At 58.9% G+C, this 57671-nt stretch carries 46 protein-coding genes (1 of these 46 running past the window's edge); 16 read left to right on the top strand and 30 right to left on the bottom strand.

Annotation, left to right across the window (positions count from 1 at the left end; translation table 11 throughout):
• The 3 genes in view from VMN77_02980 to ftsY are tightly spaced (at most 14 nt apart) and all read left to right on the top strand, a layout consistent with a single transcriptional unit that may run on beyond the window.
• A protein-coding gene (locus VMN77_02980; GenBank protein ID HTN42742.1) for an HDIG domain-containing protein crosses the window boundary here: on the top strand, positions 1-1927 show its 3' portion. It extends 416 nt beyond the left edge of the window; only the last 1927 of its 2343 coding nucleotides appear in the window; its start codon lies beyond the left edge, outside the window; the stop codon is at positions 1925-1927.
• Positions 1827-2306: an rRNA maturation RNase YbeY gene (gene ybeY, locus VMN77_02975; protein ID HTN42741.1), complete on the top strand. Its 480-nt coding sequence runs from the start codon at positions 1827-1829 to the stop codon at positions 2304-2306. Before VMN77_02980 ends, ybeY begins: the two co-directional genes overlap by 101 nt.
• Positions 2307-2320: 14 nt before the next feature.
• Positions 2321-3229: a signal recognition particle-docking protein FtsY gene (gene ftsY / locus VMN77_02970; protein ID HTN42740.1), complete on the top strand. Its 909-nt coding sequence runs from the start codon at positions 2321-2323 to the stop codon at positions 3227-3229.
• 36 nt (positions 3230-3265) lie between these two features.
• Here ftsY and VMN77_02965 read toward each other — a convergent pair whose 3' ends face one another.
• A complete protein-coding gene (locus tag VMN77_02965) occupies positions 3266-5362 on the bottom strand; it encodes a sensor domain-containing diguanylate cyclase (GenBank protein HTN42739.1) in 2097 nt (698 codons plus the stop codon).
• 138 nt (positions 5363-5500) lie between these two features.
• On the opposite strand from VMN77_02965, the gene uvrB reads away from it, so the two are divergent.
• Positions 5501-7495, top strand: coding sequence for an excinuclease ABC subunit UvrB (gene uvrB, locus VMN77_02960; protein HTN42738.1), 1995 nt, complete (start codon positions 5501-5503; stop codon positions 7493-7495).
• Between the two features lie 108 nt (positions 7496-7603).
• Here uvrB and VMN77_02955 read toward each other — a convergent pair whose 3' ends face one another.
• The 6 genes from VMN77_02955 to VMN77_02930 form a co-directional block, all read right to left on the bottom strand.
• The gene (locus VMN77_02955) at positions 7604-7873 is read right to left on the bottom strand and encodes a DUF4321 domain-containing protein (GenBank protein ID HTN42737.1); all 270 of its coding nucleotides are present in this window, start codon (positions 7871-7873) and stop codon (positions 7604-7606) included.
• A gap of 161 nt (positions 7874-8034) precedes the next feature.
• A complete protein-coding gene (locus tag VMN77_02950; GenBank protein ID HTN42736.1) occupies positions 8035-8814 on the bottom strand; it encodes an HAD-IIA family hydrolase in 780 nt (259 codons plus the stop codon).
• Positions 8811-9797: a glucokinase gene (glk, locus tag VMN77_02945; GenBank protein HTN42735.1), complete on the bottom strand. Its 987-nt coding sequence runs from the start codon at positions 9795-9797 to the stop codon at positions 8811-8813. Before glk ends, VMN77_02950 begins: the two co-directional genes overlap by 4 nt.
• Before the next feature lie 26 nt (positions 9798-9823).
• On the bottom strand, positions 9824-11365 hold the full coding sequence (zwf, locus tag VMN77_02940) for a glucose-6-phosphate dehydrogenase (protein HTN42734.1): 1542 nt from the start codon (positions 11363-11365) through the stop codon (positions 9824-9826).
• 177 nt (positions 11366-11542) lie between these two features.
• Positions 11543-12268, bottom strand: a complete 726-nt coding sequence (locus VMN77_02935) for a Slp family lipoprotein (GenBank protein ID HTN42733.1) — start codon at positions 12266-12268, stop codon at positions 11543-11545.
• Between the two features lie 13 nt (positions 12269-12281).
• Entirely contained in the window at positions 12282-13079 is a 798-nt protein-coding gene (locus tag VMN77_02930) for a hypothetical protein (protein ID HTN42732.1), read from the bottom strand.
• Between the two features lie 293 nt (positions 13080-13372).
• Here VMN77_02930 and VMN77_02925 point away from each other — a divergent pair, with 293 nt between their 5' ends.
• Positions 13373-14992: a hypothetical protein gene (locus VMN77_02925; GenBank protein ID HTN42731.1), complete on the top strand. Its 1620-nt coding sequence runs from the start codon at positions 13373-13375 to the stop codon at positions 14990-14992.
• Here VMN77_02925 and VMN77_02920 read toward each other — a convergent pair.
• Positions 14989-17277, bottom strand: coding sequence for a hypothetical protein (locus VMN77_02920; GenBank protein ID HTN42730.1), 2289 nt, complete (start codon positions 17275-17277; stop codon positions 14989-14991). The genes VMN77_02925 and VMN77_02920 overlap by 4 nt on opposite strands.
• 344 nt (positions 17278-17621) lie before the next feature.
• Between VMN77_02920 and VMN77_02915 the strand changes: the two genes are divergently transcribed.
• Entirely contained in the window at positions 17622-18542 is a 921-nt protein-coding gene (locus VMN77_02915; GenBank protein HTN42729.1) for an EamA family transporter, read from the top strand.
• Positions 18543-18548: 6 nt separating this feature from the next.
• On the opposite strand, the gene rtcA is transcribed toward VMN77_02915, so the two are convergent.
• Positions 18549-19619 (bottom strand): RNA 3'-terminal phosphate cyclase, encoded by a 1071-nt coding sequence (rtcA, locus tag VMN77_02910; protein HTN42728.1) that lies wholly within the window; start codon positions 19617-19619, stop codon positions 18549-18551.
• A gap of 210 nt (positions 19620-19829) precedes the next feature.
• On the opposite strand from rtcA, the gene VMN77_02905 reads away from it, so the two are divergent.
• Positions 19830-21455 carry an ATP-binding protein gene (locus VMN77_02905; protein ID HTN42727.1) on the top strand — a complete coding sequence of 542 codons (1626 nt, stop codon included), beginning with the start codon at positions 19830-19832 and terminating at the stop codon, positions 21453-21455.
• Positions 21456-21457: 2 nt separating this feature from the next.
• Entirely contained in the window at positions 21458-22825 is a 1368-nt protein-coding gene (locus VMN77_02900; protein ID HTN42726.1) for a sigma-54 dependent transcriptional regulator, read from the top strand.
• A gap of 91 nt (positions 22826-22916) precedes the next feature.
• Here VMN77_02900 and VMN77_02895 read toward each other — a convergent pair whose 3' ends face one another.
• Positions 22917-23675, bottom strand: a complete 759-nt coding sequence (locus VMN77_02895; protein HTN42725.1) for a hypothetical protein — start codon at positions 23673-23675, stop codon at positions 22917-22919.
• 808 nt (positions 23676-24483) lie between these two features.
• Between VMN77_02895 and VMN77_02890 the strand changes: the two genes are divergently transcribed.
• The 3 genes from VMN77_02890 (at position 24484) to VMN77_02880 (ending at position 28073) form a co-directional block, all read left to right on the top strand.
• On the top strand, positions 24484-25353 hold the full coding sequence (locus VMN77_02890) for a hypothetical protein (GenBank protein HTN42724.1): 870 nt from the start codon (positions 24484-24486) through the stop codon (positions 25351-25353).
• Positions 25354-25388: 35 nt separating this feature from the next.
• Positions 25389-26555, top strand: a complete 1167-nt coding sequence (locus VMN77_02885) for a hypothetical protein (GenBank protein ID HTN42723.1) — start codon at positions 25389-25391, stop codon at positions 26553-26555.
• Positions 26556-26648: 93 nt separating this feature from the next.
• Entirely contained in the window at positions 26649-28073 is a 1425-nt protein-coding gene (locus VMN77_02880) for a glycosyltransferase family 39 protein (protein HTN42722.1), read from the top strand.
• Positions 28074-28106: 33 nt separating this feature from the next.
• Here VMN77_02880 and nirK read toward each other — a convergent pair whose 3' ends face one another.
• The 3 genes from nirK to VMN77_02865 form a co-directional block, all read right to left on the bottom strand.
• The gene (nirK, locus tag VMN77_02875) at positions 28107-29123 is read right to left on the bottom strand and encodes a copper-containing nitrite reductase (protein ID HTN42721.1); all 1017 of its coding nucleotides are present in this window, start codon (positions 29121-29123) and stop codon (positions 28107-28109) included.
• Between the two features lie 15 nt (positions 29124-29138).
• Positions 29139-29744: a MarR family transcriptional regulator gene (locus tag VMN77_02870; GenBank protein ID HTN42720.1), complete on the bottom strand. Its 606-nt coding sequence runs from the start codon at positions 29742-29744 to the stop codon at positions 29139-29141.
• Between the two features lie 161 nt (positions 29745-29905).
• Positions 29906-30286, bottom strand: coding sequence for a putative metallopeptidase (locus VMN77_02865; GenBank protein HTN42719.1), 381 nt, complete (start codon positions 30284-30286; stop codon positions 29906-29908).
• A gap of 418 nt (positions 30287-30704) precedes the next feature.
• Between VMN77_02865 and VMN77_02860 the strand changes: the two genes are divergently transcribed.
• Positions 30705-31841, top strand: coding sequence for a glycosyltransferase (locus tag VMN77_02860; protein ID HTN42718.1), 1137 nt, complete (start codon positions 30705-30707; stop codon positions 31839-31841).
• 40 nt (positions 31842-31881) lie between these two features.
• Here VMN77_02860 and VMN77_02855 read toward each other — a convergent pair whose 3' ends face one another.
• The gene (locus VMN77_02855) at positions 31882-32343 is read right to left on the bottom strand and encodes a hypothetical protein (GenBank protein ID HTN42717.1); all 462 of its coding nucleotides are present in this window, start codon (positions 32341-32343) and stop codon (positions 31882-31884) included.
• Between the two features lie 30 nt (positions 32344-32373).
• Entirely contained in the window at positions 32374-37899 is a 5526-nt protein-coding gene (gene uvrA / locus VMN77_02850) for an excinuclease ABC subunit UvrA (protein HTN42716.1), read from the bottom strand.
• A 171-nt stretch (positions 37900-38070) separates the two neighbouring features.
• On the opposite strand from uvrA, the gene VMN77_02845 reads away from it, so the two are divergent.
• From VMN77_02845 to VMN77_02835, 3 genes are read left to right on the top strand one after another with little or no spacing between them, the layout of a single operon-like run.
• Positions 38071-38934 (top strand): dienelactone hydrolase family protein, encoded by an 864-nt coding sequence (locus VMN77_02845; protein HTN42715.1) that lies wholly within the window; start codon positions 38071-38073, stop codon positions 38932-38934.
• A gap of 22 nt (positions 38935-38956) precedes the next feature.
• Positions 38957-39637 (top strand): DUF4136 domain-containing protein, encoded by a 681-nt coding sequence (locus tag VMN77_02840; protein HTN42714.1) that lies wholly within the window; start codon positions 38957-38959, stop codon positions 39635-39637.
• 10 nt (positions 39638-39647) lie between these two features.
• Positions 39648-40256: an outer membrane beta-barrel protein gene (locus VMN77_02835; protein HTN42713.1), complete on the top strand. Its 609-nt coding sequence runs from the start codon at positions 39648-39650 to the stop codon at positions 40254-40256.
• 46 nt (positions 40257-40302) lie between these two features.
• On the opposite strand, the gene VMN77_02830 is transcribed toward VMN77_02835, so the two are convergent.
• The 10 genes from VMN77_02830 to VMN77_02785 all read right to left on the bottom strand — a co-directional run bounded on the left by VMN77_02830 (position 40303) and on the right by VMN77_02785 (position 53409).
• On the bottom strand, positions 40303-40686 hold the full coding sequence (locus VMN77_02830) for a rhodanese-like domain-containing protein (GenBank protein ID HTN42712.1): 384 nt from the start codon (positions 40684-40686) through the stop codon (positions 40303-40305).
• 47 nt (positions 40687-40733) lie between these two features.
• A complete protein-coding gene (locus VMN77_02825) occupies positions 40734-41891 on the bottom strand; it encodes a hypothetical protein (protein HTN42711.1) in 1158 nt (385 codons plus the stop codon).
• A gap of 156 nt (positions 41892-42047) precedes the next feature.
• Entirely contained in the window at positions 42048-44300 is a 2253-nt protein-coding gene (locus VMN77_02820; protein ID HTN42710.1) for an HD domain-containing phosphohydrolase, read from the bottom strand.
• Positions 44301-44513: 213 nt separating this feature from the next.
• Positions 44514-45752, bottom strand: a complete 1239-nt coding sequence (locus tag VMN77_02815; protein ID HTN42709.1) for an HD domain-containing phosphohydrolase — start codon at positions 45750-45752, stop codon at positions 44514-44516.
• A gap of 7 nt (positions 45753-45759) precedes the next feature.
• Positions 45760-47874, bottom strand: coding sequence for a HEAT repeat domain-containing protein (locus tag VMN77_02810; protein ID HTN42708.1), 2115 nt, complete (start codon positions 47872-47874; stop codon positions 45760-45762).
• A 298-nt stretch (positions 47875-48172) separates the two neighbouring features.
• On the bottom strand, positions 48173-50056 hold the full coding sequence (locus tag VMN77_02805) for a hypothetical protein (GenBank protein ID HTN42707.1): 1884 nt from the start codon (positions 50054-50056) through the stop codon (positions 48173-48175).
• Positions 50057-50126: 70 nt separating this feature from the next.
• Positions 50127-51167 (bottom strand): DUF4105 domain-containing protein, encoded by a 1041-nt coding sequence (locus VMN77_02800; protein HTN42706.1) that lies wholly within the window; start codon positions 51165-51167, stop codon positions 50127-50129.
• Positions 51168-51218: 51 nt separating this feature from the next.
• Entirely contained in the window at positions 51219-52496 is a 1278-nt protein-coding gene (locus tag VMN77_02795) for a DUF2254 domain-containing protein (GenBank protein ID HTN42705.1), read from the bottom strand.
• Between the two features lie 161 nt (positions 52497-52657).
• Positions 52658-52933 carry a hypothetical protein gene (locus VMN77_02790; GenBank protein HTN42704.1) on the bottom strand — a complete coding sequence of 92 codons (276 nt, stop codon included), beginning with the start codon at positions 52931-52933 and terminating at the stop codon, positions 52658-52660.
• Positions 52934-52947: 14 nt separating this feature from the next.
• Entirely contained in the window at positions 52948-53409 is a 462-nt protein-coding gene (locus VMN77_02785; GenBank protein HTN42703.1) for a hypothetical protein, read from the bottom strand.
• 174 nt (positions 53410-53583) lie between these two features.
• On the opposite strand from VMN77_02785, the gene VMN77_02780 reads away from it, so the two are divergent.
• Positions 53584-53727: a hypothetical protein gene (locus tag VMN77_02780; protein ID HTN42702.1), complete on the top strand. Its 144-nt coding sequence runs from the start codon at positions 53584-53586 to the stop codon at positions 53725-53727.
• A 300-nt stretch (positions 53728-54027) separates the two neighbouring features.
• Here VMN77_02780 and VMN77_02775 read toward each other — a convergent pair whose 3' ends face one another.
• The 5 genes from VMN77_02775 to VMN77_02755 form a co-directional block, all read right to left on the bottom strand.
• Positions 54028-54501, bottom strand: a complete 474-nt coding sequence (locus VMN77_02775; GenBank protein HTN42701.1) for a hypothetical protein — start codon at positions 54499-54501, stop codon at positions 54028-54030.
• 284 nt (positions 54502-54785) lie between these two features.
• Positions 54786-55703 (bottom strand): transporter, encoded by a 918-nt coding sequence (locus tag VMN77_02770; protein ID HTN42700.1) that lies wholly within the window; start codon positions 55701-55703, stop codon positions 54786-54788.
• An 82-nt stretch (positions 55704-55785) separates the two neighbouring features.
• Entirely contained in the window at positions 55786-56673 is an 888-nt protein-coding gene (locus VMN77_02765; protein ID HTN42699.1) for a hypothetical protein, read from the bottom strand.
• A complete protein-coding gene (locus tag VMN77_02760) occupies positions 56673-57056 on the bottom strand; it encodes a SemiSWEET family transporter (GenBank protein HTN42698.1) in 384 nt (127 codons plus the stop codon). The genes VMN77_02765 and VMN77_02760 overlap by 1 nt, the downstream gene beginning before the upstream one ends.
• A 28-nt stretch (positions 57057-57084) precedes the next feature.
• The coding region (locus tag VMN77_02755) for an alpha-amylase (GenBank protein HTN42697.1) at positions 57085-57671 on the bottom strand (587 nt) is incomplete at its 5' end.

Below are 57671 nucleotides of genomic sequence, written 5' to 3'. Positions count from 1 at the left end.
CCCGACCCTGGCTTTTCTGAGAAGCGGCGGATACGGGCAGGATCTGGAAAGCCAAGTGCGGCAGTCTTTGCGTTCCGTGATGGACCGCGGAATTATTTCCAACCGGACCTTCGCCAACGGCGAGAAAGACCGGGGAATCGTGATCCGGACGGTCGGGGAGCGGAAGGAACAATTCGTCAAGAATGTCCTGTCCATTCCGGACCTCAAGGAAGCCCAGTCGCTGGCGCGGGATGGGTCGGTGCAAGCCTTTCCGGACGATCCCTCCAAAGCGACCGCAATCGGGGAGCTGGTTTCCCGGTTGCTGATACCCAACGTAACACTGAACAGGAGCGAAACGGAATCCCGCCAACAGTCGGCACGCGCCTCGGTCAAACCGCTCTACTACAAGGTCAAAAAGGGAGAGTTTCTCTTCCGGGCCGGCGATCGGGTGGCCTACGAGGATCGACCGCTCCTGGAGGAACTTTCAAAATACCGGAATGGGGGGCTGGTTCTGCGCGTCCTGGTCGGGCTGCTCATTATGGTCACGGCGATCCTGGCGATTTTTTATCTGGATATCCGCCGTTACCGTGCGCCCATGACTCGCGATCTGTCGAAATTGCTTCTCCTGGGAATCCTCCTGGCCGGAACGATTGCGGTGTCCAAGTTTTCCTATTTTCTTCTGACGGCCTTCGCCGATAAATTTCCTACGGTCGATCCCGCCTCGATCGTGTACGCGATTCCGGTGGCGGCCGGAGCCATGCTGAGCACCCTCCTGTTCGACACCCACATGGGCTTGATTTTTTCCTTCGTGATGAGTCTGATGATGGGGATCGTCGTGCCGGAGGAGCCGTTATTCACCCTGTATTCGTTTGTGGGGAGCGTCGTGGCCGTGTTCAGCGTGATCACCTGTCACCGGCGGACCCAGCTCCTTCGGGCCGGTTTGGCGGTCAGCATCGTGAACGTGGTCCTCGTGGCCGCGATCAATTTCTACGAGGCGACCCAACTGAATCTCAAGTCCGTCTTGGATCTGCTCTTCGGTGCGGGTGGGGGTCTGCTGTCGGGCCTGATCGTATCCGGATTCCTCCCGGGACTGGAATTCCTTTTCACCATTACCACGGATATTCGGCTGCTGGAGCTCTTGGATTTAAATCATCCCCTCCTGAGGCGGCTTTCGATCCAGGCCCCGGGAACCTATTATCACAGCATGATGGTGAGCAATCTGGCCGAGGCCGCGACGGAAGCGGTGGGCGAGAGTCCCCTGCTGGCCCGGGTCTGTTGTTACTACCACGATATCGGAAAACTTCTCAAACCGGACTACTATATTGAAAACCAGATGGGCCATGGAAATCGCCACGACATGCTGTCGCCTCAGCTCAGCAGCCTCGTCGTGGCATCGCATGTCAAAGAAGGACTGGACCTGGCCCGGGAGTACAAGCTCCCCCAGGCGATCCTCGACATTATTCCACAGCACCACGGGACGCGGTTGATGACGTATTTCTACAATCGCGCCCAAAAAAACCGCGCCCCGGACCAGCCGCCGATCGATGAGATCGACTTTCGCTACCCCGGGCCGCGGCCCCAGACCAAGATCGCGGCGATCATCATGCTGGCGGACGGCGTCGAGGCGGCCTCGCGGGTGCTGGACAACCCGACGCAGGGGCGGATCAGCGCCCTGGTCGAGAAGATGGTGACGACGATCTATCTCGACGGTCAGCTCAGCGAAAGCGACCTGACCCTCAAGGACCTCCAGACGATCCAGCAGAGTTTCGTCAAGGTCCTGACCGGACAATTCCACCAGCGGATCGAATACCCGGGCATGGGGCTGCCGAATTATGGAGAATCGGAGTATGAGGATTCGGATCGCCAACCGGCAACGCCGCATTCCCCTGCGGACCGGAACTTACAGGACGTGGGCCGAAAAGGTTCTTCGCAAACTGGGCCGGCCTGAAGCGGAAATCAGCCTGTCATTTTTGAGCGACCGCCGGATCCAATCCCTGAATAAATTCTATCGCGGCCAGGACCGACCGACCGATGTGCTGGCCTTTCCTCTGGCCCTTTCGAAATCGATCCGATCGAAAGGCGGTGCGCAGCGACGCCCGCCCCCGTTTCTGGGGGATGTCGTTATTTCAGCGCCCACCGCGCGCCGTCAGGCGCGGGAGCAGCGCCACGGCTTGGGACGAGAGACGGCCCGGCTGATGATCCACGGCATTTTACACCTGCTGGGTTATGATCATGAAAGGCCGGAGGAGGCCCGCCGGATGCGGCGCAAGGAACGGGCGTTGATCCAACACCTGTTTGAACCCGCCCAGCGAGCATCATCCCCATAGAAGAAAGAAACGGCATGTTGCGGCGTTTTAAAAAGGGCCTGTCCAAAACCCGTCAGCGATGGCGCCAAGGTCTCGAGAGTCTGATCTTCGGCAATAGGGAGATCGATGCCGATCTGCTTGAGCGTCTGGAAGGAATTTTGTTGTCGGCCGATCTGGGGGTCCATACGGTTCAACGCCTGTCGGCCGGACTTCGAAATCGGCTGGATCGCCATGAGCGTGCCGATCCGTCTCGGTTAAATGCGTTTTTGAAGGCCGAATTGATGGCGTCCTTGAAGTCAAAAGAAAGCCGGTTGGAGGTGAAGAGTCCGCCTCCGTTCGTGGTGATGATGGTGGGGGTGAACGGTGTCGGCAAGACGACGACGATAGGAAAACTGGCCCTGAAATTCAGCCAAGAAGGTCGGTCCGTGGTCTTGGTCGCCGGGGACACGTTTCGAGCGGCGGCCATCGAACAACTCGAAATTTGGGGACAGCGGGTGGGCTGTCCCGTGATCAAACATCAGAGCGGATCGGACCCGTCGGCCGTCATCTTCGATGGACTTACGGCGGCCAAGGCGCGGGGAACGGATGTGGTGATCGTCGACACCGCCGGCCGGATGCATACGAAATTCAATCTCATGGAGGAACTCAAGAAGATGAAGCGGGTCATGGACAAGGCCCTGCCTGGAAGTCCCCATGAGACGCTCCTGGTCCTGGATGCGACGACGGGACAGAACGCCGTGTCGCAGGCCAAACAATTTCACGAGGCGATCGGGGTGACGGGGGTGGTGCTCACGAAACTGGACGGCACGGCCAAGGGCGGGGTGGTCGTGGCCATTGCGGAAGAGCTCGGGATCCCGGTGAAGCTGGTCGGGGTCGGCGAAGGACCCGAGGATATCGATGTATTCTCCGCCGAGGATTTTGTGGAAGGGCTGTTCGGAGACTGAATAAAAGAACCCGGCCGGCCGCAAATGCGATCGATCTTACTTCCCGTAGACGACGACTCGGTTCTTCCCCTGGGACTTGGCGGCATAGAGCGCGATGTCGGCGTTGCGAACCAGGTCTTCCAGCGTCTCGGCGTCTTCCGGGTAGGTCGCCAGTCCCAGGCTGACGCTCAAGACTATTTTCTGCTCGGGCTTGATAAACGGGAGATCGAGTCGGTAGACCTCCGCGCAGATACGCTCGGCGATGGTTTGGGCATCGGCCTTGCTGGTTTGCGGAAGGATGACGGTAAACTCTTCCCCCCCGTAACGGGCGGCCACATCGATCGTCCGGATGCTGTTTCGGAGGCACCGCGCCGTCGCCTTTAAGACCTCGTCCCCGATCAGATGTCCCAGGCGGTCGTTCACCTGCTTGAAGTTGTCCACGTCAAGCATGATCAACGACAGGGGCAAGTGGTGACGGCGGGATCGTTCGATTTCTTCCGACATGCGCTCCTGGAAATAGCGGCGATTCAAAAGTCCCGTGAGGGAATCGGTGATCGAGATTTTTTTCAGTTCCTCGGTTTTCTGATAGAATCGGGACCGCTCGATCGCCACAGAGGCGTAGGCCCCGATCGAAACGAGGAGTTGCAGGTCCTCATCCGAAAAGACCTCCCCGCTCACTTTGTCGGCGACGTTGAGAACGCCGATGGTCCGGCCGCTCAATTTGAGCGGGATACTGATAAACGACTTGGTTTTATAACGAGGGCGTCTTTCCTGTGCGACCCGATGGTCCGCGTCGATGTCCGCCACCATCAGCGGGCTGCCGCTCGTCAACACCTGGCCCGAAATGCCTTCGCCCGGTCGGATCTTCAGCAGTTCCACGATCTTTTTGTTCAGCCCCTTCATCGCCTTGATCGACAGCTCCCGGCGGTCTTCGTCTAAAAGCATGATCGAACCTTGTTCCGCCTGCACGTACTGAGTGGACTTGTCCAGAATGGCGCTGAAGATCTCTTCGGAGTCCATGGCGGAGCCGACGGTCTTGGCGATCTCCAGAAAAACCGAGACATCCTTGGTCAGATCCCGCCGCTCCCGTTGAAGTTGCGAGTTTTCCTGAACCAGGGAAACCTGCTGGCAGAACGCCGAGATGATCTGGGCGGTCTCGTCGTCGATGGGCGTGTCGAAGATGCACAACAAACTCACAACGCGCTGGTTGGAGGTGAACAAGGGGAAGAGGTAGACCGAGGTAATGCCGGACGGAAAACCGGCTCTCAGGATTTCGAGCGTATCGTGAATTGATAACGGACGTTGTTGTTCCATCAATGTGCGGATCGGGTCCACCGAGGCGTCCGCTTGGAAGTTCCGGAGCGGTTCCGTGGCTTGTCCGAACGTCGCCACGGTTTTGAATGCCTGTCGATCCCGATCCCAAATCAAGACGGACGCCGAGTTCAGGTTGAACAGGATCCCAAGGGAGTTCAGCAGCGTGTGAATGAGTTCCGAGGGGTCGTTTTTAAGATCCGCCGCCAGCGAAAACAGCGTCATCAACCGTGAAAATTTGGTGCTCAAGACGTTTTTGTCGTGTCCTTGACCGCTCGCCGTCATCGGCTCGTTTATATCCTGCGAGGCGCTTAATGTCAATTGATTTTCGGGCTCCTTTTTCGGCGTCGGCTCGACGGCGATGACCTCGGCCGGTTTGGCCCTTGAATGCGCCGGGGGAGCGGGAATCGGGATGCCGTAGCCCGGACTCAGGAGCAGGGTTTTGGCGACTCGAGGCCTCCGCGCAAGACGGGCCAGGCCGAAACTGAGCAGGAGGGAGGCGGGCAGGTACCCCACGAAGAAAAGGAGGGTCAGCCATACCGGGTCGATGACGACCATGGGGAGGCGGAGCTCGATCAGTTGCCGGTGGAACTCCAAGCTAAAAGCGGCCGTGATGAAAATAAGGGCCAGGGCCATCAGGTAGACCGGCATCAATTCGCTCGGCCGGGGCTCCGGATGCCGCCGCTTGAACGGGAGCAGGAGAGGAAACGGCGCCAGGACCAGGTAGATTCCCAAAACCTCGAGGACGGGAAGAAGGTCGTCCGGAAATACGGCCTTGACCCATCCGACAAGGACGAGGCATGCGGCCAAGTTTCCGCTGGCCAGAATCAAATAGACGACCATCAACCAAACCCCTCTCAAGGCTTTCTAAATACTACAAAACATCGCCATGGAAAGCAACTACTCGAAAGTGGGTTTGGAGGGTTCAAAACCTGTCGCAGTCGGAAAAAAGGTGTGTTATGATATTCGCGGGAGAGATCGATGGAACGATTCAAACTTTGCGCGGACTTCGCTCCCAAGGGCGACCAGGGGAAGGCTATCGCGGCCTTGTCCGAGGGGATCCTGCGGAATGAAAAACATCAAGTGCTCTTGGGCGTGACGGGATCGGGCAAAACCTTTACCATGGCCAACGTGATCGAACGGGTCCAGCGGCCGACCCTGGTGATCGTTCACAACAAGACACTGGCCGCGCAGCTCTACCACGAATTCCGGACGTTTTTTCCCGAGAACGCCGTCGCCTATTTTGTCAGCTACTACGATTATTACCAGCCGGAGGCCTATCTTCCCCAGACCGACACCTACATCGAGAAAGACGCGTCGATCAACGATGCCATCGACCGGATGCGCCATGCCGCCACGAGCGCGCTGTTCGAGCGGAACGACGTGATCATCGTGGCGTCGGTCTCCTGCATCTACGGCCTCGGTTCGCCGGAAGCCTACCACGGGATGTTGCTGTACCTGGAAGAGGGGATGGCCATCGACCGCGAGGCCATCCTCCGGAAACTGGTCGAGATCCAGTATGAGCGAAACGACTACGATCTGCGACGGGGGACCTTCCGGGTGCGCGGGGATATCCTCGAGGTCTTCCCGGCCTCCTCCGAGAGCCACGCCGTCCGGATCGAGCAGTTCGGCGACACCGTGGAGGCCCTCTCCGAGATCGATCCGCTGCGGGGGGAAGTCCTTCGGCGCCTCCCCAAAGTGGCGGTCTACCCCAGCAGCCATTACGTGATCCCGCCGGATCGGTTCCGGCAGGCCCTCGAAGGGATCGAGGCCGAATTGGAGGAGCGGATCCGGTTTTTCCGGAACAACGGCCAGCTCCTGGAAGCCCAGCGGATCGATCAGCGGACGCGGTTCGATCTGGAGATGATCCGGGAAGTGGGATACTGCCATGGGATCGAGAATTATTCCCGGCACCTCTCCGGCCGCCGTCCGGGCGATCCGCCGCCGACCCTCCTGGATTACTTTCCCTCGAACTACCTCCTGATCATCGACGAGAGCCACGCGACGGTTCCGCAGATCGGGGGGATGTACGAGGGCGACCGGTCCCGCAAGAAAAACCTGGTGGAGTACGGGTTCCGTCTGCCGTCGGCCTTCGACAACCGGCCGCTGACCTTCGAGGAGTTCGAACGTCACATGAACCAGGTCGTTTACGTCTCGGCCACGCCCGGTCCGTATGAGCTTGAGCGCAGCCGGGACCGCGTCGTCGAGCAGATCATTCGGCCGACCGGGCTGATGGATCCCTCCATCACGGTCCGGCCGGCCAAAGGTCAAGTGGATCATCTTCTGGGCGAGATCAAAAAACGGGTGGCCCGTCAGGAACGGATCCTGGTGACGACGTTGACGAAGCGGATGGCCGAGGATCTCGCCGAGTATTATCATGAATTGGGCCTGAAGGTGCGCTATCTGCATTCCGAGGTCCAGACGCTGGAGCGCAACGAGATCATACGGGATCTGCGCCTGGGAACGTTCGACGTCCTGATCGGAATCAATCTTCTGCGGGAGGGGCTGGATCTGCCCGAGGTGTCGCTGGTGGCGATCCTGGATGCCGACAAGGAAGGCTACCTGCGGTCCTACCGGTCCCTGATCCAGACCGCGGGGCGGGCGGCCCGCAACGTGGCCGGGGAGGTGATCCTGTACGCGGATGCCGTGACCGAGTCGATGCGACAGGCCATGGGCGAGACGGAGCGTCGTCGGAAAATCCAATTCGAGTTCAATCGGGTTCACGGCATCACGCCCGAGACGATCAAGAAGGGGATTCCAAAAACGCTGTACGAGATTTCCGAGGCCGATTACGTCACCGTTCCGGCGGTCGCTGAGGAAGCGGAGGGCTACGTTCCCTTGAGCGAGATCCCGCAAATCGTCCGCAGTCTGGAAAAGGAGATGAGGGCGGCGGCGAAGGAGTTGAAGTTTGAAAAAGCGGCCGAGCTCCGCGACCGGATCCGCAAGCTGAAGGAGATGGAGCTGGGGGTGAAATGACGTATTGATCTACACAGCGCGGAGTTTATCTCCGCGCGGAGACAAGTTCCGCGCTGTATATTATGTCGATAAAGCGTACCCGTGAATATGAATGATGAACCAGACCGTTCAAGCCTGTTTGTAAATATAGATCCCGAGCAGGATTCCCAGGATGCTGAAAAGATTGACCCGAAGCATGAAGCCGAAGGTGATCGAAAACAGTTTAAGGTCGATCGTAAACGGGGGATTCAGTCCGATGTCCTGGATCTTGGCAAAGATGTCCTGCAATGGACCCGCGGGCGCGATGGCCCTTAAAATTTCACCCAGCAGCCCGCCGAGCAACCCGCCGAGCAGAATGAAAAAAATCAACAACCAGGGCGTTTTGGTCAAGACGGCCATCGTTCTCACCTCGCAGTCGGGGGGTAGGGATGATCAAACACGCACAGTGCCGGGCCCAAGCGGCCGGGGAGATTCTTCCGTCGAAACGGTGAGAAGCTTAACTAGTTTGGACCCTGATGTCAAGGGAAAATCGATCAGGATTTTACGGTTTTTTCGGCCCGTCACAGCTTGATCCGGTTGACCGACTCGACGACCCGCGTCGGACGGTAGGGGAAGCGGTCGAGGTCCTCGCGGCGGGTCACGCCGGTGAGGACGAGGATCGTCTCCAACCCGCTCTCGATGCCGGCGACGATATCGGTGTCCATCCGGTCCCCGACCATCACCGTGTTTTCCGAATGCTCCGAGAGCCGTCGCAGGGCCGTGCGGATCATGAGGGGGTTCGGTTTTCCGACGAAGAAGGCCCGCCGGTCGGTCGCTTTTTCGATCAGGGCGACCAGGGCGCCGGTGGCCGGGACGATCCCCGTCTCCGCGGGACCGGTCACGTCCGGGTTGGTCGCGATGAACCGCGCGCCGTACTGAATCAGCCGGATCGCCTGCGTGATCCGGCGGTGATCGTAGTTCTGCGTGTCGCCCACCACCACGTACATGGGATCCCGCTCCGTAATCACGTAGCCGACGTCGTGCAGCGCCTCGATCAACCCCGCCTCCCCGATCACGAAGGCGGTGCCTTTTCGATTCTGATCGTCCAAAAACAGGGCGGTGGCCTGGGCGGAGGTGTAAATATGATCCGTCGTGACCTTCAGCCCGATTTCGCCCAGCCGGTGTGCCAGATCCCGCGGCGTCCGTTCCGAGTTGTTGGTCAGGATCAGAAACTTACGTCCGGACGACCGCAGCCGTTCGATGAAGCAATCCGCTTCCGGTATGAGGCGATGTCCGCGGACCAGGACGCCGTCCATGTCGATCAGAAAACTCCGGGCCGTTTTTTTCGGCGGTCGTTTCATCTCGTCCGCAGGGCGTCGAGGATATGTCGCGCCGCGCCCAGGAGCCCGACCGTCTCGTTCAGGATGATCCGGACCGGGATGGAGCGGAGCAGCGCGGCATATCTCCCCTTGTCCACAAACGCCTTCATAAAAGTCCCGTCTAATAAATTCGGAATCATTCGGGGCGCGATTCCTCCGCCCAGGAGTACCCCGCCGGTGGCCAGGGCCTTGAGCGCCAGGTTCCCGGCCTCGGCCCCGTAGACCGAGACGAACAGCTCGACCGTCTTGACGCAGATCTCCGACCGACCGGTCCGCGCGGTCTCGGTAATCACGGCCGAAGGGTCGCCGGAGGCCATTTTCTCGGTAAGCCAGCCCGGGACTTTGGCCCGGCCCGTGTCTTCCAGGAATTGAAAAATGTTCCGAAGTCCGGGACCGGAGACGAGCCGCTCGTAGCTTACGTGTTTGAACCGCTTCAATAAATATTCGAGCAAGGCGATCTCGGTCGGGTTTCGCGGTCCGAAATCGGTATGCCCGCCCTCCGACGCCGACGCGCGGTATCCCCCTCCGTTCCGGAACAGCACCGCCTCCCCAAGGCCGGTTCCGGCCGCGATGACGGCCCGGTTGCCGTTTCGATCGGCCTTTCCGGGATTCAGGACACGAAATTCACGGGCCCGGAGTCCCAGCGTCCCGTACGCCATGGCCTCGAGGTCGTTCAGCAGCCGCACGACCGGAATCCGGAAATTTCGTCGGAGGAGGTCGGCTTCCACGATCCAGGGCAGATTCGTGGTTTGAACACGGCCCCGCGCCACCGGTCCGGCTACGCCGAAACAGGCGCCGTCAATGGCGAGCGTTTTCGTCTGGAGGAACGTTCGGATCACCGCCTCCAGACCGTCATATTCCCGGCTCGGAAAAATTTTTCCACGGACACGGGTCAGCCTGCCGTTCGTCTTTCGGAAGAGGGCCAGGTGGGTATTCGTTCCCCCGATGTCGCCCGCCAGGATCATGATCGAGGCCTCTTCGCCCCCATGGTCTAAAGCGGTCTCCAGCGGCGCTTGTCCTGCTCGATGAGTGTTTCGGCTTCGTGAGGCCCCGTGCTTCCGGATTCGTAGATCGGAACCCGGAGCGTCTTGGCCCAATGGTCCAGGATGGGCGTGATGAATCCCCAGGACAGTTCCACCCAGTCCCGACGGGCGAAAAGCATCTGGTCCCCGACGAGGCAGTCGAGCAGAAGATGCTCGTAGGCGTCGGGCGAGGGTCCTTTGAAGCTGCCCCGGTAATCGAATTCCATCATGACGTTGTCCAGACAGAGTTTGGGCCCCGGATGTTTGGATTGGAAGGTCAGCTGGATCCCTTCCTCCGGCTGGATGCGAAAGACCAGGGTGTTCGGCTGGATGTCTTGCGGGGTCAGGGGGTTGAAAAGCAGATGGGGCACCCATTTGAACTCAATGGCCACCTCGGCCTTTCGTTTGGCGAGCCGCTTGCCGGATCGGAGATAGAACCGGACGCCCTGCCAGCGCCAGTTGTCGATATAAAGCTTCAGGGCCGAGAACGTCTCGGTGGCGGAGTCCCGTGCAACGCCCGGCTCCGACCGGTACCCGGCAACCTCCCGACCGCCCTCGCGGCCCGGGCCGTACTGACCCCGCACGGCGAAGCGGTCGAGCTGGTCCATCGGAATGGAACGAATCGACTTGAGAACCTTCGTCCGCTCATCGCGAACCGTTTCGGGATCAAAATTCGCGGGAGGCTCCATCGCGATGAGGCAGAGGAGCTGCAATAAATGATTTTGAAACATGTCCCGAAGGGCCCCGGCCCGTTCGTAGTATCCGGCCCGGTGCTCGATGCCGAGGCTCTCCGCGACGGTGATCTGGACATGGTCGATGTAGCGCCGGTCCCAGATCGGCTCGAAGATGGCGTTGGCAAATCGGAAAAAAAGGATGTTCTGAACGGTCTCTTTTCCCAGGTAGTGATCGATCCGGTAGACCTGGTCTTCTTTGAAGACCTGAGCCACCTTCCGGTTCAGGGCCTGGGCCGAGGACAAATCCGTCCCGAAAGGTTTTTCGATGACGATCCGGTTCCAACGGGCCGTCTTGACGGGGCGGTTCAAACCGGCCCCGCCCAGGTGTTGGATGATCCCCGCATAGGCGTCCGGGGGAGTCGCCAGATAGTAGAGCCGGTTCCCGCCGGTCTGGTGGTCCTTGTCCAGTTCGTTCAGCCGCTTGGTGAGGCGCGAGTAATATCCCGGCTCCTGAGAATCGCCGGGCAGGTAGTGGAATCGACCGAGGAAGTGTTCCACCTCCGCGTCCCGGATAGGTCCGCTCTCTTCCACGGCGCGGATGGCCTCCCGGACGTGCTTGCGGAAGAGGTCGTCGTCCATCCGGGAGCGGGCCGATCCGATGACGTACCAGTGCTTCGGCAGCAGGCCGGACCGTATCAGCCGAAACAATGCCGGGATTAGTTTTCGTTGGGTCAGATCACCCGAGGCCCCGAAGATCACCAGGCCAAAGGGATTGGCCTGGGGTTCATTGGCGGTGCTTTCCGGGGGCGGGATCCGAAGGACCTTGGCCTTTCTCATGGCGCGACTCCTATTCTAGGGGCTCGCGTCGCCCCCTCCACCGGCTGAGCCGGACGGAGCCTCCCCCTCTCGCTCGCTTGGCTCTCTGGGTAAATCCGCGAGGGGAGACTCACGGGTATGATACCGCAATTTCGTGGTAATGCCAAATGGAGGGCGGAGGGAAGGGCGAAGGGCGGATCAGTCGGATTTTTTGTTGAATCCTCTCTTCGGCGGGGCGCTCGGGGTTTGCGGCGGGGCGCTCGGAGTTGGGGGCGGAGGGCTTAGACCTCCCGACGGCGAATTGAATTGTCGCCCCGGGGAGGGAAGGCCCGACGGGGGGGGTACTCCGATCGGGGGGGCAACTCCGAATGGGGGGCCGTACCACCAATAGGGATACCCGTAGTAGTAGGGATCCCAATAGTAATAATTGTAGGGATAATAATAGGGCGGGGGATAGCCGTAGTACGCACTTCCTTCCTGGGAGATAGAGATGAACCGCGCCGACAGATAGGGGTAGGTGTACTCGTATTCGTCGATCATATCGACTGTTTTCCCGATGACTTCGCCGACCACCGTGATCCTCCGGTTTTTCAAAACGGCCGGATCGTGGTGCTCCGGATCCACAACCATGAAGCGCCCCTGCGAGGCCTCCGAGGGAAAACTTGGCTGATCGTAACGATCCAGGGGGAGTTGAAGAACTTCGATCTGGGTGCCGTCCTTCAAACTCTTGGCCCGGAGAACAACGCCTCCCAGGGCCACGAGCTCCCCTTTATGGGCCTCGGGGTCCCGCTTCAGTTCGGTGAACGTGACGGTGCGGTTGACCTCTTTGTCGAACGGTTCCGGGATGGCGTAATAATTCATGCACCCCCCGATCCAGAGGGGGATTGCGAGTCCGAGCAGGGCCAGGGGGTACCGGAGCGTCATAGAGTTATTTTCCTTAAAACGTGGTTCGAATGCCGGCCTGAAAGGAGTAGACATCGAACAGGGAGGCCTCGAAATTCAAGGCCGTTTTTCCCGCACGGTCCAGGAAGACGTCCGTTCCGAAGAAGACCCCGAAATTATCCCGCTCCTTCACGTCAGCCGTGGCCGTGAAATTGGTTGTGAAATTGGCGTCGGGCCCGGAACGGACCCGGTCCTTCCCGTCCACCTTCGACAAGCGGATGCCCCCGTAAGGACCGAAGTCGAAATACCGGACGCTCCCCCCCATCAAGAAGGTGTATTCATTCCATTGAATCGTCTCGTCCGCGATGGTCGGAAAGAAATTATTCGAAGGAGCCGGACAATTCGGAAGCCCGGTACATTCCCGCGCAATCTGCGTCTTGTCGTTCGTGGAATTGTGCAGGTAGTTACCCTCGACAAACAGTTTCAGCCCATCCCGATACGGTTCCCGGTAAAGGTTGATGCGCATCCCCCCGCCGTAAGCCCCGTTCATGGAGGCGTCGTAATCGTCAAAATCATCGATGGTCAGATCGGCGCCCCCCCCCTGAAGATAAAGATTCACAATATCTCCGATGTTGACTCCGGCCTTGGCGATCACTCGTGTGGAATCGGCGGTCCCGTTGACTTTGAAGCTCGTAAGCGCGGAGCTTTTCTCCACGATATCCCGAGAGTAGACCCCCACGTTCATCTGGAAATAGGGTTCAACCGTTCGGTCGTCCGACATGGCCGCGCGGGCCCGGGGAGTCCAAGCGAGGAGAATAACGAAAACCGCCAATGTGCCGAAGCTTAATTTCATGGCATGACCCGCAGGAGGGTGTCCTTGCTATTAATTGTACCCAATACGTTATCCGAGAATCAAGCGAGATGCTGATGAGGAGGGGCTCGCCTCGCCCCCTCCGCACTTCGGCTGCGAACCGCGGAGTGCAGGCCGGCTCAACCGGAGGGAGCAACTCGACCGGGCTCGTCGAAGTCCTCCCCCTCTCGTTCGCCCCGCCCGCTTGGAAAATCCTCGTTGATGATGCAAACCCGAAGACTTCGCGTTACGCCTTCCTCCGAAACGCAATAACCGGTATAATAGGACCCCGGGGGGTGCCCGAGATTAAAATGAAGGTGTTGAATCCGAAAGATCTCGTGTTGGCCACTCGGCTGGACGCCGGTCAGGTCGCTTCGCTCCTGAGCCCGTATGGGCTTAGAGAGGTCTCGAAGGCCGATGCCAACCTGCAGGCCATGGCGGAGGATCCTCGTGCCCGTCAACTCCTGGCCGAGATCATCGAAGAGCTCCTGGGTTGTCTGTCCCGCTCTGCCGATCCCGATCAGGCCCTCAATCTTTTCGAACGATTCACCAGGACGACGATCAACAGGATCCATCTGCTCTCCTATCTTAAAGAGACCCCCCGGGTCCTGGAGCTCCTGGCCACCACGTTCGGCGGCAGCCCGTTCATGGCCGAAATCCTGATCCGTGATCCGGAATATCTCTATTGGATTTCGGATCCGCGGCTCCTGGATCGGGAGCGGAAAAAGAAGGACCTGATGCGGGACCTCTCCGACGCCCTCAGGAATTTCAAGACCGTGCCGAAGCAGCTCGACGTCCTCCGGATTTTCAAGCGAAGGGAAATTCTCCGCATCGGCGTTCGGGATCTTTTGAAGAAGGCCACCGTCGAGGAAACGGGGGCGGCCCTCTCGATCCTGGCCGAGGTCCTGATCCAGAAGGCGTACGAAATCTCCGCGCGGCAGATGCGACGCGAGCAGGGGACGCCGTTCCACAAGGATCCCTCCGGCCGGAGGGTCCGGACGGGTTTCACCGTATTAGCCATGGGCAAACTCGGCGGCGGGGAGCTCAATTTCAGCTCGGACGTGGACCTGATGTATCTCTACGCGTCGGATCGGGGCGGGATATATCGAAACGGCGCTTCGGGCCGGCCCGGGACGATGTCGAAGGAAGACTATTTCAAGCGGCTCTCCCAAAAAATCACGGCCGCGCTGAGCGATGTCACGCCGGAGGGTTACGTCTACCGGGTCGACCTGCGGCTTCGCCCGGAGGGAAAAATGGGAAGCCTCGCCCATTCCTTGGAGGCCTTCCGGCGTTATTACACCTCCCGCGGAGAGACCTGGGAGCGATTGGCCCTGACCAAGGTCTGGCCCGTCGCGGGCGACCGTTTGCTCGGAATGAAATTTTTGAAACAGGTGAAACCCTTTATCCACGACCGGCCGTTTGACCGCAAGGCGAAGGACGAAGTTAAACGGATCAAGGAGCGCATCGATCAAAAACTGTCCGCCCGCGGACAGAGCCGCCGGAATGTCAAATTGGGATTCGGCGGGATCCGGGAGATCGAGTTCATCGTTCAATCGCTTCAGGCGTCGTTCGGAAGGAAGGTCCCGGGAATCCGGGAACGGAACACGCGGAAGGCCCTCCGGCGCCTGCTCGAACACGGCCTCCTCTCGGGGCCGGAGCATCGCGATCTTTCGGCCGCCTACCGGTTCCTGCGCGATGTCGAAAACAAGCTCCAGATGGTCTCGGATGTTCAGACCCACGCCATCCCCGAGGAAGCCGGAGAGGTCCGGGCCTGCGCCGTCCGCTTGGGTTATCGCGACGGCGGTCCCGACAGCGCCGTCGACCGTTTCTCAAAAGACTATGACGCCCACACGGGCCGGGTGCACCGGATCTTCCAGGATCGCTTCGGGGACGGCGGGCCGTCCGATCCCGCTTAGGAGGGCTTCGTCCGACCGGGGGGCCATTCCGTCGGGGGGAAGGAAAACCGTCGGGAGAAGAACGCGTGGACGTTCTTCATGTGGCGGTGAACGTCGTCGGCCAGCCTCCTCGCCCCCTTCTTCCAGTCCGCCTCGTGATAGCCCAGGCGCCGCGCGAGGAATTTGAATTCGTCCGAGGACTCCTCCGGCAGGATCAGGTCCTCGGCGTTGCCCCGGACCATCCGAAGTCCGTCGATCAGATTTCTCAGAAAGAGATAGGCGTCGCGGAGAAGGCCGACGTCTTTCTTGGAGAGAAGCCGGAGGCGGCCGAGCCGGTCCAGCGCCTCCAGCGTATTGGGCGTCCGCAACTCCGGATGGCGATGGCCGTGCTGGATTTGAAGATACTGCGCGGCGTATTCGATGTCGATGATCCCCCCCGGGCTGTATTTGACGTTCACGCCCCCCGGCCGGACCCGCTCCTGGACCTGGCGCTGCCGGAGATGGAGGGCCGAGTCCCGGTCCCAGGGTTCGACGCCGAAGACGAACCGGTCGCGGTGGTCCTCGATGGCGCGACCCAGTGAAGGATCCCCGGCGACGAAGCGGAGCTTGGTCAGGGCCTGTCGCTCAAACGGCGCGGCCTCGCCGGCGGCCTGATAGTAGGATCGAAAACGGTCCAGGGAGACGGCCAGCGGACCCTTGGTCCCGTCCGGCCGGAGCCGGAGGTCGATGTGGAAGATCCCTTCCTGCCGGGCCTCGATGAGCCGGAGGATCTCCTGGCACAGTCGCTCAAAGTACAGGCTGTTCTCGACCGATTCCGGACCGTCGGTCCTCCCCGGCCCGCCGTAGACGAACAGGAGCTCGATGTCGGAGGCATATCCCATTTCCCGCCCGCCGAATTTCCCGAGGCCGCAGACGGCGAAGGGGCAGACCGCGCCGCTCTCCAGCCGCGGGCGGCCGTGTTTCGAGCGCAAAACTTCGCGGCCGATACGGGCGGCATGATCCACGACCGCCTCGGCCAGATCCGTAAGCGCGGATGAAAAATCGGTCAGGGTCGCCATGGGGTCGATCAAATGGCTCATGTCGATCGAAAACATTTCGCGGTCCTTGAATTCATTCAGAATCCGTTTCTTTTCATCCGGGGTCGCGCCCCGTGCGAGTCGGGCCGCGAGGTCCCGGGAGAGGGCCGGCTTTCCCGGCCGCCGTGGCCGTTTTTTGATGCCCTCCAACACGGGCATCAGGTTCTCAAATTGCATCCGAAGGAAGTCCTCCCAGAGAAAGTCGCTGGCCCCCAGCAGATGGGCCAGGAGATCCAGCCCTTGCTTTTCTTTGAACAGCTCGATGAAAGGGGCGGCCGTTTTTTTCTCCATCACTTTGTCCAGGAGTTGATCGAAAAACCGGATCGCCTTGGCCGGATCCGGGGCCCAGGGGAGAAAATGGGTGAATTGCTTGATCAGGACCAAGGCGATCCTCAGGGCCTTCTGCTCCCGCTCGCCCTCGATCTTGCGGCCCTGCCGGTTCGAGATATAAAATCGGTCGCGGGCCTCGGCCTGGACGCTCTGAATCCGGACCTTGTGGATATAAACGTCCCTCAGGGCCAGGGCATTCGAGAGGGCGTAGAGAAAGGCGGGAGTGTCCTTTGAATGGACGTCCATCACGGTCCATTGCGGATCGCTGCGGTTGTCGAATCGAACCTCCACCGGATAAAGAAGCCCGGCAAACGGGCTTTTCCGCTTCTCCATCCGCTCGACCAGCCGGCGGTTCAGGTGTTCCCGAACCGCCTCCGATTGGCCCTCTCCCAAAAGACGGATGAGCCGATCCAGCTCGTTTTCAAATTCCAACCTTTTGGCATCCGTAAACGCTTGTCCCGGCCGCGCGCGTACGTCGAACACGTCGACGATCTTTTTTCGACCGGGGATCGGGCGGCCGAACCTTCGGGGCCAGCGGCCCCGTGGAAAAGAAGGCGGCTGCGGCCCGGGCCGTCGATCCAGGAAGGTATGGCTGTGGCCCTTTTGAATTTCGAGTTCGAAGGAGGCGAGCAGGCCGCACAGAATGGAAAACTCCGAAAAATAATCGAAGGCCACGATCGCGATGTTGAACCGGTCCTTTCCGCGCGGGGTGATTTTAAGTCGAACCGGATGATCGGCGTTCAGGTCGAGGGACATTTTAAGATGCGTGCGGATCTCGCGCGGCGTGAAAACCGTAAAATAATCCCGATCCATTCCGGAGACGAAGTCCTGGACGGCCGAAGGGTCCGAGTCCCTTGAGAGAAGCGCGATCGTTTTTTTCAAATCCCGGCCGTTCTCCATCGGAGGGTCCTTTCAGGAAGAGTGTTTCCTAACACTATACAGAAGGACGATCTCCCGATTCAATCGATTGTAGGGGCTTGCGTCGCGGCCTATCTTGTCTGGGGGCCCGTGCGGCAAAATAGAATACTGGTCCTCCGATGACCCCAGACCCCGCGCTCGGATGGGCCAAGCCCGATCCTCGCTTTCACCGGCCGAGCGGCTCGACTGAGCTCGCCGAAGTCCTCACCCTCTCGCTCGCCCTGCTCGCTGGATAACGACGCCTGTCTGTGCTGCCTGAACCCAATCCTTGAGGTGAATCCGGGCCGGATTCTGATGTATAATCCGCTTGAAGGAGATCCGGTTTCTTGAGTTCATCCACGCCTCTGCCGTTTCGGGTCAAAGTTGCCGCCGCATTTGCGTCCGTTTACCTGATCTGGGGATCGACGTTTTTGGCGATTCGGTTTGCGATCGAGACGCTGCCGCCTTTCCTGATGGCGGGCTTTCGTTTTGCGGTCGCAGGCGCGGTGTTGTACGGTTGGTCACGTCTGGCCGGAGCAAAACGGCCGGCCCGAATCCACTGGGGCGCCACGACCCTGATCGGCGGCCTGCTCGTCTCGGTCGGCAACGGGGCCGTGGTCTGGGCGGAGCAACGGGTCCCATCCGGGCTGGCGTCGTTGTTGATCGCGACCGTGCCGATCTGGATGGTCCTCTTGGACTGGATTGGGTGGAACAGCGCCCGGCCGAGTCCCTGGGTTATGACCGGGCTGGGATTGGGGCTTGCGGGGATGGCGCTGCTGGTCGGACCGGAAAAGCTGTCGGGCATCCATCGCATCGATCCGGCGGGGGCGGCCGTGCTGATCGGAGGAGGCGTGGCATGGGCGGCCGGATCGCTCTACTCCCTGCGTGCGCCGCTGCCGGAATCGCGGCTGCTGGCCACGGCGATGGAGATGCTGACGGGGGGCGTGCTGCTCTTGCTGGCCGGGCTGGCGACGGGCGAAGCCGCCGCGTTGCAGTTGGGCGCCGTTTCCCCGCGCTCGGCCCTCTCGTTGGCCTACCTCATCGTCTTCGGCTCGCTCGTGGGGTTCACGGCCTATATCTGGCTGCTGAACGCGACCACGCCCGCGCGCGCCTCGACCTACGCCTATGTAAATCCGGTCGTGGCGGTCACCCTCGGCCGGGTCCTCGGGGGCGAAACGCTCTCGGCCCAAATCCTTCTGGCCGCCGCGATCATCGTGGCCGCCGTCGTTGTGATCACGACCGATCGCGCGCGCTCCGTCAAACAATAATCCGACTCAAAATACCTCGTGGCCGGCCCGGCGTCCGCGGAAGGCCGTCCCGGTTACGCGGAGCGTTCCCCCGCGGCCCGAAAGATTTTCCTCCAGAGCGAATGTGACCGGAAGGAACCGTTCAATCACCCAGAGATTTGTCTTGAGATGTTCGGTGACTTCCGAGACGGTGACCATCGATTCGCCTTCGGCCAGGGCCATGTAGAGCGCGGCCTGATCCGCCAGATGACGGTCCAGAGCCCCGGGGCCGTTCCAGTAGCCGATGAAGTCCTCCACCGCTTCATCCGCCACCCGTTCCGCCCGCTTGCCGAGTTCACCCAGCGCCGAGAAGCCGGCCCTCACGTTTTCAAAATCGGCCCGAATGAAACAAAACGATCCTTGGCCCGGGGATTCGACCGTCCCGGTCTCGCCCCGCGGTGCCAACCCCCGCTCGGCCAGCCGTTGCGTCGCCCGTTTCAACTGACGCTCCGCGATCGATAACGGGAGACGGGCCACCGTTGAGATGACCCGGAGGGACTTCAAGCGGCCGCGTTCCACGATCCGGAGCGGCCTCAAACAACTCGGAGACGGCTCCACGATCGCTTCGATCTCTCCGCCGCCCCTGGGGTAAAATCCCGATCGGCGAATTTTGACCTGCGCCCGGAGGCCCATCGCCGAAACGGTGTGCAGAAAAACGTCCCGCAGATATTCGGCCGGCGGGCTCCAGGCCACGTGAGTCCCGCCGTGCACAAGGATTCGGGAGGGACTTCCGGCAAAGGACAGCGGAGGAAGGAGGGTCTGGAGGACCAGGCTTGTGGAGCCGGCGGTTCCCACGTCAAAGGCATGACGCCCCGCCTGAACCTCGCCGGGGAGGAAACGGAGGTCGGTGGAATTCGCCCGCGCGCCGACGAGGCTGCCGCGGCAGATCTGCGCGGCCGCTTTCGCGCTGATCAGGTGCTGGGGTTTGAGCCCGGGGGCTTTCCGGCTCGATCGAATCCGGCGTATCCTCACCGGCGTTCCGGTCAAGGCCGAAAGGGCCAGGCTGGTCCGGAGGATCTGGCCCCCGCCCTCCCCATGGCTTCCGTCAATCTCGATCATTTTGAGTCTCCGAACTGAATCATCCTTACTCCATGCGTCATTCTACCACCCCGGCCCTAACTTTTGGAGCCCTTGCATCTCATCCGAGCATGGAATATAATGACAAGGCTTGGCCGACATCCCTTGATGAAGTATTAGCCTGCCTGAAGGCTTTACGCGCCCACCCTGTCCGCGATGTTGGCATCCGAGGCATGATACGGGTTGATCAAGATGTCCGTGTTTAAAAATATCAGCATCAAAACCAAGCTCCTCCTGTTGACGATCACCAGCGTGGTCGCGATCTTATTCGCCTCAAACTATTTCACCCAGAGCATGATCGAAAAAAACGCCGAGGCCAACCTTCGACAGGAAACCGAGAATGTTGTCAAAGAGATCGATTCGGCCGTGGCGACCGTTTATCGCAACCTGACCAATATCGATGAAATCAACGAAGACCTGATGGACATGATAACGATACATTCGGATATCGAACGCATCGATCTGTATTCATTTTCTCCGGAGGGAATGCTTCTTCCGGTCACATCCAAAATGAGTGTCCCGCATCCCCCGGCGTCCCTGTCTCAGGATGATATCGATAAAGTAAATATGAATCAGATCCTTTACAAACCGGAACGAATCGGAAAAGTGAACTACGTCAATGTGATTTCGCCGTTCCATCTCAAAAGCCGGGTGATCGGTTTAATTCAGATGAAGCTGTCCCGAAAGGAGTATGACCGGCTGCAAAATGAGGAGCGCAGCCATGCCTTCGTCATCACCCTCCTCTCCGTTCTGATGATTGGCGGCCTCTTTGCGGTTTCCATGACCCGGATGATCCATCGCCCGATCGAAAATCTCCTGAAGGCGATGGCCAGGGTCAAGGCGGGGGATTTGACGGTTTCGATTTTCTCCGAGACGCAGGATGAACTCGGCCGACTGACCCAAAGCTTTAATTCGATGATCCAGACGATCAAGCAAACCGCCGAGGCCAATCAGGCGCTCCTCGGCCGGATTCATACCTTTAATGAGGAGCTACAAAACAAAATTGACGCGGCCACGGAAGAACTTCAGACGAGGAACGACGAGTTGACCCGCGCCAATCGGTCGATTTACCAGATGCAGAAACAACTGTTGCAATCCAACGAACTCGCGGCCATCGGCCAGTTGGCCGCAACGGTGGCCCATGAATTGGGAACCCCGCTCCACTCGGTGTTCGGCCATCTCCAGCTTCTTCTGGTGGAGAGCGGTCTGTCCGAAGATGCTCGGCGCCGCCTGTCCATCATGCAGTCTCAGCTCGAACGGCTGATCAACAGCATCCGTCAGTTGCTGAACACGACGCGGTATCCGGAAACGGACTTCGATTGGATCGAGCTGAACGTGATCCTGGATGATCTTTGCGTCCTGTTTTCACCCGAAACGATCGCCAAGCAAATCACGGTGGTCAAGGAATTGGACCCCAATCTGCCCAAGCTCCTGGCCAGTCACAGCCAGATGCAGGGGGTTTTCCTGAACTTGATCGACAACGCCATCGACGAATTATCCGGCGGCGGAACCCTGCGAATTCGAACAAAGCGGACCACGCTACCGATTGACGCTTCCTTTCCCGCACGGGAGGAGGCCGCGAAAACCGATTGGGTCGAGGTGACGGTCCAGGACAACGGCCGGGGAATCCCGCCGGATCAGATTCAGAAGATCTTCGAACCTTTTTTCACTTCCAAAGATCCCGGGCAGGGAAGCGGTCTTGGTTTATCGATCTGTCGGGACATCGTTCAGCGCCACGGAGGGACGATTAGCGTGGAAAGTCGATTGACGGAGGGAAGCCGGTTTATCGTCCGCCTTCCCGTGAGAAAGCGAGGGTAAGAATGGTGGCGTCTCCTCGGATCCTTGTGGTGGACGACGACGCAGTTGCGGCGGATCTCCTCCGGGAGGTCCTGACGAAAGAGGGATATCGGGTTCAAACGGCCACCCAAGGTTCGGAAGCCATTCAGACGGGGAGTCGCACCCCCTTCGACATGGTGATTACGGATTTGAAGATGCCGGATGTCGGCGGGCTCGAAGTGGTCAGGGCCTTCCGCCAAAAGAGTCCCCACACGATCATGATCGTCATCACGGCCTTCGGCTCCTTTGAGACGGCGATCGAGGCCATTCAGAACGGAGCCTACGATTATATCAGCAAACCGTTTAAAATCGATGACATCAAGGTGACGGTTCAACAGGCCTTGAATCAGCAGCGCCTCGTCCGGGAAAATCTGTTTCTCCCGACCGACGCGGCGGAGAACCTTCCTCTGGAGACCGTCATCGGCAACAGCCCGAAGATGCTGGAGATCTACAAGCTGGTGGCGCGGGTCGCCCGCACCGATACCACGGTCCTGATTCAGGGCGAAAGCGGGACCGGGAAGGAGTTGATCGCCCGGGCGATTCACAGCCACAGCCACCGGGCCGAGAAGCCCTATGTTGCGGTGAACTGCGCCGCGCTTCCGGAGGGTCTCCTCGAAACCGAATTGTTCGGCCATACCAAGGGGGCGTTCACGGGCGCCTGGACGAATAAAAAAGGCTTGTTTCTGGAGGCGGAGGGGGGGACCTGTTTTCTGGACGAGATCGGAGATATCACACCTTCTCTTCAGGCCAAATTGTTGCGGGTTCTGCAGGAACGGGAGGTCCGCCCGGTGGGGGGAAGCGAAACGGTCAAAATCGATGTTCGGATCCTGGCGGCCACCAATAAGGATCTCAAATCCCTCGTGAAGGCCGGGCGTTTCCGAGAAGATGCCTTCTACCGGCTTCACGTCGTGACGATCGATCTGCCCCCGCTTCGGGAGCACCCGGAAGATATTCCGCTCATGGCGAATCATTTCATCAGGACGGCCTGTCAGCGCGCCAAGAAGAGCGTCTCGGGGATTTCCAAGGAAGCCATGGAGATCCTGACGCGATATCATTGGCCTGGCAATATCCGCCAGCTGGAAAATGTCATCGAGCGGGCGGTAACGCTCACGACCAACAACGTCCTGCTGCCTTCCGATATTTCCGAAGACTTACCTTCTCGGGATGACGCCCCTTCCCGGTCTTCCTCGGACGCGCTGATTACGTTGGAAGAAATGAAGCGGCGCTACGTCGAGCAGATCCTCAACCAGACCGGCGGCAATCAAAGCAAGGCGGCCGAGGTATTGGGAATCAACCGCAAGACGCTTTATCGACTCAGCAAGCGGCGTGAGCACAACACTGAGAACTCCTGACCGGAGACCTAAAGTCTCTTGACGGAACAAAAGGTTCACCTCCCCATTCCGAATCAATCCCCTCCATTTGATGGGATTTACTCCTCGGCGCTCAACGCCCGCGTTTGGCCGGTTTATGTGAAAAGATCAATATGCACAATCCAATGAGCACGAGAAGGCTTAGCGATGCCGAATAGCGGCTCAACGCCAAGCCCCCCTGGCTTACGGGTTTGTCCAGAAAGTCGCCGACCACGGCTCCAAGCGGTCTCGTCAGGATGAAAGCCGCCCAGAAAAGCGTGGGGCGAGATAGGGGTGTCAGATAGTACGCGGCGGCAAGGATCGCCAACATCGCCCCAAACACGATCGCGCCGCCACTGTACCCAAGACCGGCTGTATCGGCGGTCCAATCGCCAAGCGCCGTCCCCAAGGTCTGAGAAAACATGATGGTTACCCAGTAGAACATTTCGGATTTCGGAGAGCTTACCGTATCCACAGCGACCGAACCAAGAGCACGATGCCAAATGAGGAGTGACGTCATTAGAAGGGCGAACAAAATCGTTGTTCCGCCCGCATACCCGATACCCAGCGACCGGTCCGCGAAGTCGGCCAATGTCGTTCCAACCGTTGTCGTTGCAACAATGGTCGTCCAGTACACGACCGGATGAAAGCGCTTTGCGGATACCTGGGCTATTACGGCCGCGATGAAGATCACCGAAAAAATTCCGGTGCTCACGAGATAACCGAGATTCATCGACATGGACACGGCGTCTCCTCCGGTCTCGCCCAAGGTCGTGGCCAGGATCTTTATGATCCAGAAAATCAGAGTAACCTCTGGCACCTTGCTGAGAGTCTCTTTCATTGCCATGTCCATTTTTTTATTGCGACCGGTGGATCGTCAAACCTGCGGGAGCCGGGAATGATTGGATTGATCCGCATCGTCTGCGGAGATCAATTTCCTGCTCGACTTCCATCGTTAACAACGGTATCTTACTATAAATATAACTCAAACCAAAGTGTGTTAGGAGAACCGACGAAGTATTTTGGCGACCGAGAAAACTGTTCATGCCTTGTTGAATATGTCGGGAAGGATTTTGAAGGGTATCGTGTTTAATTTCCGACCGCGGCCGGACAGCGGTCCCCCCCGGCGACGCGAATCAAAAAAAACGACGCTGGAGCCGAATAAAGAAGTCCCATGGTGAGACAAAAAGCCCCGCTTCTAGTTTCTATCACGCCCCGCAAGCTCGTTTAAGGCGATCCAATCGACCATTCGTTCAATACCCGATCCCTGGCATGTCTTTTGCTATTTACAATTGAGTTCAGAAAATAGACCGAAATGGTCCGCTTGCCCTTTGGGAAGCCGTTGGGGCCGCAGTCGGTCATCGAGGAGAAGAACGGGTATCCGTACGGCATCAAAGAGCCGGCACTGCAGCGCCGGCTCCGTGAGGCGTAACCCCCCCCTTTGTATCGGCTGCGGGCCTTCCCGCGCCGCTACCGGCCCGAGACGCCTCTATTACCCCGACGGAATATTTCGGCCGGAGCCGTCGGATACCCGATATTCTCTTTGAAGACGCTATCGGATCTGGGTCGGCGACATGAAAAAGTGAACCGTAATCCCTCAAGCCAAGCACCGGGAATGGGATTGGACGCGCGGCGTGATTCCCTGTTACAATGTCCACGCCATGACAATTCCATCCCACCAAAAACAAATCTTCTTTCATGTCGGGCTGGCCAAAACCGCAACCACATGGTTGCAACACAAGGTCTTTCCCAAATTCCGCGGGATATATTACGTAAAGAACACGCGGTATCGCCGTTACGCGTCGATCATCGGCGGGTCGCGACATCCGAAGTATCTCGTTTCACGCGAATTTGACCGGCAACTGGAGAGGGAAGTGAGCCGTTTCGCGGCCCTTTACCCGCAGGCCCGTCCGATCATCGTGCTGCGCCGGCACGACTCGTGGATCGCCTCCCAGTACCGCCGCCGCGTAAAAAACGGATTCGGTTTGCTTTTTGACTCCTTTTTCGATCTCGACAACGATCAAGGATACTGGAAGCAAAGCGATCTCTATATGTATCCAAAACTCCAGGTGTTGGAAAAATATTTTTCCCGCAAACCGCTGGTCCTGTTTTATGAAGACCTGAAAGCCGACCCCGTGGGATTCGTGGACAAGATTGCCCGTTGCTGCGGCGCGGAATACGATCCAAAACAAATTTCCTTGAATCCCTTTCACACGTCGTACGCCGATAAACAGCTCCGGATCCTTCGAAGCGTCAGCCGGTATCTTTTTTCTCCCGTGCAGCAGTTCTCCGGGCCGAGGGCCTGGCACTGGATTCAGAAACGTTCGCGATCGCTCGTTCTTTATTCGATCCTCTACCCGTCTTTATTGATACCGGAAACCTGGCTGCCGAAGGGCGAGTTGATTCCAAAAGAGCGATTGGAGGAAATCCGAATCCGGTATTTCGATGACTGGCAACAATGCCGGGATTATGCGGAACGATATAACGCGTTGGCGGCGGAATCGGATCCCCCGGGTTCACACCAATCATAAAAGGGAAGCCGTTGAGACGTCGGTGCCTTTTTTTCATGTTAGCCGGTCTGGTACTGCTGGTCGGCCTTCGAATCGACACCTACTCCTTCCCCGTGAGCGTCTACAAGAACGGAGATCCTCCAAGTCCATACCATGACTACAAGGGATTGATCCATGTTCATACCACGTATTCGGACGGAGCGGAAACGGTGGAGCAGCTCGCCGCGACCGGCAACCGTGTCGGGTTGGATTTTCTCATCTCCACGGACCATAACACCCTTCGGCCGGTGACCGACCGAAAGGAGGGCTGGTACGATCATCTCCTTTTTCTGAGCGGCGAGGAGATCGGCATGGAGGGAGAGTACACCTTGGCCTTGGGAATTTCCAAGACGGTCAAGCGAGACAACAGGGATCCCCAATCCGTTATAGACGAGGTCCAAAAACAGGGCGGGATCGCTTTTATTTCCCATCCGCTGCATCCCCAATCCGGATGGAAGACTTGGGGAACCACCGGGTTGACGGGGATGGAGATTATCGATAACGCGTTGCTGTATAAGCAGGCCAACCGACTCGCCTTCCTCTGGAGTCTGATGACCTATCCCCTGAATACCTCCTATGCCCTTCTCAATCTTTATCAGAGACCCAAGGATGTCTTGGAAAAGTGGGATGAACAAACCCAGATGGAGAAGATGGTGGGGATCTACTCCGCGGACATTCACGGTCAGTTCCGCATTCGAAAACGTTATACCATCAAGTTTCCCTCTCCGGAAAGGGTCATGCCGCTTGCCAGCAACCATGCACTCTTACCGGAGCCTTTTAAAGGTGCTTTGGCCCAGGATAAGAAAATGCTGTATGATGCCGTAAGGGAGGGACATCTCTACATCGCCATGGATCTCCTGGGTGATCCGACCGGTTTTCTTTTTCAAGGAATCACGGGAAGCGGGGAGCGAGTTCTCATGGGAGATGAATTGACCCAACCCGGTCCGGTAACCCTGACGGCCTCGCTCGGCACACGCTTCCGGCCGGAATCCTACCGGATCAAGTTATTCAAGGACGGCATGCTGGTTGCCGACTCTTCGACAAACCCCCTGGTCTACGAGGCCGAGGAAGAAGGGGTCTACCGGGTGGAGGTCGAGCTTAACCGGCCATCCCCTTTTTGGACCCACCAAACATACACCTGGATTTATTCCAACCCGATTTACATTCGCGGCAATTCTAGTTAAAGGTCCGCATGATCACCTGCCCAGAGCGAGATGGAAGAGCGGTCTCCAGAACCTGAACAAAAAAAAATTTTGATTTGGGCGTGGTTTTGGGCCTTGTTTTTTTTCGTGGCCCGACTGGCTTATATTCCCCTCATCAATCTGGCTCCGGACGAGGCCTATTACTGGGAATGGTCCAGGCACCCGGCACTAAGTTACTATGACCAGGGCCCCATGCTGGCCGTGGCCATACGGTTCGGGACTTTTTTGTTTGGGAATACCGAAATGGGGGTGCGTTTTCCTGCGGCGCTCTCGGGCCTTCTGGTTTCCACCGTCGCCATTGGGTTCTGCCGTCGCATATTGAATCAGCCGCGGGCCGCGTTGTGGGCCGTGCTGGGCCTCAACGGCATGCTTTTGTACGCGGTGGGCGGGGTCTTGATGGTGCACGACTCGCTGCAGGTGGGTTTCTGGGCGTTGGCCTTGGCGCGTATGGCGTGGGCGATAGAAAGACCGGGTCTGACGGCGTGGTTGGGTTTCGGATTTTTCGGCGGTCTTGGTATTTTGAGTAAATATACCGGGGTGTTCCTTTTTCCCCTGGCGGGATTGGCCCTGGTGAGCCATCCGGAATTAAGACCCAAGCTTAAATCCGCGGGCCCCTGGTTGGCCTTGCTCCTGGGCGTGCTGTCCGGAATTCCCATCCTGGTCTGGAACGCTCAAAACGAGTGGCCCTCCGCCCGGCACGTACTTTACATCGGAGGGGCCAATCCTTCCCGGCATTCCCTGGCGAGTCTTCCCGAATTTTTGGGGTCTCAAGTGGGCGTGGTGACCCCGATTTTATTCATGTTGATTTTACAGGTTTGGTGGGAAGCCTGGCAGCGGCGGCGTGAGGGAAAGTTGCCGCCTCAGGAATGGATATTGTGGTGCTGTTCATTTCCGCTTTTTTTGTTTTTTTTGACTCTATCCATCCGGACCAAGGTGGCGGGGAACTGGCCGGCCCCGGCTTATTTCGGTGGAGTACTTTTGGTGGCCGCAACCCTCTCACGGCACCAACGCCTCCGATCCCCTTGGGTCCATTGGGGGCTGATTTTGGCGTTTGCGATGACCGCATTGTTGCATTGGCAGGTTGCAAGGCCTTTTTTACCCATTCCCATTTCTGTGGCGAGAATCGACAGCACCTCCAGGGTGGACGGATGGAATGAACTGGCCCGACACGTGGAAACTTTGCGGCGGAATCTTCCGGGTCAAAGCTTCGTAGGTTGCAGGACTTATCAAATTGCCGCGGAACTTGGATTTTATCTTCCCGACCATCCCCAGGTCGTGATCCTTCAAGACCGAATCATCAATCACCAGTATCGCTTTTGGAACCGCCCGGAAGACCGTGTTGGACAGGACGCTATATTGGTCGTCGGGGAAGTTTGGGAAGTCAACGAAATGATTCACCGCTTCGACAAGGTGGAACCTTTGGAAGATTTCCCGTTCTTCCGAAACGGAATCGAGGTGCAACGTTTCCATTTCTTCCGCGGGGTCAATTTCAGAGGCTGAACGTCAGGGACTTTTCGAGCGACCCGTGCTGTCTTACGGTTTTTTGACAGCCTTGAACACGGTCGGATCCTCCGGACCCTCGACAACGAGTGCGCCGAGAGCACCCTTGGCCACACGGAAGATGCTGTGATCCACCAGCAGGTAGGTGGCGGGTGCGTTGACCTTGAATTCCACGATGACCGCCCCGGCGGACGGAACCAGCGTCGTCTGGACATTCCGGTTGACCGCCCCGTCCAGGGCCCCATCGAGATAGACCTTGTCAAAGATCTCGCCGATGACATGGAACGATGAGGCGCTGTTCGGTCCGATGTTCCCGAAGAAAATCCGAACCGTCTCCCCGGGCTTCGCTTTCAACGCGCCGGGTCCCAGAAGGGCGCCCGCGCGTCCGTTGAAAACCACGTGGTCGGGATGCTCGGCCAGGCCCTTCTCCATGGAGAGTTGGTAGACACCCGATTGGTCCGAGGCCTCGGTGAAGAATTCGCTCTGCATTACGTAGTATTCATGGTCCACCTTGGCCAGCCCTTTCGCGGGTTCGACCAGGATCAGGCCGTACATGCCATTGGCGATATGGGCCGGAATGTTGGGCGTCGGGGAGGCGCAGTGATAAATGAAAAGACCGGGGTTCAGGGTCTTGAACTGGAAGACGGCCTCCTGTCCCGGATTGACCAGGCTGACGGCCGCGCCCCCTCCCGGCCCGTTGACCGCGTGGAGGTCGATGTTATGGGGCATTTTGTTGTCGGGGGAATTTTTAAGATGCAGCTCCACCGTGTCCCCGACACGAACCCGGATCATCGGCCCCGGCACCGTCCCGTTGAAACTCCAGAATTTGTATTGCACCCCTTCGGTCAGCGTGCCCACAAACTCCTTTGCCTCCAGATTGACCACCACCCGGGCCGGCTTCGTCCGGGCGATCGGTTGCGGAACGTTGGGGGCGGTCGTGAGCTGAGCCACCACGGGGGTCTGGGCTTCCACCGCCGGGATTTGGATTGCCACCGTCATGAGGAAGAGTAGTAAGACCGTCGATATCAACAACAAATATGTTTGACGCATAGGATCCTCCTTGAATTAGCGGTCTGTCGCCGGCAGGTTCAGCGGCACATGCTCGGGGCAGTCCGTTTGAAGCTTCGACTCGCCGATCGGCATGCCGGCGAAGCCGCAGTAATGGGGTTTATCGGATCCGGGATAACGGTCCTGACCAAAAAATTGGCACCCTTGACAAATGCGTGAAATGGAGATCAGCCCCCGGTTCAGAAATCCCTTGGTCAACGTGACGAGCAACGACAACAGATGTTCTTTTTCCTCGTTCGAAAGCGATGATACGATGCGTTGAATCTCCGCCTGGGCCTCCTGCAACGTGTGGGCCAGCGTGCGGCCCCGGCGAGTGAGCGACAATTTGACGATCCGACCGTCCCGATCATCCCGGGCCTTCCTGATCAGCCCTTTCTTCAGCAGAACGCGAGCGGCGTCACTCAGGGTCGGCGCCGACAGGTCGAGTTCATCGGCGATTCCGCCAATACTTTTAGCATGATGCTGTTTGAGGAGGGACAGGACCAGTTGGGATTGCAGACCGCTTAGCCGGTGCCGATAGGCGGCTCGTTCCGATTGCAGGAGGACGGCACGGCTCAACTGATGAAGTCCGACACCAATCCGCTCCTCGATCGGGGCCTTCAAATAATCCGCATTCGGCCTGCCGTGACTGTCTAGGGTGGACATAGAGATATAGTTAGGAGTCCTAAATTTTTGGTGATTTTAACCCCGGCCATCGAATTTGTCAAGTTCCAGGATGTGTTGGAGCCGTTAATAATAAAGCAAGGGGCGATTCAGTTCGGGCCCTACGCGGGATCCTTTTTCCTTCTCATGTACTGTTCATAGAGCTGGTTCACACGACGATCACGGACATAGTCGTGGTTTCGAAATCCCCCGCCGAAGATGCGGGGGATATGGAGGAGCTCGTGGATCAGCGTTTTGGTCTGTTCGGCTTCGGTGAGACGGTCGTAATTTTCAGAGACGAGCTCGATCACGTAGTGGGCCGGGATGGACAGGGCGGTCTGAAGTGCTTTGGGTAATCCGTGGCAGCGGGCCAGGATGCGGCGGCTTTTCGTCCCGCGGCTTCGGATCGCGCGGACGCGTCCGGGCTGGATGTGGGTCATTTCAAGCGAGCGGATGATCCTCCCGAGTTCCTCATCGATTTCCGGTGCCGGTAGATATTCCAACGCATGCCCCCTATCCGAATGGACTATAACCAAGCGCTTCGAAAAAGGCAAGGCTCTCGGACCAAGGCGAGGGACGTTTCTGATTCTAATCGTCTTCCCGGGGGATCAAGCCAGGAACCGCACTTGCTCCTGCCACTTGATATTCGCCCCGTGATTATCTTATAGTGAATGTTCGCATTACTTATTAGGTGGAAAGCAAGTTAGGATGTCTTCCGATTCAGTCTTAGTCAGGGGTAAGACGGTTGCCAAAGCTCAGACCGACATCTGGGAGTGGGTGCTCAGGTCGGCCATCATTTTGAGTCTTTCGGGTCTCGCCTACGTCATTCTATCAAGCCACCTTTTCCGTCCATTATTTCGCGAAACCGTTCCCCTCCATTGGGCTCGGTATATTGAGCGCCCGAGCTTTTTGTGGGTTGTCATGGGAACCATCCTGTTGGTCTTTCGCACGCTGCTGTGGTCCCGTTACCGGCCCTTTGCATCCACCGGCATGGGCGACGCCCCCCGCATGACCGTCATCATCCCGGCCTATAACGAGGGGCCGATGGTCGAGAAGACCATCGATTCCGTGGCGGCCGCGCTCTATCCGGGCGACCGGCTGGAGATCCTTGTGGTGGATGACGGGAGCCGCGACGACACGTGGAAATACATTGCGCGCGCCGCTCGACGGTATCCGGCCTTGGTTTCCCCGATAAGGTTTCCGCGAAATAAGGGTAAGCGCGCCGCGCTGGCGGAGGGTTTTCGGCGGGCGCGGGGGGAGGTCGTCGTGACCGTCGATTCCGACAGCGTGATCGACAGCGGTACGCTCCTGGCCCTGGCGGGTCCCTTTCGCCATCCGACCGTGGGGGCGGTGGCCGGGAAGGTGGATGTTTACAATCGGCACCAGGGAATCATTCCGCGGATGCTGCAGGTGCGTTACATCCTGGCCTTCGACTATCTTCGCGCGGCGCAGTCCACCTACCGCACCGTCTATTGTTGTCCCGGTGCCTTGACGGCGTATCGCCTCTCGGTGGTGCGCGGGGTGCTGGACGCGTGGGAGGGGCAGACCTTCCTGGGCGCCCGATGCACTTACGGCGAGGACCGCGCCCTGACGAACTTCATCCTGTCGCGCGGTTATGACACCGTCTACCAGCGGACCGCGGTGGTCCGCACGGTGGTCCCCGATCGCTATACGAAGCTGTGCAAAATGTATATCCGCTGGGACCGAAGCTACATCCGGGAAGATCTCCGGTTTATCCGCATCGTCTGGAAGCGCCCTTTTGCGGCCCGCATGATTGCGATCCTGGACCGTTTCGTCACCAACCTGCGTTATCCCGTGAGCTACGGCGCCCTTGTGCTCCTGGTCGTGCTGTCGGCGAGCGATCCGTGGACGATCCCGCCGGTCCTGTTTTCGATCGGATTGATGTCCACCGTTTACATGCTCTTCTATTTAAAGAGCGAGCGATCCTGGAACTGTCTCTTCGGGGTGCTCTACGCCTACTTCTCGGTCTTGACCTTGTTTTGGATTTTCCCGTATGCGTTTCTGACAATCCGGTCCCGCTCCTGGATGACGCGCTGAACGGACGTGGGAAGGGGCCGAATACGGCTCGGGATGGGGTTCAGGGAAGCGGATTCCCGGAAATGACGTAATCGCAGAGATGGATGAAATCGCGGATGAGTCGGTCCATGTTGATCGAAATGGCCGGCTCCGGCCTCCCTTCGATTTTCAGTTCCGCAACGTACTGGCCGTCGAGGTCCTGATCCTGACTCATGATGTACCCCTTCATCGGATGAAAATGATGGACCATCCCATGCCGGTACGTATTGTAGAATTTTTGCGCCCCGAGTTGTTTGGCCAGGACGGGAAAATGCTTTTCGAGAATTTTCAGGTAATCCCGTTTGTGGGCCGTGAAGCTCTTGTGGCCGCTCGCGAAGGCGTCGATGCCGCAGACGATGACGCACAGGACGGCGACATAGCGGCCGTCCTTGAGACAGATCTCGACGGACCTTTTCAGCTCGTCGGCGAGGACCCGCCGATCGCCCAAGTCCACGAATTCCTGTTTGGGGACCGTTTTAGCCATATCTGGGATGCTTCCGACCGTACAATGCCTTCATGATATTCCTCCCGAAGCCCCCCTGTCAATCCCCCGTCGTCCGCGTTCCCTGAGGAAACGGGCGAGGATCCTGGCGGTGTGGGAGGCGTCCCGGACGCGCGCGACGGCTTCCGGGGAGCCCTGGGCCACGATGCGGCCGCCCCCCGCTCCGCCCTCCGGCCCCATGTCGATGACCCAATCCGCCTCGGCGATCACATCCAGATTGTGCTCGATGATTACGACCGTGTTGCCCGCCGCGACCAGGCGGTGGAGCACCCGGATCAGCTTTTCGACGTCGGCCATATGCAGGCCGATCGTGGGCTCGTCCAAAAGGTACAGCGTCGCGTGAAGGGGTGATGGGCGTATCTCACGGGGCCTCGCGGGAGAAAGCTCCTCCGGCGGCCCGGCCTTCGTCAGCTCGGTCACCAGCTTGATCCGCTGGGCCTCGCCGCCCGAGAGGGTCGGGCTTGGCTGGCCGAGCGTGAGGTAGCCCAGCCCCACGTCCTGCAATAGGCGCAGGGCATGATGGACCTTGCGGTGTGCGGCAAAGAACCCGGCCGCCTCGTCCACGTTCATCGCGAGCAATTCGGCGATTGTTTTTTCTTTGGTGCGGACGGTGAGGGTCTCCGGGTTGAACCGCGCCCCGCGGCAGGCCTCGCAGCCCACCCGCACGTCGGGAAGAAAACTCATTTCGATCGTCCGGACGCCCTGGCCTTCGCAGGTCTCGCAGCGTCCGCCCGGGACATTGAATGAAAAGCGGGACGGCCCCCATCCGCGCATCCGCGCCTCGGGCATCGCGGCGAACAGCCGGCGGATTTCGTCCCAGAAACCGACATAGGTCGCCGGGCAGGAGCGGGGCGTTTTACCGATCGGGGTCTGGTCCACTTCCAGCACCCGTCGGACCGTTTCCCCGCCGCGGATCGCGCGGCATCCGTGGAAGCGCGGTTCGCGAGCCGTTTGCCTTTCGGCCCTCCGTTCCGGAGCCAGGTTCCGCTTCAGATTGTCGTGAAGAATATCCCGGACCAGTGTGCTCTTGCCGCTTCCGCTCACCCCCGTCACGCAGACCAGCCTTCCCAGCGGAACGCGGACCCGCAGGTTTTTCAGATTGTGAAGCCGCGCCTCGAGGATCTCCAGGGCGGGATCACCCGCCCGCACCGGCCGTCGATCGGTTAAGGGGTGCCGGAGCGGATCGGCCAGGTAGCGGCCCGTCACGGATTCGGGATGCCGCATCACGGCGCCGACCGGCCCCTCGACCACCACCCTCCCCCCGTGAACGCCCGCGCCGGGTCCGAGATCGACGAGATGCGCGGCGCTCCGGATCGTCTCTTCATCGTGCTCGACCACCACGACGGTGTTTCCCTTCGCCCCGAGCCTGTGCAGCGTCTCCAGCAGCCTCCGGTTGTCCCTCGGATGAAGTCCGATCGTCGGCTCGTCCAGGATGTAGCAGACGCCCCGGAGGTTGGAGCCGAGCTGCGAGGCCAGCCGGATGCGCTGGGCCTCTCCGCCGGACAGCGTCGGGGCCGAGCGGTCGAGCGAAAGATAGGCCAAGCCGACCTCCTTGAGGAATTTGAACCGGGAGCCCAGCTCGGCGAGGATGTCCCGCGCGATTACCGCCTCGCGGCCGTGCGTCTTCAGGCCCCGGAAAAACCGGTCGGCCTCCTCGACCGGGAGCGCCGTGATTTCGGCGATGCTTTTCCCGCGGAACCGGACCGCGAGCGCCTCGGGGTTGAGCCGCCGGCCGTGGCAGTCCGGGCAGACCGTCTCCCCGCCCTCCCACCATTCGTTCCACCAGATCTCCTCGCCCGTCTGCCGGTCGTCGAAGCCGCGCAACATCTGGCCGGTGCCGTAGCAGCGGCCGCACCACCCGTGTTTCGAGTTGAAGGAGAAAAGCCGCGGATCGGGCTCGGCGAAGCTCCGGCCGCAGCGCGGACAGGACCGGCGGGTGGAGTAAAGCCCCTCTCCCGGGGCGATCCGGACGGCGCCTTTTCCGAACTCCAGCGTCCGCTCGAGGAGCGCGCGAAGGTCCCGCTCCGCCTCGGGCGTCGCGACGAGCGCGCCGACCGGCAGCTCGATCGTGTGCTCCTTGAAACGGTCCAGACGGGGCCAGGGATCGGTCGGGATCATTTTCCCGTCCACGCGCAGCTGGCTGAACCCTTTCCCCGCGGCCCATTGGGCGAGGTCGGAGTAGGTGCCCTTTCGCGCCGTCACGAGCGGGGCGAGGAGCCGGACGGTTCTGGCGCGGTGCTGTCGCAGAATCCGGGCCAGGATCGCCTCGGCGGTCTGCGGTCGTATCGCCAGGTCGCAGTCCGGGCAGTGGGGTGTTCCCAGCTTGACGAACAGGAGTCTCAGGAAATGGTAGATCTCGGTCAGGGTCGCGACGGTGCTCTTCCGTCCGCCGCGGCTGGTGCGCTGCTCGATGGCGACGGTCGGGGGAATCCCGAAGACCGCGTCCACGTCCGGCCGGGCGGCCGGCTGCACGAACTGTCGCGCATAGGCGTTCAGCGACTCGAGATACCGGCGCTGGCCCTCGGCGAAGAGGATGTCGAAGGCCACCGTGCTCTTTCCGCTGCCGCTCACGCCGGTGATCACCGTGAACCGGTTGCGCGGGATCGCGATGTCGACGCCCTTGAGGTTGTGTTCGCGGGCGTTGTGAATCCGGATCGCCCCCTTCGAGCCGATGGCCTCCCGGTTCTTGGGTTCGGCCGGGGCCGGGAGTTCCGCGATCCGGCGGAGCGCCCTCTCGTAGGTCCGCAAGGCCGCCCCGGTGTGACTCGTCCCGTGTTTCGCCATCTCCCGCGGTGTTCCCTCGCCGATGACCCGGCCGCCGGCCTCGCCGCCCTCGGGCCCGAGGTCGATGATCCAATCGGCCGCCCGGATCACGTCGAGGTTGTGCTCGATCACGACGACCGAGTGGCCCTCCGCGATCAGACGTCGAAGGGCCGAGAGCAGGTTTCGAATATCGTCGAAATGGAGGCCCGTCGTCGGCTCGTCCAAAAGAAACAGGCTGGAACGGTTCTCGGACCGGCCGGGGATGACGGCCAGATGTCCCGCCAGCTTCAGCCGCTGGGCCTCCCCGCCCGAGAGCGTGGGGACGGGCTGACCCAGTCTCAGGTAATCGAGGCCCACCGCCGTAAGCGGCTCGAGCGCCTTGCGCACCGGGGGTGAGGCGGCGAAAAACGCCATCGCCTCCGTGACCGTCATCTCGAGCACGTCGGCCATCGACCGCGGCCGGCTTTCCCCGTTCGCCGGCCAGACCTTGACCTCCAGTACTTCCGGTCGGTAGCGCTTCCCGTCGCAGTCCGGACAGCGGAGATAGACGTCGCTCAGGAACTGCATCTCGACATGCTCGAAACCGTTTCCGCCGCAGGCGGGACAGCGGCCGGCCCCGGAGTTGAAGCCGAAGGTCGCCGCGGTATAGCCCCTTTCGCGGGCGAGCGGCTCGGCCGCGAAAAGCTCGCGAACGGCGGCCAGGGCACCGACGTAGCTCGCGGGGTTCGAGCGCGTCGTCTTTCCGATGGGCGACTGGTCCACCAGGACGACGTCGCCGATCCGGTGGTGGCCGCGGATCGCGCGGTGGCGGCCCGGCGGCTCGACCGGTCGGCCGAAGGTCTTGCGCAGCCCGTTGTAGAGGACATTCTGCATCAGGGTGGACTTTCCCGAGCCGCTCACGCCGGTGAGGCAGACGAGGCGTTTGAGGGGAATACTGACATCGATGGATTTCAGGTTGTTCTCGGCCGCGCCCAAAATCTCCAAATAGCCCTCGAGGTGCGCCGTCGCCGGCGGCGACGGTTCGGTCTCGGCCGCAACAGCTTTCGTACCGGAAAGGTATTGCGCCGTAAGCGAACGGGACGATTTCAAAAGTCCTTCGGGCCGGCCGAAATAGACGACCCGACCCCCGCGCTCGCCCGGCCCCGGCCCGAGATCCAGGATGCGGTCGGCCGAAAGCATCACCTGCGGGTCGTGTTCCACGACGAGCAGCGAGTTTCCGGCATCACGAAGCCGCCTGAGCACCCCGATCACCCGGCCCATGTCGCGCGGATGAAGACCGATGCTGGGCTCATCCAGAACGAACAGCGTGTTGACGAGCGAGGTGCCGAGCGCCGTCGTGAGGTTGATCCGCTGGACCTCGCCGCCCGAGAGCGTCCGGGACTGCCGGTCCAGCGTGAGGTAGCCGAGTCCTACCTCGACGAGATAGCGAAGCCGGGAACGGATTTCGCCCAATAGGAGATCGGCCGCTTCATCGAGCGGAACGGGGAGATTGAGGTGATTGAAAAACTCAAAGCTCCGCTCGATCGGCAGGAGCATCACTTCGTGAATCGTCAGGCCCTTCCCGGTGGTTCCCAAGCGCCAGAGCAAGGGCTCCGGGCCAAGCCGCGCCCCGCGGCAGTCGGGGCAGACGTCGTAGGCGCGGTATCGGGACAACAACACCCGGATATGCATCTTGTAGCTTTTCGTCTCGAGCCAGTCGAAGAACCGCTTTACGCCGTACCATTTCCGGTCCCGCCACGACCCTTCCCCCTCGATCACCCACTGTTTCTGCTCCCGGGTGAGTTTCCGCCAGGGGAGGTCCGTGGGGATCCCGCGCCGTCGCGCGAACCGCATCAGGTCGTCTTGGCATTCCGAGTAGCTTTCGGTCTGCCAGGGCTTCACGGCGCCCCCGGCCAGCGTCCTGTTCTCGTCCGGGACGACGAGGGCATAATCGATCCCGATGACCCGGCCGAAGCCGCGGCAGTTTCCGCAAGCGCCGATGGGCGAATTGAACGAGAAAAAGTTCGGGATGGGGTCGCGATAGTCCATGTCGCAATCGGGGCAGTGAAGCTCGGAGGAAAAGCGCCAGGGCGCGCCGGAACGGCCCCGGTCATCCAGGGGGTAAACATCCACACGGCCGTTCCCGTGTTTGAGAGCGGATTCGATCCCTTCGACGAGTCTTCCCCGTCGGGCCATGACGATCCGCGCCCGGTCGGCGATCACCTCAAGGCGCGGGCCCTCCTCGCGATGAATCCGGGTATACCCTTGGCCCGCAAGCAGCGATTTGACCTCCTTCACGGAAAAATTATCCGGAACGCGGACGGTGAAGGTGATCAGGGCTTCGACCGTAGGGGACGATGCGGCGTTCTTGATCACCTGATCGGCAATGCTGTCGGGCGTTTCACGATGAACGGGACGGCCGCAGCCGCGGCAGAACAGTTCCGCGGCCCGCGCGAACAGAAGCTTCAAATGATCGTTCAGCTCGGTCATGGTGCCGACGGTGGATCGCGAAGTCCGGACCGGATTCGTCTGATCGATCGCGATGGCCGGCGGGATTCCCTCGATCCGATCGGCCTTGGGCTTGTCCATCCGGTCCAGAAACTGTCGGGCGTAGGGGGAGAAGGTCTCGACATAGCGCCGCTGTCCCTCGGCGTAGATCGTATCGAAGGCGAGCGAGGATTTTCCCGAACCGCTCACGCCCGTCACGACGATCAGTTCGTTGAGCGGAAGGCGGAGGTCGAGGACCTTCAGGTTGTTCTGCCGCGCCCCCTGGATTTGAATAAAGCCCTTGGACATCGGACACCTCAATACAAGGATGAGAGGATTATTATAAATAAAATTGTTGGCCCGCGTCATCTTCTAATGGAATGAATCGGGAAAAGTCTTATTGACTTAATGGGGAAGTCGGTCATACCATAGTCGAACCCTCGGGAAACGGCTCGCGAGATGATCATCCGGGAAAGTGAAATGGATAAGGGCATCCAGAATTTTCTCCCCAAGACCGGTTTTACGAGACGGGAATTTGTCATCTCGGCGCTGGCCGCGGGCTTTGCCCTGGCGGTGCGGCCCGTCTCGGCCCAGACCATCACGACCGACGCGGCCGGGCTTTCGGCCGGCGAGGTGAAGATCCCCGTCGCCGACGGCGAGATCCCGGGCTATCGCGCCAGGCCGGCCGGGGGTGGCCCGTTCCCGGTCGTTCTGGTGGTCCAGGAAATCTTCGGGGTCCACGAGCACATCCGGGATATGTGCCGTCGTTTCGCCAAACGGGGTTACCTCGCCGTGGCGCCCGAGCTGTACGCCCGGCAGGGAGACGTTTCGAAGATGACCGATTTCCAGGAGATCTTCACCCGGGTCGTCTCGAAGGTGCCGGATGCGCAGGTGCTCTCCGATCTGGATGCGGCCGCGGACTGGGCCGGAAAGTCCGGTCGGGGAGATCTCAAGCGACTTGGTATCACCGGTTTTTGCTGGGGCGGGCGGATCGTCTGGCTCTACGCGGCGCACAACGTGCGGCTGAAGGCGGCGGTGGCCTGGTACGGACGGCTGGAGGGATCGCCGAACGATCTCACTCCTCGGTACCCGATCGACCTCGCCGGGAAGCTGAAGGCCCCCGTGCTGGGACTGTACGGGGGCGCGGACGCGAGCATTCCGATCGATTCGATCGAGCGGATGCAAAAAGCCCTGCGGGCGGCCGGCAGTCCTTCACAGATCGTTGTATACCCCGACGCACCCCACGCCTTCAACGCCGACTACCGGCCGAGCTATCGGAAAGAGGCGGCCGAGGACGGCTGGAAGCGCTTGCTGGAGTGGTTCAAGAAATATGGGGTTGGTTAATGATGGAAAGGACGGTTGACCAATGAATAAGGAACAAACGCGACGATGGAGGACGCGCAGCCTCGCCCGATGGGGCATGCTGATCCTTGGTTTATTGCCCGCGCTCACCGCCTGCTATCCGTACGATAGCAACAAGTCCGCATCGGATTACGATATTGCCATCACGCAATTCGATAAACAAGCGAATTTTTACCCGGCCCAGCCTCCTTCCCAACCCACCTATTTTATGCCGGACAATGTCGATATCGTTCCGCCGGGGCAAACGAACCCTATTACCATTCCTCCGACGTTGGAAACGTCGATATTGTCTCAGGTCGCGGCCAACATGGCCGCCCGACAGTATACCCGCGTTCCTACGGAACCTACGGAGCCCCCGGCCCTCCAGCCCAATTTCATTATTACGGTTTCGGCCACGACGTCGACCTATTACGGTTACACCTATTGGGGTGGCTGGTGGGGATATGGTTGCTACTGTTACGGCGGGTACTATCCCTACATGCAACCCTACAGCTTTACCACCGGGACGATCCTGATCAATATGGCCGATCCGTCGCGGGTGGACACCAGCACGGATCCTAAAACGGCTCCGATGGTCTGGGGCTGTGCGATCAACGGCCTGATCGATTCCGGCAATTCCACCGCCCGGGTTACGGATCAAATCAACCAATGCTTCGCTCAATCACCTTACCTGGGACCGTCGTAAGGAGGAATTCATGCGCATGTTCAATTCGAGATTCTTGTGTTCGATTGCCGTGACGATCACCATACTGACGATAAGTCTGCCGGGTTCCCGGGCGATGGCTCAGAGCCAGGAGCCCTGGGTGATTGCCAGCTACCAGATCGCATTTCCGGAGGGCGACACGAAGGAATTTATCGATGCGACCAGCTTCCGTGGAATCGGGCTTGAAGGACGATGGTTTGTTAGTCCGAACATCTCCGCCGGTGTGGCTGTGGATTGGAACGTTTTCTTCGAGACGACCAATAATCCGATCGACATTCCCCACGGGACGCTGTCCGGGGAACAGAACCGCACGATCAACGCCTTTCCAATCCTTGCGACGGTGCATTATTACATGGGTCCCGACAAGATGTTTTACGTGGGGCTCGGTGCGGGACCCTACTACATGAGCCAGCGCTGGGATGTCGGATTGTATGCCTTTTCGAATACGAGCTGGCATTTCGGGTTTGCGCCGGAAATCGGCGTATCGCACGAGATTGCTTACCACACCCGTGCGGTTCTCGGTCTCCAATACCACCACGCCTTCGAGTCCGAGAACACAAAGCTTGAATACTGGGCCCTGAAGCTCGGGGTGGCCTATTGATACATACCCCGGTTCAAGTGAGGCGCGCAGGGCCTCCGATCCGTCGCTATTTCACCGTCGCACCTTTCCATTTCTTCATCCCACCCGCGAGATTGTAGACGTCCGGATATCCGTTATTGACCAGCAAGCGGCCGAGCTCATCGCCCATCGGTCCGCCGTGGCATACGAACACGATGCGGTCATTACGGAATAGCTCTTTGAACACCCGCGGCTTGGCGTCGTCATACGGGATATTGATGGCGCCCTTGATGTGGCCGGCCGAAAAAAGCTCCGGCTCCCTCACATCGACGATGACCAGGGGATGGCCGTCGGACATCAGGGTCTGAAGTTCTCGGCCGTCAATCGTCCGGAGACCCTGCGCGGTGGACGGGGAAACCATCGACGCGATTCCAATCAGGATCCAAAACCCTTCCCATAAAATTTTCTTCATGAAACGCCCCTCTCCTGTCCGATCCTTTATCCCCGACGAACCGGTTCCTATCGAATGCCGCCCCAGCATTTTGCGGTTCCATTCCGAAGGATTCCGCAGGTAAACCGGTCACCGGCGGCGATGGCGATTAAGGAAGAGATCCCCGAGACGGGGATCGGCTTGAGCGAACCGGATTTAGAACCGCTCCCGAGCTCGCCGTTGTTATTGCTTCCCCAGCAGGCGGCCCGCCCGCCTTTCAGCAGGGCGCAGGTGTGGAAGCGGCCTGCCGTCACACTCCTTGCGTGCGCAACGCCATCGATCAATACCGGTTTTCCCGAGTTGGCGGTCGTGCCGTTTCCGACCTGCCCGGTGGTGTTGCCGCCCCAACAGGCCACGCGGCCGTCTCTCAGAACCGCGCAGGTATGGTTCTCGCCGGCCGCGACCGATCGGGCCGGGGGAAGGCCGGCCACCGTGACCGGTCCGGACGCGGACTCTTGCGTCCCGGTTCCGAGCTCCCCCGAGAAATTGGCGCCCCAGCACTGGACCGCGCCGCTTGCCGTCACGGCACATGTATGGGACCCGCCGGCGGACAGGGCCACCGCATGTTCGACTCCCTCGACCTCCACCGGATGGTCCGACTGGGGTTCCGATGTTCTGCCGAGCTGTCCGGACTTGTTAAATCCCCAGCAAAGCACGCGGCCGTTTTCTAACAAGGCGCAACTGTGGAACGAACCCGCCGCGATCCTGACGGCGCTTGTGATCCCGGATACCTGGACGGGCTCCGCCGAGCTCGCAATGCCGGAGGCGGCCAGCTGATCGAAGCGGTTGCTTCCCCAGCACCACACGGTGCGGTTCCGGAGCCGGGCGCAGGAGTGGACATCCCCGGCCGCGATATCGGTTGCGGTTGATATTCCGATCGCCCCGACCGGCGTCTCGGAAGGAGCGTCAACCTGAATGCCGTTACCGAGCTGCCCCATCATATTGCTTCCCCAGCACCCGACGTTTCCGGTCGAGAGGATCGCACAAACGTGATGGCTTCCCGCGGCCAGGGAAATAAACTTGGGCCCTTTTGGACTCGTACTCAGGTCGTAGGATTCCAGGCTCCGGGCGCTGCCGTCGACCGGGAGGGTCAGTGCCAGCAGGAGAAGGGAGGCCCGCATAGCCCTGGACGGTTTCCGAAAAGCATCCGAAGGCGAATCCATCCCGAGGGTCCTTAACAGGTTCATAAAGTATTCTGATCCGAATAGATATATCCGAACGGCTCGGGGCCGTTGGCCGCGAAATCAGGCCATCCTGATTCTATAGGACGGGCGCTTAGGGTGTCAATCGGGGAGACGCCTTCACTTTCAGAGAGAAAGGGGCGTGGTTCGATAGGGTAGAGGTTATTTTGGATTTTGATTTTGGTACTGGAGAAAAATCTCCACGACGCGCGGATCAAACTGGGTGCCCGCGCCGTCCTGAATTTCCCGCAAGGCCTCCGGCTTGCTCAGGGCCTGACGATAAGGTCGTCCGGTCGTCATGGCCGCGTACGCGTTGACCACGGCCACAATCCGGGATCCGATGGGAATCGCCTCCCCTTTCAATCCTTCGGGATAACCGGTTCCGTCCCAACGCTCGTACAGGTGCCGTATCTGGGGGGCGACGAATTTACTGAATTTCAATCCCTTAATGAGGTGGCTGAATCGGAACGTTTTGATCATCTCCGCGCCTTTGGTGGGATGACTCCGGAGGATGGCCAGCTCCTTGGGCGTCGGCTTCTCCCGTTTGTTGAGGATATAATCGGGGATCGCGTTTTTCCCGATCTCGTGAAGGACAATGGCGTATTTGATCCAGCCCTGCTGCTCTTCATCCAACTTTAGCCGGCGGGCCACTTCGAGCCCGCAGGCAATCATCTCGTCTCGGTAGTCCCCCAATTTAAAGTCTTTTCCGGATAGGCTGTCGATCAACGATTCGATCTGTTTGAAGTGACCGTTGGTTTTGCGGCGGTCCCGAACTCTCTGGGCCATGGTCTTCTCCAGGCCGTGGCCGAGCCGTTTTGCAATATCTTGGGCGAGGGCGATGTCTTCTTGAACAAAACCCGCCACCCGGCGGCTGCATAGATGAAGCAATCCGATCACCTCTCCCGGAACGGGGATAGGCACGTACACATCGGATCGGATCCCGTGACTGACCAGATAAAGATCCAGGGCCGAAGTCCTGCTTTCGGTTTCCAGGTTGGCCCGGTGGAGGATGCGATCGTTCTGAAGATCGGCCGCGCCGTTGAGGTAATCGAAGGGGATGGTGCCTTTCCCGTACACCAGATCGCTGAGATCCCCCAGGTTGCCCAGGACATAAAACCCTCCGGCCGGTTTGTCGCGCAGAAGCACCGAAACCCAGTCGCACCCGATGACGCGCGGAATCATCCCGATGACGGATCCGATGACCGGCTCCGGCTGATCCATCGAGGAGAGGGCCGCTTCAATGTTCCGGAGCACGGATTCCGTTTCGCTCCTGCGTTCGATTTTTAGCAGACGCTGCGCGGTGGTCTGATGTCTTTGAATGTTGTCGAGGCTCATTCCGATAAACAACCCCAGCCCGTTCATGACGGTGATTTCGGTCTCCGAAAATTCATGGGGGTTGTTTCCATAATCCACAAACAGGACGCCCAAGGTCTTTCCCTTATGAGCAAAGGGAACGGCCATGAGGGAATAGATTTCAAAGCGTTCAATGAACTCCTTGGGTAAGAACATGAAAGGGCTTTCGAATGATTCAATCCGTCCGTCGGTAACATAGACCTTTCCCTTTGCGGGGCTCTTCCAGCAGTCCTCGATCACCAGGGTCCCTCCCTTGGCCAGCAATTGGGTCAGGACGGGGAGGTCCGTTCCGCGGAGTCGAGATGCCCCGAATGCGGAAATGAGGGAGGCCTTCATTCCCAAGGAATGGATCGGGATGAAGCTCGCGGAATCCTTATCCCAGAGGAAGGCCGCGCTTCGCTGACTGCCGAAGCAATCCAAGGGGATCTGGCAGGCGCGCCTGACCACCTCATCCGGCGAAAGGTTGGTGTCCATCAATTGAACCGTTTTGAGTATGGAAAGAAGGGCCTGTGTGTCGCCCTCCAAGGGTTCCCCCTTGGCTTGGGCCGGGGGCTGAAGCGGGGGGGACGGAGGAGGAGACCCGGCGTCTTTGGACGGTGGTAAAGACGGCTCGCCTTCCTGAGGAAGAGGTATTTTGGGCGGCGGGACTCGGGAAGCGAGCTCCTGCCGGCTCGACGTCAACTGATTCGTCAATTCCATGATATGACCCCGAAGGGCCTGGTTCGTCGAAATGAGATCGTCGATCCGCCGTTCGGCTCGCTTGAGGTTCGCCTCCAACAGGGCCGCATTGGACGAGCCCTTTTTCTCCATGTCGAGCTGGGCCGACATGTTTTTAAAGGTGATTTCCAGCGCCTGCTGCTTGCGTTTGTAGGTGTTGATTTGGTTTTCGAGGTTCTTGTAATGCTCCGAAAGCGTTTGCAGGGAGCTCATAAGCTGTTTGACTTGGGGGGTGGGTTGACCGTGCATGGGCGGGATGGGCTTGCCCTTGAGAGTGGCGTCCACCAACTGGGTGATCCAATGAAATTGGACGAGGAGATCCCGGATCACATCATATTCAGCCATTCTATTCCACCCCTACAATGCGCGCTCTACCGCATGATCAAGCCCCGTCAAGGCCTGCCGAGCCCTTAACATGATGAATCTTCACACTAAAATGAGTATACCACAAAGAACGATCCGGCTTCTGTACGGCCGATGGCCGTTTGACCACGCCATATTGCTTTTCATTATTCTATCAGCGGGTTATAAGACCCGATCCGGGAGTATTCGCACGGATCAAATAATTTTTCTCGATTTCATGAAGACGATAAAATGATCCAATAGCTTGGGATCCAGGGCCGTCCCCTTGTTCTCCTGCATCACCTCGAAAATCTTTTCCGGGGGCATGGCCTCCCGATAAGGTCGGTTGCTCCGCATGGCGTCGAATTGATCCGAAATGGATGTGAACCGGCTGGCGATATGCGGAAGCCGTTTCTGTTTCATCGTCGGATAACCCGATCCGTCATACTTCAAGTGGTGCTCGTACGCCACGATGGCGGCGATCGGAGGGATCTCGGGATATTGCAACAATGCGGTGGCCCCTAGGACGGGATGTTTTTTCATTTCCTCAAACTCCTCCGGGGTCAACTGCCCTTGTTTGTTCAGGATATCTACCGAAACGTGGGTCTTTCCCACGTCGTGAAGAAGGGCGCCGACGCCAAACGCGCGAACGGCCTCCTTTGGCATTCCAAAGGATTCAGCCTGGGCCATGGTCAATATCGCCAGGTTGATGGCATGGACATAGGTGTATTCATCATAGGATTTTAGATCGGCCAGGGGAATGAACGATTGATGGTGATCATAGAGTCCCTTTTCCAGAACATTCATGATTTTAAAGACCATGCTCACTTGGGCCCCATTGGGAGCATTCCATTCTGTGTAAATATCCCGGATCATCTTGGTTTCATCGGAGAACTGCGCCTTGTTTAAGGATTTTTTTGAGACCGATGGTTCCGGTTCCTGGGAGTCGGAATGGACGATGGGTTTTTCCCCGTCCTTGGAGGTGAACCTCCGGATTTCGATCGTTGGGGAAAGAGGGAACGGTCTGGGGGTGTTGTCCGGGTTGGATGAATGAAGGGCGTTGAGAAATGAATCGAGCTCTTCCCACCCCAATCCTTTTCGAAGGATAAGGGCGTCGATTTTTTTGTCCCGAAAAACCTTGACGATGTCGGGCGCTTGGGTCGATGCGGTCATCAGCCGGCGATCATCCACGAATATCTGATCTTCAATAAAGACAAAAATCCGTTCCGGGCGATTCTCAAATAGGGGCGGGACGGCGTCTTGGAGGATTGAAACATCCAAAAGGATTTGAGGATGTTTCTCGGGATACATCACACGATCCCGCGATAATTTCGATAGGGCCCTGAGGAACTTTTCCTCCGGACCGGCCTGTGGATAATCCGGATGGGCGGGAGGATTCGGGAGGGCCTCCTTGGCATCGGAACCCGATGGGATTGAGGATTTTGAGTCGGCCATGACGGTTTTACCCCGACCGAAGTTCGCGGAGGGTATGGTTGACGGCCTTGTACAGAACCCCGATCCGGTTCCATTGCCAGAATCGAAGCCTCAGGTGACGCCGAAGTTTCAAGAGGTCCGGGACCAGTTTCTTTACACGGGATTTTCGGATCATCTCCAGTACGGGAATCAATTGGTTTTCCGCGCTGATCTCGCCGGTAAATCGCAACATGGACCGGATCATCTCCATGGCCCGGTCATCCGGTTGGGAGAGAATCATCGATACGCCTTTGCGGAACACCGCCGGGTCGGAATCGCGAAGCGCCGTGGAGACGGCGCGATCGAAGATATCGGTGCCCTTTCCCAGGGATTCAATCGCCTGGAGCGCGGCCATCCTGAGTTTTGAGGAGTCCGCCTGAAGACTTCGAAGGATTTCGGGCAAGGCCTCCTTCGCCCCGAGGTCCTTGAGCAAAACCAGCATGTTTCGGACCACATACCATTTTGGATTTTTCAGACGTTGCACCGCCATGGGGATCACGGCCGGACCGCACTGGATAATCCATTGCAACAGGCGTTTTCGGACCGACAAATTCTCCTCGACCTCCAGAAGATCCAGCAACATGGGGATCCCCTCGGACCCGGCCAGTTCTTTCAATTGGCCGAGCAGGTCCCCCACGCGCTCGTCGCCATCCGTCCGTAAGGATTGGAGGAGGCCCGCGAACACCTCGGGCGTGATGAAATTTCTGATTTCTTTTTGGATAAAAGACCGGGTGGCCGCGTCGGCCGAGTTCAGCTTTCCGAAAAGAATCGACAGGGTTTCTTTCAGGACGGCCTGTTTGTGATCTCCCATTCCCCCCGTCAACACACGGGTGACCTGCCGGATCAGCCATTCGTACTCGGGTTGGGATCGAATGGGCCCGTCCAGAAGTTCCAGCAGGACAAGGCCGAGGTGTCGGTTGACCGAGTCCGGTTCGATTTCCTTCATCTCGTCCACGGGAGGGGACTGTTTTTCAAACTTTTCATGAGCCAATTCCTCATCCAGAAGAGAGCGGTATGAGGAAGGATAATAGGTTCGGGTGGCCCGGTTGGTGAAGAGCTCCTGAACCAGGTCCTGGTGATTCTCCAGCTTGGAGGTCAACATCTCCTTGATCTTTTCATTTTGAGACGATAGATCGGTCAATTTGTTCAGCAGACTCAACATGGGTGCGGAGACCCCCTGATTGGATAATTGAATCTGGTTCAGGATTTCCACCAGCTGGGTTTCCGGCAAGAATTCCAGGAGATCTTCCACGGGGGCTTTGTCGTTGTCCGTGTCCTCCACCGAGAAACGAAAAATCTGTTCTCTCACGGCCGGGTCGAGGTTCGATAGCATCCTGGATAATTCACGATACAGATGCATTCGCTGCTCGTGGTCCAGGAAACGGCCTTCGGTCGGAGCGCGCAGGAATCCGGCAATGGTTTGTTCATTCTTTTTTGATTCCGGCCCGTTTTCCCGACAGAGTTGATTGATGAGCTCCCCCAGTTTTTCAATGTCGATTTTTTCATCGGCGCTCATACCGGGTATCGATTGGCCGTTCCCCGCGTTTTGGTCCAACAGCTGTTTGACCAGCCCGCGCCATAACCCTTTTTCCTGCGGCTCCGCATTTTCTCGTTTTTCCGGATCGACCGTCTCCCGGGGACCTTTTAGCGCTTCTCCAAAACGGATCAGCTTCAACCGGATAGCCGGGACCTCCTGGTGCAACCGGGCAATCATCCGTTCCCGTTGCTCCGGCGTCTGTCCGCGGCCCTCCACAAGCAGTCTGAGAAATTTTAAAATGTCGTCTCTGGTGAGCCCTTTTGAAAATGACATTCCGGCCAATCCAAACTGATTCAGTCCGCGGGCGAGCTCGCGGATCACCGGATTCCCGGCCGAAAGCGAGGTATCCTGGAATAAAAATTCATGGCGGGTGATTCCGAACGTGACTCCCCCTATCGATTCAAAGAGAGCGTTGAAATTTGTTTCCAGGTTTTCCAAAAGGCTGGGAACGACGGAATGGGAGAAGGAGTAGAGCCCCACCTTGCGAATCGCCACCTGAAGCCCGATCAGGACGTTTACAATATGTTGGGAATCAATGACCTGTGTCGACGGGGGTGTTTCGTCCAAGTGTTCCCTGCCTCATTATAAAGGTTTATCCGGGACCTATTAACAAGGATAGCTGAAATGCGGGCACTGTCAACCCGAATCATGGTCAAAAAGGTTGGCTAAACAGGGTCTTACGAGTTTGACGGACCGGATTTTTAAACGCGGTTTATCATATTCATAACGGGCCTATTCCGGTGGCCGACAGGAAAATTAAGGATTTTTTTGTAGACCGTACAAATGGAAATAGGGAAGGGGCCGGAGCCATGCCGACCTTTACCGATGGATTGATCCAATGAGGGGGGAATTGGGAATAGGAAGATTACTGCGTCGGTGTCGTAGGCTCGTGCGATTTGAATGATTCCGAGACAGAAGCAAGATGTTCCAGCAGGATCCGGCGCACTTCCTCGATCACCAACGGGTTCCCCTGACAGGAATGCTGATCGCGTACGATGAATTCGGACTCCACCCCTTCGATATGGGCGCTCGAGTACTGGACCACGCCGTCATTTCCTTTTGTGTAATCACTGTACTCCGGCAGGACCGCGATGATCGAGTGGGACTTGATCCCGGGGGCCACCGGAATCCCGGCCAGGGCTTTGAGGACCGGATTTTCCGGCGACATGCTGTCCACGCTGGTAAATACCTGGCCGCGAAACTCGGGGGGTAAATTGGCCTGTTCAATAACATTGAAGTACTCCTTGGGATTTGTCGTAAGGATATCACCCGGCAGTGTAACAATGCGCCGGAGAATGCTTCGAACCCATGAACTGGCCCGGAAGCTTCCTCGATGCGGGGTTGAAATAAAGACCACCCTTTTGACGAAAGGGAGCGGCTCGATAAAAAATTCCTTTTGCAATTCCTTCTTTAATTCGGGTTTCGCTTTCAGGTCCTTTAGGCTTACCTTGCTGAGGGCATCCCAGAGCGTATCGCCGGTCTTGACCACGCTCATTTTCTCCAGCAACCCCCCCTGACTGTGTCCGACCAGCACCATCTCATGCAACGCGGGGTCCATCCCCTCCCTATCGAGTTTCGCCACCGTTTGGGTCAGGATGTCGCGCATCGCGGCGGCCGAAACCGGGACCCGAAGGTTGCTGTCGTACATGTAGAACCAGAATTGAAACCGTTCCTGCAGGACCGGGTCGGAATAGAGCGTATTGAACATTTCGGCCCACCAGAGGGGATTGCTTGCGGTCCCGTGAATGAAAACGACGGGTATGCGCCCGGCCACGTAGGGCTGGACCATAATGAGCTTCGGCTTTTCCTGGCCGCCGAATATAAACCGCCGGGGACCCAGTTGGCTCCAGAGGTAGGCATCGCTGAGCCGGTACGCCAGCGGCGTTGTTGTGTCCGTTCCCAACGGGACCTTTTGGCCGTTGGCCACGATGGTCGTTTCTTTATAACCCGAATAAAGTTCCAGGGACGCGAGGGGGGTCTTGTCGTTGAGGTCTTGAACATCCCCGGGGACACGCAAGAAAGCGGTCATAGGAATTGAGGGCCCTCCGGGATATTCCGGTGTTTTCTGGTGCACGGCGATCAGGGGCAGGCCGATACCCGGAGTTCGGGCCAGAATACTGAATCCGTACACGGTGTAGTCATCCGCCGGCAGGAAGCGGTCGAAGTCCTCCAGCGGCCACGGCAGCGCCTTCAATTTGAGAGAAATCTCAATATTGCCGACGGGCAACTGGCGGATTTCATCCTGAAGCACCAGTTGGCCGTCTTTCCCCGTGGCCAGGCCCTTGCCGAGCGCACGATTGTACATGTCGACGGCGATCTGGAATCGGCGGTCGTAAGGATCCCCCTGTTCCGTCCCGCCCTCGGCGAACAGGTAGAAATAGGAATAGACGGCGGACATCAGATAGTATTCGTAAGGTTCCGCCCAATTGGGATAGAAAATGCCCCGTTTTTCAAGTAGGGTCCCGTAGTAGTAGCTCATCTCCGCAAGGGCAAAGCGCAGGTCACGCCGGGGGTCCCTGCTCGCCTTCTCATGAAGAAGGGCGATGACCCCCGCGGGGTCTTTGTAAAACCGATCCAGGAGGCCAAAGCGATACAGAACGACCTCGGAATCTTGGCTGATTACATTGCCGCTGATGGCATTGGCGGTGATTTCCCGGTAGGTGATATCGGTGGGCACCTTCCGTACACCGATGGGTGTGATACAGCCGAAAAGGGATACGGCCAGCAATAGATATAAGGCTAGGGGCAAGGCCCGGGTTAACATCCACCGCCTATTTTCTTTATCCCCCTCGTCGAACACGCGAAAACGATCCTCCGTATTATAGTCCGGGCAGTCCTTGCCGGATCCGCACTGAAAAATCGGGGTCCTGATCCGCGGCCTTTGCGCGGGAATTGATCAGGCTGCGCGCCACCAGCTCCGGAAACGGCAGTCGGGTATCGATCAGCCCGGCCTCGTATAAATACTCCGGCACGTGGCCGCTCAGCAGAAGCTTCCAGGAGAAGGGCAGATGGCCGGGATTCACCCGGCTGTTGAGCCAGATTGTCGTGGTGCAGTTGGTGGTTAGGGTATTGTAAAACTCCGGGTGTTCCTTCAACGCGTTGATCGCATGCATGTATTCCAAAAACAGGTGCCGGCCATTTTCCAATCGACCGTGAAGGGGAAAGAGGTAGACGTCCTCTGGGGGATCTTTGCGATAGTTGGTTCGTACCCGAATCACATCGCGCTCGTCGGCCACCACGTAGTACAGCTCATATTGCTTGAAGAACCCCTGGATCGTTGAGTATCCTTCCCCCTGTTCTTTTCGGGTCTCGATCGAAATGGCCAGATGATCCTTTCCGCCGAAGCCGAAACTCAAAAAGGTATGCGCGATGTCCGGCCCCATCCAGTATACGGCGATGAGATCCACGGAGTCGAGCTGTCGTAGATCGAAGGTTTTGTCGTAATAGGACGGGGTGAAGTCGGTCTCGCTGCGATAGTCGAAATTTCGGATGTTGTGGACCGTGACGAGATTCCCTTCTAGGGTGGCATACGGCAGGACAGCGACATCGGATTGCCAGTTTCGATCATTCCTGGCAGGAATGGCCAGCCATCCGAGCAGCACGACGATGAAACCCGTAAGGAAAACCGCCAAGGCCCGGCGCCAGGGCCGGATCCAAACAAGACCGCTTACAGCAGCGAGCGCGAAAAAGACACTGCACACCACCCTGACCATCGGCGGGAGGTTGGAGTAGTAAATCGCAAGCACGCCCCACGCGGTCATGGCGATCAACGCCAACCCGGACAGGGCCCGGGTAAATATCGTCAAACCTTTCAGAATATAGGATGAACCTGTTCCGGATTTTGTAATGGAATCGCCCATGATGAATGAGGCCGGTTCGTCCGCCGCGTACGTTCCCTTTCGATTTTTGAGCTACCGCGACGAAGCGGACCCGCCCACGCCCTGGTTATCCGAAACCTCCGCCATGTCGCGGTCCATTTGATCGTCAAAATCGCGTTCCACGGATTTCTGCAGCAGCTGAAGCTCGCGACGCAGCGGCGCTCTTCGCCCCTCCGGCAAGACCCGCATCAGGTGTTCCAACATGGCCCGGAGCCGACGGGCCACCTGGATGCTGCCCTGGCCGTAGTGGCGGATCTCGCTAACGGCGAGCAGGACATAATCCGGCCAGTCCGGCGTGTCATAGACCAGTCGAAGCTTTCCCTCCGCGTCGCGTCCTTCCCCGGAGCCGAGATCCCGCTGTCCCACATAGAGCAGCAAACGATGGATCTGATCGAGCGTCAGCACGGCGGTCGTCGGATCATTGATGGCCGGGGACAGCGCCTTGTTGGCGATATCGACCAGGATGCGAAATGCAAATCGGGGATCCTGCTCCATGGTGCGTTCGGGTCCGATGGCGATACAATGACGCAAGGCCTCGTCGTCCACAGGACGCTGTTCGGAGGTCACGCGAAGGAACGGGTCTCCCTTCGCGATAAAATCGCCGACCTGGGGAATCAACTCGATCATTGCATCGGCCCGTTGAGCGAGCTCGACCATGTGCGCGGGACTAAACGCCAGGACCGTGCCGGACGCCCCCGTATGGGGAATGATACGGATTGGAGAAGTCCGTCGCGGGTCGGAAGCCGTATTCCTACCGGGCATGGAGTCGAAGAGTCGAGGGTAAATGTTTTCAACGACCCATCGGCCTTCCCGGCCCACGTCCTCCAGCAAGGCGATCGGGCGCAAGCCGACACCGATTTCATAGACGAACCGGACAAAGACGATGACGGAGAGCAGGTTTAAACCGACCGCCAGAGCGACGGGTAATTGGGGAACAGTTTGTTCGATCCGGCCCAGCGCAGCCAGGGTGTAGATGAAGGAAAACGTAAAGGCGCCCAGGACCACCTTGATCTGCCGCCTGGAAAAAAACAGGCCGATGATGCGGGGCGTCAACTGCGCGCTGGCCAGCTGAACAACGATGATCATCGCGGAAAGGACGAAGACGAGGAAGGTCAACATCGAGGCGGAAAACGCTCCCAGGACGGCTCGGGCGCCTTCCGGATTGAAGTTGAACCAACTCCAATGAGTAAGCCCGTCCAACCACCGGATCACCGGTGCAACCAGAGTCGCGGCCAGCAATCCCGCCACCGGGTAGAGCCATAAAGAGGATTTGATGAACGACCGCCAGCGGTACCGTTGTAACCAGGTCATGGGTCGCGCCTTACGGATGCCCAACCCGGCGACTCTCCGAGCGGCTCCTTGTGGTGGAGACCTTTTTTGATCGCCCGGCCAACCGGTCCTTCGGTCTCATACGGACCGTGATCCGGAAAGATCAGGCCAACATTTTCCGAGGCCTCCTTCGGTGTTGAACCCTACTTCGGAGCCGGAGCCGGGGCGGGAGTCGAAACGCCCGCCTTATATTCTTGTTCGCTGATCTCCGTAATTTCCGAATTCTGGATTGTTACCGCGGAGCCGCTGCGAGCGTCTTTGAACATCGCCGCCCCCGTCCCTCCTTGCTTCACATCTTCCGTATAGTAGACGTCTCCGGTGGCGGGATCTCTCACCTTATAGTACGTGGCACAGGCCGTCACAAGCAAAGCAAGCGACAACGGAACGATAAGCCAGCTCATCTCCTTGATCCATTTCATGTTCATCATCTCCATTATGGGGGACCGGCTCCGTTTTGATTCATCATCCATGTGACATGATGAAACCTGATCGAAGGCACAATGTACCCTGTTTCATGCACGCTGTCAACGCCTTCGGCGGCGAGAAAGGACGGGTCGTAGCGGCTGTATCCTGCGGTGCCCTCAAGGTACAGCGGGAAATCCCTGCTCACCGTGAAGCCCCCGCCGAGCGTGCTCATGGCTATGTCCGGATTTCCCGTGGGCGTGTTGGCTATGGAGAGCGACCCCGTGGTGACATCGGGAATGAGCGAGAAGACCATCAGCCCGAGGATGGCGTCGGTACGTTTCTGGAGGTTCGCGCCGGTCAGGACGGCCGCCTGGGCTTGCAGCGCTGTGAACACGCATGCACCGGCCGGCACGGCAGCCAGGAATATTTGGGTGTTGGTTGCATTGTGTACACGCATCGTAGGAATGGCAATCAATACGCGCCGGGGCAAAGCCCCGCCCCGACGAGCCGGAACCTCCGTCGCTTCGGGAGCTTCCCCGTCTTGAATATGAGGAACCGGAACACAAGGCATGGGTCCGTACAATTCACCTTCTCGATGTCATTCCGCTTCCACCCGATAGTGCCTGAAGGGCTATCGGCTATTTTTCTCCCGGAGCCGGCGTTGGTGCAGGGGCCGCTTCCGGCGCTGGAGCAGGAGCGGGTGCTGGAGCAGGAGCGGGTGCCGGAGTTGGAGCGGGCGCTGCAGCAGGTGCCGGGGCCGGCGTTGAGGCCGGGGCTGAAATACCCGTGGTATATTCACCTTTGGTGATTTCCGTCACCTCCGAATTCTGAATCGTCACCTCGGCCCCGGATCGGGCATCTTTGAACGTCGCGGCCCCGCCCCTTTCCCGCTTAACCTTTTCCGTGTAATAGGTATTTCCTGTGCCGGGATCCCTGACTTTGTAGTATGAGGCACAGGCCGTCACAAGCAATCCAAGCGATAACGGAACGAAAAGCCAGCTCATTTTCGTGAAACGTTTCATCAGCATTTCCTCCCTATTTCTAACCGGGCTTTATGTGGCTTTTGTTATTCATGTTGCATGGAGACTCCGCATGAAGGGCCCCTGTTTCACTTGGCCAGGGGAATCTCCGAGGCGAGCTCATACCTGACCAAGGCCCGGATCTTGTTCTCGATCTGGTAATAAACCGCCACCTTCTTCATCGGAAGTACTTTTTCCAGCTTGGGAAGATAGGACTTTTTCAACGCCGCCTCGGCGGTTTCGATCGCGACGGCCTCGTTCACCAGCGATTTCGCCTTGGCATCGTCCATGGTGTTGCTGTTATACACCTCGGCGTAGCTCTTGATCAGGGTGGCCAGTCGCTGATTGATGCCTCCCAGATCCTTCTGATAGCTGTCATAGACGGGCCAAAACCCTTTGGCCTCCGTATCCGTCAGATTCAGGTTGGCCGACACGACCAGTTTTTTATCGGACATCACCTTGTCTTTGAGGGCCTGCATGGTGTCGGCCGTCACTTCCTGCGCGAGGACCGATCCCGCGCTGAACAGAACACCCACGATTAATGCGATTCGAAATAGATTCATGACATGGACCTCCGTTGGTTGAATTTGACTTGACGCCCCATGCGGCAAGCCGAAGCGTTTGTGGTTCGTCCCGTTGACAAAACCCGCGTCCCAAATTTCCGACTATTGAGTGTTCCTGACTACAAAATTGTCCCATCCGATTCATCATCGGTATGGTATCTTTTCCGGCGCGGTGTTTCAACTCGGTAAATTACCAGCTAGTAAATTTACGAGTTGATTTTCTCGGCCCCATATGTATCTCAGGTCCGCCGCGTGGGATCCCGCGGACAGATCGCCCGTCGCCTTCAAAACCAGAGCCATTGCCAGGCCACCCCGATCGTTTGGAATGCCGAGCCGACACGGGTCGAGACTCCATTGGTATAGCTCAGTTTCAGGGACTGGCTCCGCGCCACCGGGAGGGAGACCGTCAACCCTGCGCGGGTATTGCCCTGCCGGTCGTTCTGCCGCCGGCCGTCGACCGTCGTCTCCCCGCCGGCGTAGTAGGTGAAGTCGAAGGCCGCCCACAGCCGCGGACGAATCGTGTATACGACATGGGTCTGGAGCGACGCCAGCGGGTCCTGCCTTTTGACCTGACCGCCGAAGAAGTCGTCGTTGGCCGTAAACAACCAGACGCCCGCGTAAAATTCCACCCCCCAATTTCCGACGGGGTGCGAAAGCCCCAACTCCGGTTTGAAGGCCCAGCGGTTGGCGCCGAGGTTGATCAGCTTTGACGGGGCGTACTGGCCGAGCGGGGCGACGACGATCAGGCTTGTGCCCAGCGTGGTTTCCGGCTCGTGCCGGGAGAATTCCTGCGGCGTCAGCGCCGGCCCGCCGATCAGGTTTACGGCGAACCGAAGCTGCGGGTCGGCCAATGCCGAACGATCGACGGTGCGACCCGCTTCCTTCACATCGCCGTGGACCGTCCCCCACGCATAGGGCGTCGTCAGGGTTACACTCGCCTGCCGGCCGAAGAGGCCGAACGTCCTTCCGTAGTAGGGGGCTGCGGTGGAGACCTTGGCACGTACGTTCTGTATCGGCAGGGAGGGGTCGAGCACGACGCCCCCGCTTGAGTAATAGTAGGCCAGGCCGAGGAAGTTCAAGCCCACGGGAGACGGCGAGTAGGCCCGGGGTTCGAGTTGCTGGGCCGACGCGGGTCCGGCGCTGAGAAGCAGCAACATGAGAACAACGAACACTGCAAAAATTTCGATCGCGCATCGCTTCATTCCATCCCTGCCCCGAATTTCAGATCATGTACCCCCGGCCGGCGATTAATAAAAATACCTCAATGAAATGATAAACTCCCCATCAGATGTGGAAGGTCACCGCGACCGCTGGTCCGTTGAACCGAATGTTCTGGAGCAGCCGGTCGCCGGACTGGTCGTAGTAAAGACTGCGATAGGACGCCAAGACATCTATCCAATCAAAGGCGTAGCCGATTCCGGCCATCCCCTGCCACGTCAGGTTCGTTCCGCCCGTCCCGAAGTCGAGATAGTAAGGAACAAACCAGCCTTCCCCGAATCGCAGCCGGCCCCGCAGGCCGACGATCGCGTCGACGAGATCTCCGCGATTGGAACGATCACCCGACTGCTCGATGGGAAATCCGGGTCCGGCGATCGTCGTGGTCAGATTCCAGTCAAGCGAGGTCTTTATGATGAGATAACGTGCACCGGCCAAAATGTCGAGCGTGGCCGTGTCATTCCGTGCGACAGTGTAGCTGCCCGCCAATGTCCAGACGCCTCCTCTCAGGCTCGTCTCGGTATTTGTGTTACGGTCTCGCGGAATGAGGACATTGCCGTTGGGGCCGGACACCGACTTGAGGGTGCTGTCCTGATTGGCGAAGTCCAGGTAGATAATGTCGGTAAATACCGCCCACGACCCCTTTCGCGCCTCGCCGTTGAGCATCAAGGCGAATGTCAGATTCTCCAGATAATTGTTCGGACCGGTCTGGGCTTCGGTGCTTGTTCCCGCCCCCTCAAAATTGTCATACCGAAGTTTGCCATTAATGTTGGGCAGCCAGATATAGGGCGTCACCGAAAAATGCCAATCCCCGTCGTAGGGATCGTCCGCGGCCCGGGCCGGGAGCTCGGCTCCGATCGTCAGGATTCCCAACACAGCCAAGACCCCAATGATTCTCCATCGGAGCGGACAATCCCTCTTACGTTTCGAAGCCGTCATGAAACGTGTCACAGACATTAATTCCTCCTCTCCCGGCGGGCAAAATAAAGGTAGGCGCCCACGCTGAAGAAATTAGTGGCCACCGCGATGATATTCCATACGACCACGGGTCTCGACACAATCAACAATCCGTAATAGACCCAGAGGATCTGAAAGGCGCCCGTAATCGCCGCCATTCTCGGATTCATGCCGGCGGTGGACCGCCTCCGGAGCATCGCGATCAGGTCCGGGACGGCGGCGAAGGTGGTTCCAAATCCTGCGACCAAGCCGACGACCTCTGAACGGTGAAACCGGGGAGCAAGCAGGCTCGCCGGATTCTGGGGTATCAACTCCTCACAGCCCGCCAGAGCGATCACGCTGATGAAGAAAATTCCCAGCGCAAGTTTCTTGGAATGACCCATGTTCACCTTCCTTCCGCCCAGTGAACGCTCAAAAGGCACGAACCTGGAACAGGTGGCATTGCCACGGCTTCAGGTCGACGTACAGACCGGCATTCTTCATCTCGTCCCCGCTTCGGTCATAGGTCTCGCCGGACAGCAGATCGTTGAGACGCCACTTTTTCCCTCTCAGCTCATCCCACGGCGCCCTGACGAGCGCCTGGGAGGCCCGATCAGAAAAATTCACGACGATGAGGAAGCGATCATCGTCCTTGAACCAGCTCCAGGCCAAGAGGTTCAAGCAACTCTGGTTGTCGGGCCAGCCGCTCCGCTCACAGAGGCGCCATTCCCCATTCCGGAAGACATCGTGGTTGGTCTCTTTCAACAGACGTCCGTAGAAGACCGCGAGGTCATGATCGACCGGCTCCGCGGGACGACGGCCCAGAAAGACAGGCAACCTTGCTTTCCTTCCTTCGAGTTGTCCCTCATGCAGCAACTTTGCCCCGGTAAGCGTGAGGATCGCCACTGCTGCAGCGCGACCTTTTCCGGATGGAAACGCGGCGGCAGCCCTGGGCTCGTCATGGTTCTCGATGAACCGGACCATTCCCTGCTGATAAGAGGAATCCGCAAGCAGGTGCA

The organism is Nitrospiria bacterium, from assembly GCA_035498035.1.
Lineage (GTDB): Bacteria > Nitrospirota > Nitrospiria > JACQBZ01 > JACQBZ01 > JACQBZ01.
This window is presented reverse-complemented; position numbering and strand designations above follow the sequence as displayed.

Bases quoted from the DNA above. Each gene is read 5' to 3' on its own strand.
- VMN77_02890 (HTN42724.1), top strand. From the start codon at position 24,484: ATGACAATTCCATCCCACCAAAAACAAATCTTCTTTCATGTCGGGCTG.
- uvrB (HTN42738.1), top strand. From the start codon at position 5,501: ATGGAACGATTCAAACTTTGCGCGGACTTCGCTCCCAAGGGCGACCAG.
- VMN77_02935 (HTN42733.1), bottom strand. From the start codon at position 12,268: ATGACGCTCCGGTACCCCCTGGCCCTGCTCGGACTCGCAATCCCCCTC.
- VMN77_02825 (HTN42711.1), bottom strand. From the start codon at position 41,891: ATGAACCTGTTAAGGACCCTCGGGATGGATTCGCCTTCGGATGCTTTT.
- VMN77_02930 (HTN42732.1), bottom strand. From the start codon at position 13,079: ATGAAATTAAGCTTCGGCACATTGGCGGTTTTCGTTATTCTCCTCGCT.
- VMN77_02800 (HTN42706.1), bottom strand. From the start codon at position 51,167: ATGGGCGATTCCATTACAAAATCCGGAACAGGTTCATCCTATATTCTG.
- VMN77_02920 (HTN42730.1), bottom strand. From the start codon at position 17,277: ATGGAGAACGGCCGGGATTTGAAAAAAACGATCGCGCTTCTCTCAAGG.
- VMN77_02885 (HTN42723.1), top strand. From the start codon at position 25,389: ATGTTAGCCGGTCTGGTACTGCTGGTCGGCCTTCGAATCGACACCTAC.
- VMN77_02900 (HTN42726.1), top strand. From the start codon at position 21,458: ATGGTGGCGTCTCCTCGGATCCTTGTGGTGGACGACGACGCAGTTGCG.
- zwf (HTN42734.1), bottom strand. From the start codon at position 11,365: ATGAGAAAGGCCAAGGTCCTTCGGATCCCGCCCCCGGAAAGCACCGCC.
- VMN77_02820 (HTN42710.1), bottom strand. From the start codon at position 44,300: ATGGCTGAATATGATGTGATCCGGGATCTCCTCGTCCAATTTCATTGG.
- VMN77_02815 (HTN42709.1), bottom strand. From the start codon at position 45,752: ATGGCCGACTCAAAATCCTCAATCCCATCGGGTTCCGATGCCAAGGAG.
- VMN77_02795 (HTN42705.1), bottom strand. From the start codon at position 52,496: ATGACCTGGTTACAACGGTACCGCTGGCGGTCGTTCATCAAATCCTCT.
- rtcA (HTN42728.1), bottom strand. From the start codon at position 19,619: ATGATCGAGATTGACGGAAGCCATGGGGAGGGCGGGGGCCAGATCCTC.
- VMN77_02765 (HTN42699.1), bottom strand. From the start codon at position 56,673: ATGTCTGTGACACGTTTCATGACGGCTTCGAAACGTAAGAGGGATTGT.
- ftsY (HTN42740.1), top strand. From the start codon at position 2,321: ATGTTGCGGCGTTTTAAAAAGGGCCTGTCCAAAACCCGTCAGCGATGG.
- nirK (HTN42721.1), bottom strand. From the start codon at position 29,123: ATGCGTCAAACATATTTGTTGTTGATATCGACGGTCTTACTACTCTTC.
- VMN77_02950 (HTN42736.1), bottom strand. From the start codon at position 8,814: ATGAAACGACCGCCGAAAAAAACGGCCCGGAGTTTTCTGATCGACATG.
- glk (HTN42735.1), bottom strand. From the start codon at position 9,797: ATGATCCTGGCGGGCGACATCGGGGGAACGAATACCCACCTGGCCCTC.
- VMN77_02845 (HTN42715.1), top strand. From the start codon at position 38,071: ATGGATAAGGGCATCCAGAATTTTCTCCCCAAGACCGGTTTTACGAGA.
- VMN77_02860 (HTN42718.1), top strand. From the start codon at position 30,705: ATGGGAACCATCCTGTTGGTCTTTCGCACGCTGCTGTGGTCCCGTTAC.
- VMN77_02760 (HTN42698.1), bottom strand. From the start codon at position 57,056: ATGGGTCATTCCAAGAAACTTGCGCTGGGAATTTTCTTCATCAGCGTG.
- VMN77_02895 (HTN42725.1), bottom strand. From the start codon at position 23,675: ATGGACATGGCAATGAAAGAGACTCTCAGCAAGGTGCCAGAGGTTACT.
- VMN77_02840 (HTN42714.1), top strand. From the start codon at position 38,957: ATGAATAAGGAACAAACGCGACGATGGAGGACGCGCAGCCTCGCCCGA.
- VMN77_02830 (HTN42712.1), bottom strand. From the start codon at position 40,686: ATGAAGAAAATTTTATGGGAAGGGTTTTGGATCCTGATTGGAATCGCG.
- VMN77_02770 (HTN42700.1), bottom strand. From the start codon at position 55,703: ATGAAGCGATGCGCGATCGAAATTTTTGCAGTGTTCGTTGTTCTCATG.
- VMN77_02775 (HTN42701.1), bottom strand. From the start codon at position 54,501: ATGAATCTATTTCGAATCGCATTAATCGTGGGTGTTCTGTTCAGCGCG.
- uvrA (HTN42716.1), bottom strand. From the start codon at position 37,899: ATGTCCAAGGGCTTTATTCAAATCCAGGGGGCGCGGCAGAACAACCTG.
- VMN77_02855 (HTN42717.1), bottom strand. From the start codon at position 32,343: ATGGCTAAAACGGTCCCCAAACAGGAATTCGTGGACTTGGGCGATCGG.
- ybeY (HTN42741.1), top strand. From the start codon at position 1,827: ATGAGGATTCGGATCGCCAACCGGCAACGCCGCATTCCCCTGCGGACC.
- VMN77_02965 (HTN42739.1), bottom strand. From the start codon at position 5,362: ATGGTCGTCTATTTGATTCTGGCCAGCGGAAACTTGGCCGCATGCCTC.
- VMN77_02905 (HTN42727.1), top strand. From the start codon at position 19,830: ATGTCCGTGTTTAAAAATATCAGCATCAAAACCAAGCTCCTCCTGTTG.
- VMN77_02955 (HTN42737.1), bottom strand. From the start codon at position 7,873: ATGGCCGTCTTGACCAAAACGCCCTGGTTGTTGATTTTTTTCATTCTG.
- VMN77_02790 (HTN42704.1), bottom strand. From the start codon at position 52,933: ATGAAATGGATCAAGGAGATGAGCTGGCTTATCGTTCCGTTGTCGCTT.
- VMN77_02835 (HTN42713.1), top strand. From the start codon at position 39,648: ATGCGCATGTTCAATTCGAGATTCTTGTGTTCGATTGCCGTGACGATC.